The organism is Chitinibacter bivalviorum (assembly GCF_013403565.1).
Taxonomy (GTDB): Bacteria; Pseudomonadota; Gammaproteobacteria; order Burkholderiales; family Chitinibacteraceae; genus Chitinibacter; species Chitinibacter bivalviorum.
Genome location: NZ_CP058627.1, coordinates 1,381,837 through 1,439,507 on the forward strand (window position 1 = coordinate 1,381,837; position 57,671 = coordinate 1,439,507).

At 49.4% G+C, this 57,671-nt stretch carries 53 protein-coding genes and 2 tRNA genes (2 of these 55 only partly in view); 21 read left to right on the forward strand and 34 right to left on the reverse strand.

The features are described from left to right. The 3 genes in view from thiD to thiM are tightly spaced (at most 12 nt apart) and all read right to left on the reverse strand, a layout consistent with a single transcriptional unit that may run on beyond the window. On the reverse strand, positions 1-313 hold the 5' portion of the coding sequence (thiD, locus tag HQ393_RS06535) for a bifunctional hydroxymethylpyrimidine kinase/phosphomethylpyrimidine kinase (protein ID WP_179358026.1). The gene continues 494 nt to the left of window position 1, outside the view; 313 of the gene's 807 nt are visible here — the first part of the coding sequence; the start codon lies at positions 311-313; its stop codon lies off the left edge, out of view. A 12-nt stretch (positions 314-325) separates the two neighbouring features. Then, a complete protein-coding gene (gene thiE / locus HQ393_RS06540; RefSeq protein WP_246307970.1) occupies positions 326-1,003 on the reverse strand; it encodes a thiamine phosphate synthase in 678 nt (225 codons plus the stop codon). After that, positions 1,000-1,806, reverse strand: coding sequence for a hydroxyethylthiazole kinase (gene thiM, locus HQ393_RS06545; RefSeq protein ID WP_179358027.1), 807 nt, complete (start codon positions 1,804-1,806; stop codon positions 1,000-1,002). The genes thiE and thiM overlap by 4 nt, the downstream gene beginning before the upstream one ends. Before the next feature lie 270 nt (positions 1,807-2,076). On the opposite strand from thiM, the gene HQ393_RS06550 reads away from it, so the two are divergent. Continuing rightward, the gene (locus HQ393_RS06550; protein ID WP_179358028.1) at positions 2,077-3,021 is read left to right on the forward strand and encodes a dihydroorotate oxidase; all 945 of its coding nucleotides are present in this window, start codon (positions 2,077-2,079) and stop codon (positions 3,019-3,021) included. Positions 3,022-3,077: 56 nt separating this feature from the next. Here the strand turns inward: HQ393_RS06550 and HQ393_RS06555 are convergent, their stop codons facing one another. Continuing rightward, a complete protein-coding gene (locus HQ393_RS06555) occupies positions 3,078-3,710 on the reverse strand; it encodes a DNA-3-methyladenine glycosylase family protein (protein WP_179358029.1) in 633 nt (210 codons plus the stop codon). A gap of 8 nt (positions 3,711-3,718) precedes the next feature. Beyond that, on the reverse strand, positions 3,719-5,071 hold the full coding sequence (gene pmbA / locus HQ393_RS06560; RefSeq protein WP_281361487.1) for a metalloprotease PmbA: 1,353 nt from the start codon (positions 5,069-5,071) through the stop codon (positions 3,719-3,721). 116 nt (positions 5,072-5,187) lie between these two features. On the opposite strand from pmbA, the gene yjgA reads away from it, so the two are divergent. From yjgA to HQ393_RS06580, 4 genes are read left to right on the forward strand one after another with little or no spacing between them, the layout of a single operon-like run. Continuing rightward, positions 5,188-5,757 (forward strand): ribosome biogenesis factor YjgA, encoded by a 570-nt coding sequence (gene yjgA / locus HQ393_RS06565; RefSeq protein WP_179358030.1) that lies wholly within the window; start codon positions 5,188-5,190, stop codon positions 5,755-5,757. Further along, a complete protein-coding gene (locus HQ393_RS06570) occupies positions 5,754-6,407 on the forward strand; it encodes an HAD-IA family hydrolase (protein ID WP_179358031.1) in 654 nt (217 codons plus the stop codon). Before yjgA ends, HQ393_RS06570 begins: the two co-directional genes overlap by 4 nt. Further along, the gene (mog, locus tag HQ393_RS06575; protein WP_179358032.1) at positions 6,400-6,990 is read left to right on the forward strand and encodes a molybdopterin adenylyltransferase; all 591 of its coding nucleotides are present in this window, start codon (positions 6,400-6,402) and stop codon (positions 6,988-6,990) included. Before HQ393_RS06570 ends, mog begins: the two co-directional genes overlap by 8 nt. Positions 6,991-6,998: 8 nt before the next feature. Next, positions 6,999-7,673, forward strand: a complete 675-nt coding sequence (locus HQ393_RS06580) for an alpha/beta hydrolase (RefSeq protein ID WP_179358033.1) — start codon at positions 6,999-7,001, stop codon at positions 7,671-7,673. A gap of 73 nt (positions 7,674-7,746) precedes the next feature. On the opposite strand, the gene HQ393_RS06585 is transcribed toward HQ393_RS06580, so the two are convergent. From HQ393_RS06585 to rpoE, 15 genes are all read right to left on the reverse strand, one after another. Next, entirely contained in the window at positions 7,747-9,462 is a 1,716-nt protein-coding gene (locus HQ393_RS06585) for a cyclic-di-GMP receptor FimW-related protein (protein WP_179358034.1), read from the reverse strand. A 32-nt stretch (positions 9,463-9,494) separates the two neighbouring features. Then, a complete protein-coding gene (locus HQ393_RS06590; protein WP_179358035.1) occupies positions 9,495-9,866 on the reverse strand; it encodes a SpoIIAA family protein in 372 nt (123 codons plus the stop codon). A gap of 87 nt (positions 9,867-9,953) precedes the next feature. Continuing rightward, complete coding sequence (pdxJ, locus tag HQ393_RS06595; RefSeq protein ID WP_218871399.1) at positions 9,954-10,682, reverse strand: pyridoxine 5'-phosphate synthase; 729 nt, start codon at positions 10,680-10,682, stop codon at positions 9,954-9,956. 73 nt (positions 10,683-10,755) lie between these two features. After that, positions 10,756-11,490, reverse strand: coding sequence for a DNA repair protein RecO (recO, locus tag HQ393_RS06600; RefSeq protein WP_179358037.1), 735 nt, complete (start codon positions 11,488-11,490; stop codon positions 10,756-10,758). 3 nt (positions 11,491-11,493) lie between these two features. Continuing rightward, positions 11,494-12,426, reverse strand: a complete 933-nt coding sequence (gene era / locus HQ393_RS06605) for a GTPase Era (RefSeq protein ID WP_179358038.1) — start codon at positions 12,424-12,426, stop codon at positions 11,494-11,496. Then, the gene (rnc, locus tag HQ393_RS06610; protein WP_179358039.1) at positions 12,423-13,133 is read right to left on the reverse strand and encodes a ribonuclease III; all 711 of its coding nucleotides are present in this window, start codon (positions 13,131-13,133) and stop codon (positions 12,423-12,425) included. Before rnc ends, era begins: the two co-directional genes overlap by 4 nt. A gap of 22 nt (positions 13,134-13,155) precedes the next feature. Beyond that, positions 13,156-13,524: a DUF4845 domain-containing protein gene (locus HQ393_RS06615; protein ID WP_179358040.1), complete on the reverse strand. Its 369-nt coding sequence runs from the start codon at positions 13,522-13,524 to the stop codon at positions 13,156-13,158. 18 nt (positions 13,525-13,542) lie between these two features. Then, a complete protein-coding gene (lepB, locus tag HQ393_RS06620; protein ID WP_179358041.1) occupies positions 13,543-14,502 on the reverse strand; it encodes a signal peptidase I in 960 nt (319 codons plus the stop codon). 27 nt (positions 14,503-14,529) lie between these two features. Next, entirely contained in the window at positions 14,530-16,323 is a 1,794-nt protein-coding gene (gene lepA / locus HQ393_RS06625) for a translation elongation factor 4 (RefSeq protein WP_179358042.1), read from the reverse strand. Between the two features lie 85 nt (positions 16,324-16,408). Further along, the gene (locus HQ393_RS06630; RefSeq protein WP_179358043.1) at positions 16,409-16,651 is read right to left on the reverse strand and encodes a glutaredoxin family protein; all 243 of its coding nucleotides are present in this window, start codon (positions 16,649-16,651) and stop codon (positions 16,409-16,411) included. Further along, complete coding sequence (locus HQ393_RS06635; protein WP_179358044.1) at positions 16,648-18,051, reverse strand: DegQ family serine endoprotease; 1,404 nt, start codon at positions 18,049-18,051, stop codon at positions 16,648-16,650. The genes HQ393_RS06630 and HQ393_RS06635 overlap by 4 nt, the downstream gene beginning before the upstream one ends. Positions 18,052-18,067: 16 nt before the next feature. Beyond that, positions 18,068-18,538 (reverse strand): SoxR reducing system RseC family protein, encoded by a 471-nt coding sequence (locus HQ393_RS06640; protein WP_179358045.1) that lies wholly within the window; start codon positions 18,536-18,538, stop codon positions 18,068-18,070. 14 nt (positions 18,539-18,552) lie between these two features. After that, positions 18,553-19,533, reverse strand: coding sequence for a MucB/RseB C-terminal domain-containing protein (locus tag HQ393_RS06645; RefSeq protein WP_179358046.1), 981 nt, complete (start codon positions 19,531-19,533; stop codon positions 18,553-18,555). Beyond that, a complete protein-coding gene (locus HQ393_RS06650) occupies positions 19,534-20,028 on the reverse strand; it encodes a sigma-E factor negative regulatory protein (protein WP_179358047.1) in 495 nt (164 codons plus the stop codon). It lies immediately after the preceding gene. A 30-nt stretch (positions 20,029-20,058) separates the two neighbouring features. Beyond that, positions 20,059-20,682: an RNA polymerase sigma factor RpoE gene (gene rpoE, locus HQ393_RS06655; RefSeq protein ID WP_179358048.1), complete on the reverse strand. Its 624-nt coding sequence runs from the start codon at positions 20,680-20,682 to the stop codon at positions 20,059-20,061. A gap of 168 nt (positions 20,683-20,850) precedes the next feature. On the opposite strand from rpoE, the gene nadB reads away from it, so the two are divergent. Next, entirely contained in the window at positions 20,851-22,446 is a 1,596-nt protein-coding gene (gene nadB, locus HQ393_RS06660; protein WP_179358049.1) for an L-aspartate oxidase, read from the forward strand. A 58-nt stretch (positions 22,447-22,504) separates the two neighbouring features. Here nadB and HQ393_RS06665 read toward each other — a convergent pair whose 3' ends face one another. The 4 genes from HQ393_RS06665 to rnr form a co-directional block, all read right to left on the reverse strand. Further along, entirely contained in the window at positions 22,505-22,939 is a 435-nt protein-coding gene (locus HQ393_RS06665; RefSeq protein ID WP_179358050.1) for a protein YgfX, read from the reverse strand. After that, entirely contained in the window at positions 22,939-23,652 is a 714-nt protein-coding gene (locus HQ393_RS06670) for an SIMPL domain-containing protein (RefSeq protein ID WP_179358051.1), read from the reverse strand. The genes HQ393_RS06665 and HQ393_RS06670 overlap by 1 nt, the downstream gene beginning before the upstream one ends. Positions 23,653-23,789: 137 nt before the next feature. Next, the gene (locus HQ393_RS06675; protein ID WP_179358052.1) at positions 23,790-24,149 is read right to left on the reverse strand and encodes a hypothetical protein; all 360 of its coding nucleotides are present in this window, start codon (positions 24,147-24,149) and stop codon (positions 23,790-23,792) included. Between the two features lie 101 nt (positions 24,150-24,250). After that, positions 24,251-26,785: a ribonuclease R gene (gene rnr, locus HQ393_RS06680; RefSeq protein WP_179358053.1), complete on the reverse strand. Its 2,535-nt coding sequence runs from the start codon at positions 26,783-26,785 to the stop codon at positions 24,251-24,253. 120 nt (positions 26,786-26,905) lie between these two features. On the opposite strand from rnr, the gene HQ393_RS06685 reads away from it, so the two are divergent. The 3 genes from HQ393_RS06685 (at position 26,906) to HQ393_RS06695 (ending at position 28,893) form a co-directional block, all read left to right on the forward strand. After that, positions 26,906-26,992, forward strand: a tRNA-Leu gene (locus HQ393_RS06685). Positions 26,993-27,023: 31 nt separating this feature from the next. Then, positions 27,024-27,110: transfer RNA gene (locus tag HQ393_RS06690), tRNA-Leu, on the forward strand. A 151-nt stretch (positions 27,111-27,261) separates the two neighbouring features. Further along, positions 27,262-28,893 carry a response regulator gene (locus HQ393_RS06695; RefSeq protein WP_179358054.1) on the forward strand — a complete coding sequence of 544 codons (1,632 nt, stop codon included), beginning with the start codon at positions 27,262-27,264 and terminating at the stop codon, positions 28,891-28,893. A gap of 10 nt (positions 28,894-28,903) precedes the next feature. On the opposite strand, the gene ybaK is transcribed toward HQ393_RS06695, so the two are convergent. Beyond that, the gene (gene ybaK / locus HQ393_RS06700; protein ID WP_179358055.1) at positions 28,904-29,386 is read right to left on the reverse strand and encodes a Cys-tRNA(Pro) deacylase; all 483 of its coding nucleotides are present in this window, start codon (positions 29,384-29,386) and stop codon (positions 28,904-28,906) included. Positions 29,387-29,448: 62 nt separating this feature from the next. On the opposite strand from ybaK, the gene HQ393_RS06705 reads away from it, so the two are divergent. The 5 genes from HQ393_RS06705 to HQ393_RS06725 all read left to right on the forward strand — a co-directional run bounded on the left by HQ393_RS06705 (position 29,449) and on the right by HQ393_RS06725 (position 34,304). Beyond that, positions 29,449-30,906: a protein adenylyltransferase SelO gene (locus tag HQ393_RS06705; RefSeq protein WP_179358056.1), complete on the forward strand. Its 1,458-nt coding sequence runs from the start codon at positions 29,449-29,451 to the stop codon at positions 30,904-30,906. Between the two features lie 121 nt (positions 30,907-31,027). Then, positions 31,028-32,500, forward strand: coding sequence for an inorganic phosphate transporter (locus tag HQ393_RS06710; protein WP_179358057.1), 1,473 nt, complete (start codon positions 31,028-31,030; stop codon positions 32,498-32,500). A gap of 158 nt (positions 32,501-32,658) precedes the next feature. Continuing rightward, positions 32,659-33,015 (forward strand): hypothetical protein, encoded by a 357-nt coding sequence (locus tag HQ393_RS06715; protein ID WP_179358058.1) that lies wholly within the window; start codon positions 32,659-32,661, stop codon positions 33,013-33,015. A gap of 243 nt (positions 33,016-33,258) precedes the next feature. Beyond that, a complete protein-coding gene (locus HQ393_RS06720; protein ID WP_179358059.1) occupies positions 33,259-33,852 on the forward strand; it encodes a metal-dependent hydrolase in 594 nt (197 codons plus the stop codon). Positions 33,853-34,019: 167 nt separating this feature from the next. Beyond that, positions 34,020-34,304: a helix-turn-helix domain-containing protein gene (locus HQ393_RS06725; RefSeq protein WP_179358060.1), complete on the forward strand. Its 285-nt coding sequence runs from the start codon at positions 34,020-34,022 to the stop codon at positions 34,302-34,304. Between the two features lie 74 nt (positions 34,305-34,378). On the opposite strand, the gene HQ393_RS06730 is transcribed toward HQ393_RS06725, so the two are convergent. Beyond that, positions 34,379-35,134 (reverse strand): alpha/beta hydrolase, encoded by a 756-nt coding sequence (locus tag HQ393_RS06730; protein WP_179358061.1) that lies wholly within the window; start codon positions 35,132-35,134, stop codon positions 34,379-34,381. Positions 35,135-35,474: 340 nt separating this feature from the next. On the opposite strand from HQ393_RS06730, the gene HQ393_RS06735 reads away from it, so the two are divergent. Continuing rightward, the gene (locus HQ393_RS06735) at positions 35,475-36,728 is read left to right on the forward strand and encodes an IS4 family transposase (RefSeq protein WP_246307991.1); all 1,254 of its coding nucleotides are present in this window, start codon (positions 35,475-35,477) and stop codon (positions 36,726-36,728) included. Between the two features lie 634 nt (positions 36,729-37,362). On the opposite strand, the gene HQ393_RS06740 is transcribed toward HQ393_RS06735, so the two are convergent. Continuing rightward, positions 37,363-38,925, reverse strand: a complete 1,563-nt coding sequence (locus HQ393_RS06740; protein ID WP_179358062.1) for an ATP-dependent nuclease — start codon at positions 38,923-38,925, stop codon at positions 37,363-37,365. A 295-nt stretch (positions 38,926-39,220) separates the two neighbouring features. Beyond that, entirely contained in the window at positions 39,221-39,772 is a 552-nt protein-coding gene (locus HQ393_RS06745) for a plasmid partitioning protein RepB C-terminal domain-containing protein (RefSeq protein ID WP_218871314.1), read from the reverse strand. 100 nt (positions 39,773-39,872) lie between these two features. Here HQ393_RS06745 and istA point away from each other — a divergent pair, with 100 nt between their 5' ends. The 5 genes from istA (at position 39,873) to HQ393_RS06770 (ending at position 48,597) form a co-directional block, all read left to right on the forward strand. Beyond that, positions 39,873-41,369: an IS21 family transposase gene (istA, locus tag HQ393_RS06750; RefSeq protein ID WP_179354847.1), complete on the forward strand. Its 1,497-nt coding sequence runs from the start codon at positions 39,873-39,875 to the stop codon at positions 41,367-41,369. Continuing rightward, positions 41,366-42,163 (forward strand): IS21-like element helper ATPase IstB, encoded by a 798-nt coding sequence (gene istB / locus HQ393_RS06755; protein ID WP_281361488.1) that lies wholly within the window; start codon positions 41,366-41,368, stop codon positions 42,161-42,163. The genes istA and istB overlap by 4 nt, the downstream gene beginning before the upstream one ends. A gap of 134 nt (positions 42,164-42,297) precedes the next feature. Then, the gene (locus HQ393_RS06760) at positions 42,298-42,624 is read left to right on the forward strand and encodes an exonuclease SbcCD subunit D C-terminal domain-containing protein (protein ID WP_281361493.1); all 327 of its coding nucleotides are present in this window, start codon (positions 42,298-42,300) and stop codon (positions 42,622-42,624) included. Beyond that, a complete protein-coding gene (locus HQ393_RS06765) occupies positions 42,621-46,046 on the forward strand; it encodes an AAA family ATPase (RefSeq protein ID WP_179358063.1) in 3,426 nt (1,141 codons plus the stop codon). Before HQ393_RS06760 ends, HQ393_RS06765 begins: the two co-directional genes overlap by 4 nt. A 112-nt stretch (positions 46,047-46,158) precedes the next feature. Continuing rightward, entirely contained in the window at positions 46,159-48,597 is a 2,439-nt protein-coding gene (locus HQ393_RS06770) for an AAA family ATPase (RefSeq protein ID WP_179358064.1), read from the forward strand. A 382-nt stretch (positions 48,598-48,979) separates the two neighbouring features. Here HQ393_RS06770 and HQ393_RS06775 read toward each other — a convergent pair whose 3' ends face one another. The 6 genes from HQ393_RS06775 to HQ393_RS06800 all read right to left on the reverse strand — a co-directional run bounded on the left by HQ393_RS06775 (position 48,980) and on the right by HQ393_RS06800 (position 56,628). Continuing rightward, positions 48,980-50,098: a ribonucleotide-diphosphate reductase subunit beta gene (locus HQ393_RS06775; RefSeq protein ID WP_179358065.1), complete on the reverse strand. Its 1,119-nt coding sequence runs from the start codon at positions 50,096-50,098 to the stop codon at positions 48,980-48,982. A gap of 44 nt (positions 50,099-50,142) precedes the next feature. Further along, the gene (locus HQ393_RS06780) at positions 50,143-50,727 is read right to left on the reverse strand and encodes a hypothetical protein (protein ID WP_179358066.1); all 585 of its coding nucleotides are present in this window, start codon (positions 50,725-50,727) and stop codon (positions 50,143-50,145) included. A gap of 13 nt (positions 50,728-50,740) precedes the next feature. Further along, positions 50,741-51,757 (reverse strand): adenosine deaminase, encoded by a 1,017-nt coding sequence (locus HQ393_RS06785; RefSeq protein WP_246307972.1) that lies wholly within the window; start codon positions 51,755-51,757, stop codon positions 50,741-50,743. Positions 51,758-52,426: 669 nt separating this feature from the next. Beyond that, positions 52,427-55,321: a ribonucleoside-diphosphate reductase subunit alpha gene (locus tag HQ393_RS06790; protein WP_179358068.1), complete on the reverse strand. Its 2,895-nt coding sequence runs from the start codon at positions 55,319-55,321 to the stop codon at positions 52,427-52,429. Positions 55,322-55,675: 354 nt separating this feature from the next. Beyond that, the gene (locus HQ393_RS06795; protein ID WP_179358069.1) at positions 55,676-56,155 is read right to left on the reverse strand and encodes an FKBP-type peptidyl-prolyl cis-trans isomerase; all 480 of its coding nucleotides are present in this window, start codon (positions 56,153-56,155) and stop codon (positions 55,676-55,678) included. 5 nt (positions 56,156-56,160) lie between these two features. Then, positions 56,161-56,628, reverse strand: coding sequence for a peroxiredoxin (locus HQ393_RS06800; protein WP_179358070.1), 468 nt, complete (start codon positions 56,626-56,628; stop codon positions 56,161-56,163). Positions 56,629-56,779: 151 nt separating this feature from the next. Here HQ393_RS06800 and HQ393_RS06805 point away from each other — a divergent pair, with 151 nt between their 5' ends. Then, a protein-coding gene (locus tag HQ393_RS06805; protein WP_179358071.1) for a ribosomal protein uL16 3-hydroxylase crosses the window boundary here: on the forward strand, positions 56,780-57,671 show its 5' portion. Its footprint extends 254 nt past the window's final position; 892 of the gene's 1,146 nt are visible here — the first part of the coding sequence; its start codon is at positions 56,780-56,782; its stop codon lies beyond the right edge, outside the window.

Below are 57,671 nucleotides of genomic sequence, written 5' to 3' on the forward strand. Positions count from 1 at the left end.
CGACATACCTAGGCTGGTATTTACGCAGCGATTCGGCGACGGCGTGGATAATCTCGGCGTTGGCGAGCATACCCATTTTGACGGCATCAACCCGAATATCACTAAACACGGCATCGCATTGCGCGGCGATAAACTCAGGCGGCACTGGATGCACAGCATGCACGCCTTGGGTATTTTGCGCCGTCAGCGCGGTAATCACGCTCATGCCATAGGCGCCAAGCGCCGAAAAAGTTTTCAAATCGGCCTGAATGCCCGCGCCGCCGCCCGAATCCGAACCGGCGATGGTCAGCGCGTGCGAGATGGTATGACTCATTACACTTTCCTCTTATTGGGCTGGCTTAATTTCGCGCAGCAAATCACGACAAGCTTGTGGCACATCGCTTTGCCCACAAATGGCCGAGATCACCGCGACGCCATTGGCGCCCGCGGCCATCAATGGCGCGGCGGTGCCCAGCTTGATGCCGCCAATGGCCACCGCAGGCACGCCACGCGCCGTGCAGCTGGCAAACATCGCCGCCATTTCATCGTGACTGAGCACGGGCGAGGCGTCTTTTTTGGTCGTGGTCGGGTAAACGGGCCCAACTCCGATGTAATCAATGCTGGCGGCGATCTCGGGGCTGAGTAACTCGGTGACATTGCCCAGATTATTGGTCGATAGGCCGACAATTTTATTTGGGCCAAGCAGCGCACGCACCACTTGCACCGGCAAATCGCTTTGCCCCACATGCACGCCATCGGCATCAACGGCCAAAGCCACATCGACGTGATCATTGATAATCAGTGGCACATTCAACGGCGCGAGTACTGTTTTAAGTTGCTGCGCGCAGGTAAGCCATTGGCGCTTTTTCCAGTTCGGCGCACGCAATTGCACCACCGTTGCGCCGTGTTGCGCGGCCAGCCTTGCAGTTTCGACCATGCCGTCGAGCCCGCCACATAAATCGGGGTCGAGCACCAGATACAAGCTCACATCGATGACATGACGACTCATACGGTCCTGACTCATAGCGCAGCCTGACGCAATTGCGCGGGGTGGATAATCGCCAGCGCATCAAGGAAAGGCGCCACAAAGGTGCCGGGGCCATCGGAGCACTCAACCGCCCGTTCGCCTGCCAGCGCCATCAGCGCACACGCCGCAGCGACCGCGTTAAGGCGATTTGGTGCATCAGCAAGGAAAGCGGCCACCACCGCCGACAAGGCGCAACCCGTACCGACGACTTTGGTCATCAAAGGGTGGCCCAGCTCAACCGACCAAGTTTGCTCACCGTCAGTGATGTAATCAATTGCGCCCGTCACCGCTACAATGGCGCCGGTTTCTTGCGCCAGAGCAATTGCCGCTTCTAGTGCAGAAGTGGAGCTGGCCGTGCTATCGACACCCTTGCCCCCGCCCAAACCACCCGCCAGCGCGATGATTTCCGAGCCATTACCCCGAATCGCAGCAGGCTGTTGCGTCAACATCGCTTTGGCCGCGGCCGTGCGATACGGCAATACGCCCACCGCCACTGGATCGAGCACCCATGGCGTGCCGGCGGCATTGGCGGCGGCAATCGCCAAATTCATGGCTTCCAGACGCTCGGCATACACCGTACCCACATTGATCAGCAGCGCATCGGCGATGGCGGCAAAATCGGCCACTTCTTCTTTGGCCACAACCATCGCGGGTGAGGCGCCCATCGCCAACAGGGTATTGGCGGTAAAGCATTGCACCACTTCATTAGTGAGTACATGCACCAGAGGGGTATTTGCGCGAACGCGTTCTAACTCATCAGCTAAAACGTTAAATGGCAATTCAGAAATTTGGGTTGTCATCGCTTAAATCCTTTTCATCGCTCCGTCACTCATCGCAGGGATGATCAGAAGCTTATCGAGCTGCTAGGGATAAATTAGGTGACTATATTGTACCGTTTATCAATTAAGAACGTTTGACCTAGGCAGGATTGAACGCCTGTGAGCGCTAAGAAAATAGTGTCGTCAAATAGTGTGGTTTTATTGCGAATGGCTAAATGTTTGATGCTGCTCACAATGCAGCTTGCCGCAATTCCCTACAATCAATGTCAATGTTGAATCAAGGAGAAGGTCATGGCGGACTTGACCACCCAATTTCTGGACCTGCCAGTCAAAAACCCCGTAATGAATGCTGCGGGCGTTTGGTGCAGTGTTGCCTCACAACTTGAAGCCTTGGCCGAATCCGCCGCAGGCGCCATGGTCACTAAAAGCTGCACGCTACAACCGCGCGACGGCAATCCCGAGCCACGCTACCGTGTGCTCGATGGCGACAAGCCTTTTGGCAGCATCAACTCGATGGGCCTGCCCAATGAAGGTTTTGCCTACTATTTGCGTTATGCACAGCGCCATGATTACGAAGAAAAGCCACTATTTGTATCGCTATCGGGCCTGACGCTGGACGACAATCTCACGATGATCGACAGTCTGAAAGATGCGGTGACGCCTGCAATTTTGGAAGTGAACTTATCGTGCCCCAATGTACCCGGCAAATCGCAAATTGGTTACGACTTTGAATCGATGGATACGCTGTTGGCCGAAGTCTCTTCAGGCTATCAGCGACCATTTGGCGTGAAATTGCCGCCCTATTTCGATATGGCGCATTTTGACGAAGCCGCTGAAATTCTCAATCGTTACCCGCTGGTGGCTTTTGTCACCTGCATTAACTCCATCGGCAATGCGCTCGTCATTGATCTGGCCAGCGAAACTACGCTGATCAAACCCAAAGACGGCTTTGGTGGCCTCGGTGGTGATTATGTCTTGCCAACAGCGCTGGCCAATGTGAACGCCTTCTATCGTCGTTGCCCGAATAAAACCATTATTGGCTGCGGCGGCATTAAATCGGGCCGGGAAGCATTTATGCATATCTTGGCAGGCGCTACCCTCGTGCAGATCGGCACTAGTCTGTATGAAGAAGGCCCAGGCATTTTCCAACGCGTATTGGATGAATTGAGCGCGATCATGGATGAAAAAGGCTACGCCACTACGGAAGAATTCCGTGGCAAATTGAAAACGCTTTAAGCGGTGTTCAAGCGCCTCAATTGAAAAAACCGCCGTAATGGCGGTTTTTTTATTGTTTAATACTCGACCGGCACTGGATCAAGGCTGCGCCATAAATACCACGTCGCCACTGAGCTCCACGGTTGCCAAAGGGTTGCCAGCTCGCGCAGTTCAGCTTTGGATTTGCGTTCGTCCTGATGGTAATGCAACGCAATTCCTCGGATCAGGCCGATATCGTCGAGCGGCAATACATCGGGGCGCGCCAGATAAAAAATCAAAAACATTTCGGCCGTCCAGCGACCGATACCTCGAATCGAGACCAGCTCTTTAATGACCGCCTCATCATCCCAATCGTGCCAAGCGCTCGGGTCTAATCGACCTTCATGATGGTGACGAGCCAGATCGCTGAGGTATTCGACTTTACGCTGCGAAAGGCCACATGCACGCAATTTGTCAACACTTGAGCCGAGCACTGCGCGGCTAGTCACATCGCCCAAAAACGTCGCCAGCTTATTCCACACCGAATCGGCGGCTTTCACCGAAATCTGCTGCCCCACGATTGAGCGCGCCAGCGTATGAAAGGCATCGCCGCGCGTTCGCAAATTGACGTCGGGATAGAGCGCAATCAAGCGCGCCATCACTGGATCAGCCGCAGCCAATTCAGTAATGGCTTGCGTCCAATAGTCTGGGCGTTCTAAGGGCGCACTCATCAATCGCCTCAGACCAAATCGCCAGAAGCCGAATCACCGGCTACGGTCATGCGCTCAATCAGAATCGCGCCGACCTTGCGGCTGCTGGAGGCCAAAGCGTCATCGCCAATCGCAACAATGCGCTGGTACATATCGCGCAAATTGCCGGCGATGGTGATTTCTTCGACTGGATATTGAATGATGCCATTCTCAACCCAGAAACCTGCCGCGCCGCGCGAGTAGTCGCCAGTTACCATATTGATGCCATGACCGAGCAATTCAGTCACGAGCAAACCCGTCCCCATTTTGGCGAGCAAGCTGGAAGCCACATCGGTCGGCGCAACAAATAGATTATGTGGGCCACCAGCATTACCCGTGGTATCCATCCCTAGCTTTCGTGCAGAATAGCTTCCAAGGAAATACCCCTGCTGAACACCCTTTTCAACCACAGTACGCGCGGCGGTTGCCACGCCTTCGGCGTCAAATGCGCCGCTGGCAAAACCACGTGGCGTAAATGGATCTTCAGTAATCGTGACACAAGGCGCAAAGACTGGCTGACCGAGACTATCGACCAGGAAGCTCGATTTACGGTACAAGCTGCTACCCGATACGGCGTTGATCCAGTGACCAATCAGCGAGCCCGCTACTGATGCTTCAAACAAGACAGGGTATTCACCCGTTTTCAAACGGCGCGCACCGAGGCGACGCACCGTGCGCTCGCCAGCCCGGCGACCCACGGCTGCCGCACCTTCCAAATCGGAGGGTGCTCGCGCAGCGGTGTACCAGTAATCGCGCTGCATGCCGCTTTCGTCTTCACCGATCACCGCGGCAGAAATACTGTAGCGCGTACTTGTACCCGCGCCGATAAATCCTTGTGAATTGCCATATACCCAGCGCGATGCTGAAGTTGAGACGGTTGCGCCATCGGAATTATCAATCCGCTCATCGACGGCCATGGCTGCCTGCTCGCATTCGCGAGCCAATTCAATTGCCGCTTCAACTGATAAATCCCAGGGGTGATACAAATCCAAATCCGGAAACACGGTACACAGGCGTTTTGGATCGGCTGTGCCGGCAAATTCATCCGCAGCGGTGTATTTGGCAATCGCCAGCGCGGCTTTGACCGTATCAGCGAGCGCCGCAGGTGAAAAATCACTACTGCTGGCATGGCCTTTTTGCTGACCGAGATAAACGGTAACGCTGACGCCTTTATCGCGGTTGTATTCAATCGTTTCGACTTCATCGAGCCGCACCGAGACATTTTGCCCAGAACCTTCGGAAACCTCGACATCACACGCCGTTGCGCCTTGCTGCTTGGCCATATCCAGCACTTGAGCAGCCATTTCACGCAAAGTGGTTTCACTAAAACTGAATTCAGACACGTTTTAAGTTCCGTTGGAGAAGTTGAAGAAGGTATTCGAGCGTCTTAACAAGAAGGTTAAGCCCAAGTTTGTTATCATACTGCTTTTGATACTGCTTTTGCATTGCGTTAGAAACCATGGCCCATAAAGATCACGACGACGAAATCGAAGGCGTCAGCAAATCCCAGCTTAAACGCGAAGCAACTGCACTGCAGGAGCTCGGTGCCACGCTGATGACGTACAGCGCGAAACAACTCGCGCCGCTCAACCTGCCTGAAAAGCTAATGGACGCGCTGAGCGAAGGCCGTCGCATTACTGCCAATGGCGCGACAGCTCGCCACAAACAATATATCGGCAAACTGATGCGCGATGTAGATGCGGCACCAATTTATGCTTTTTTAGACGCACTCAATGGCGATTCGGACAAGCACACAGCTTGGCTGCACCAAGTTGAGCGTTTACGCGAAAAAATGCTGGCCGACACCAAAGTCGTCGAGCAATTTATCGCCGACTATCCCGATGTGGATATTCAACACCTGCGTCAATTGATTCGCAATGCAATTAAAGAGCGTCAAGCACAAGAAAGTGGCAAACACATGCCACCCAAAGCATTCCGTGAATTGTTCCAATTGATCAAGTCACACATCAAAGAGCCAGCACTGCCAAGCCTGACCGATGGCGAAGCAGAAGAGGACAGCGAAGAATGAGCATTGCCGTAAAGGGCCTGTTGTTTGACATGGATGGTACTTTGGTCGATTCGCGCCAGTGTATTGAACAACTGTGGCGCAACTGGGCCCTGCGGCATAAGCTTGATTTTGCTGACATTCAAGCCGTGATGCACGGCCGTCGTGGCATTGAAACAATCCAAATCGTCGCCCCGCATCTGGATGCGCAATCTGAGGTCGAGCTACTGCTGGCCGAAGAAGCGCTGACCTTGGAAGGCACCGTCGCGATCGCAGGCGCACACGAGTTGCTGCGCAGTTTAGCGCCAGACCAATGGGCCGTAGTGACCTCTGCACCGCGTGATCTGGCCTTGGCCAAGCTGGCTTTTGCTGGTTTACCGCTGCCGACCCACATTGTTGGCGCGGATGATGTTAGCGAAGGTAAACCTCACCCTGCCCCGTTTGCCATGGGCGCAGCAAAACTGGGCCTGAGTGCCGATCAATGTTTGGCCTTTGAAGATGCCAGTGCGGGTGTACGCTCCGCCCATGCCGCAGGTGCTGCGGTATGTTTAGTGACTGCTGCTGGCGGCAAAGACGATAGCGGACTGACGAAGTGGCAAATTAATCACTTTGATCAAGTTCAAATTAATAGCAATTCAGACTCAATCGATGTGAGTATTAAATCGAATGAATGAAGTTTTAAAAATCGGCTTGGTTTCCATTTCTGACCGCGCTAGCAGCGGTATTTACGAAGACAAAGGCATTCCAGCTTTACAAGAATGGCTTACCCAAGCGCTGGCCAGCCCGTTTGAAATCGTTACTCGCTTGATTGCGGATGAACAACCACAGATTGAGGCCACGCTCATCGAGCTGGTCGATCGCGAAAAATGCCATCTAGTGCTCACAACTGGTGGCACAGGTCCAGCCAAACGCGATGTAACGCCCGACGCGACACTGGCGATTGCTGATCGTGAAATGCCTGGCTTTGGTGAGCAAATGCGCCAAATTAGCCTGCATTACGTGCCTACGGCCATTTTATCGCGCCAAGTGGGCGTAATACGTGGCAGCTGCCTGATTTTAAACCTGCCTGGCCAACCCAAATCGATCAAAGAAACCCTAGAAGGCGTGAAAGATCAAGACGGTAAGGTGCTAGTGCATGGGATTTTTGCATCAGTGCCCTACTGCATTCAGCTACTTGAAGGGCCATATATTGAAACACACGCGACTATCGTCAGTGCTTTCCGCCCGAAAAGCGCAATTCGTCAATCCATTGAGTAGATACCAAAATGAGCAGCAATTTACTTCCTTGCGTAGAAATCGAAACGGGTAGTAACCCTACAGCAGCAGTGATTTGGCTGCATGGACTGGGCGCAGATGGCAATGACTTTGCGCCTATCGTGCCTGAGTTGGGCTTACCAGAGAACTTGGCGATCCGCTTTATTTTTCCGCATGCTCCTACCATGCCAATCACTTGCAATAATGGCTATGTAATGCGGGCTTGGTATGACATCGTGCATTTTGATCAAATTAGTCGCCAGGCTGATGTTGCAGGTGTTAAGGCCAGTATTGAATATGTGCGTGATTTAATCGCCGATCAAAACGCCAAAGGTATACCTACCGACCGTATCATTCTGGCAGGCTTTTCCCAAGGTGGTGCCATTGCCTATACCGCCGGTTTAACCCATCCAGCGCCACTGGCAGGCATTGTGTGCCTTTCGACCTATTTACCTGCGGAAGAGTTATTAACGAGCGACAGCATCGCCACAAATAAAGCAACGCCCTTATTAGCCGCGCACGGCAGCCATGATCCAGTGGTAGGAATTAGCCTAGGCGAAAAAGCGAAGAATTATGTTGCAAATCTTGGGGTCAACGTTTCATGGCAGACTTACCCAATCCAGCACTCTGTATGCCTGCCTGAAATACAGTTAATTGGGCAATTTATCCGTCAGCAGCTTGGCTAAGCACATCATGGTGGTAAATAAAAACGGCGCTATAAGCGCCGTTTTTATTTACTGCAAAACTAATCAAAGTGGATCAATTTTCCTGCCGCAATACATTAACGGCCACCCAGATCCAATCAACACCCTTTTCAAGCACCAGACCCAAACTCACCGAGAAACGCTTATCCCGGGCTCGGATTTGATAAATCTTATCGAGACCATAATCCGCTGAGTGCATGATCAAGGTATTGACGCTCTTACCATCAATTTGGTGCGGTACATATAAAGCGGTTTTTACATTGGGCAACTCAAGGCCACCGGTAAAGCCCAGCTCAGTAACCGTGATGTTTTCAATACGATCGCTCTGCTCAGAGTGCATCCCGACCATCACAGGCGTCGACGTTAAAACCTGAATCCCCGCAGAAATCTCATCATCACTTAAACGCGCAATACGGCGCAAAACACCGATCTGCCAGTTTTCATTACTATTGAGCCGCAAACCAAGTAGCAAATTAGGGCGAATCCACTCATTTTCAGAAAAACGTAGAATCGCGCCTAAACCGCCATTACTTTCATTATCAATTGACCAGGTATGCCAATCATTTTGCTTTTTGTTAACCACGTAGGGATTCGTGGCAACCGAGCTTTTCTGTTTAGTTCTGGAAGAAACAAAACCATACAGGCGCATATCCATGATTTCGTCGTAATCGACCTGATCTTTCGCTTCACGACTCTGACGAGTGAATTTATCGTTATCTTCTTTCACATAGCCACAAATACGATCCAGGCCATAAATAATGTCAGCGGCTTTGGCGACCTTAGTACGTTCACTGCGCTTAACCTGGCTATTGCGCATACTCATTGTCCAGAAGACATCGAGATGCTTGAGCAACTCCGCGACAGCAGGACCACGCGCATCAGACCCTAAATCAAGCGAGGCATAACTAGCCCCTGTCATCAGCCGACCTAGAATTTCTTGCACCTGATTAACCAGATCATTCAAGCCCCAATAACGATAAGGCTCGCCCATTAATTCAGGGTTTATTTTTTGCGCACCTTGTGACTCTTGCAGGTTGACGCAGAAGTGGTGGCGCTCTTCTTGATATTTCCGAGAAATTTGGATCAGTTTTGACCACTTTTCCAACCAAGAATCAACCATATCCAATTGTCGAATCGATAGATTATTATTAGCCAGCGTGTTGAGCATCAACATCTGAATATATTCATCCGCGCAGGACGATATTTCAGCAGAAGAGGCGGGATAAGTCGGAAATGGGTTGCTATCAAAACCACCAATTTCAGATAAACGATAAAGTTGGTGGGCAACAGTCCAGATTTTCGGCGGCACTTTCTCAAAGCGGAAATAGTACCATTTAGCCTGAATAGCCAAATAACGCAGACTGCGCGCCAGAACCACAGGCATCATTGGGGCAAATTGCTTTTGCAAGGCTTCATTTGATTCAGCCTGCACAAAGCGTTGATAGCCATCGACCATATCATGGGCGTAACCCACGATATCTTTCCATAGTTTTTGCTCGATTTCTTTGGACATGCGTGGGTTGGAAACATATTGATAGCAAATTGCATCAAATGCCTCCTGCACATGCTCATCAATCATCATCAAGGCTTGTAGGCTTTCAAATGTTGGCGCTTGATTACCCGCGATAAAATCTGTCACAACACCGTGTACTTTTGCGCCACGTGTTGCAGGATCGACCAGATCAAGGTTTTTACACCAAGAAGTGGCCGCTTTAACGCTAGCTAATGGGGATTTTTCTTTGGCAAACAAAGAAGAAAAACGATCAAGCATGTGTAATCCAGCCTACTGTGTTGAGTAGATTTTTATTTGATAATATCGGTAGCGACTTCCGCATCCATAAACCAATTCAGCGCTTCATTGACTGACTCAAATACCATGATATTGGAGTCTGCAATGGCGCGGTTGATCCAAACCGACCAGACAACCCACTGGTCATCAGTCACCACGGCCACCTGTGAAAAATCTTGCTGGTGCTTCGAGCTGAAGTTGATCTCTTCTAAGGCCATATCGATGGTGTAGCCTGTCATTTCAGTCAGATCAAACAGCAATTTAGCTGGGCCGTGAAAACCAATATCGTATAGTACGTTTTCTTCAAACTCTTTGTAATCTTGCAAGGTAAATTGACCAAAGATCACAACATGGATGTAGCTGGACTCATGCGAAATGCTAATCATTTTGCCCTCCCAACCTTGCTAAAAAAGCGTTTGAAAACCAGCATTAACTTAAAGATAAGCTAAAAACCGCTATTTTATAAGATTTATTTAGTAGCCCATCCGTGCTTGCAGCATCAATTGCTTCATTTCTCGCACTGCATTTTCCAAGCCCACAAATAACGCATGACCAATCAATGCATGGCCAATGTTGAGTTCTTCAATTGCCTCAATGGCTGCAACTGGCTTTACATTATGATAATGCAGACCATGTCCAGCATTCACGATTAATCCCAACTCTGTCGCATAGGTGGCGGCTTTTTGAATTCGCAGCAATTCTTGGGCTTGCTCAGTACTATTTTTCGCGTCGGCATAACGCCCGGTATGAATCTCGATCACTGGCGCACCTAATTCATGCGCCAATTTAATTTGCTCAAAGTCGGGATCGATAAAAATCGAGGTACGGATCTGGGCATCGCTTAATTTTTGGATAAACTGGCCAGTTAATTTGGCATAGCGCTTTACATCAAGACCACCCTCAGTGGTCACTTCTTCGCGACGTTCTGGCACTAAGCAGACATCCTGCGGTTGCACCTCAAGCGCATGCGCCAGCATTTCGTCGGTCAGCGCCATCTCCAGATTCATTCTGGTTTGCAACACTGCTCGAATTAGCCGAACATCGTCATCACGAATATGGCGACGATCTTCGCGCAAATGCAATGTGATTAAATCTGCACCAGCTTGTTCAGCCAATTGCGCTGCCAGTACGGGACTGGGATAACTGGTGCCACGAGCATTGCGCACCGTAGCAATATGATCAATATTAACGCCGAGCTTAATGTGTCGCTTCATAAATACTCCAAACAGGTATCTAGACGTAGTCAATATTGATCCTCACGTTCAAGAAGATACCCTATATACGTTGTAAATCCAGTAACAATTGCCGAGTATGTAAAACCCTATCACCCAAGATGGGCGCCAATGATTGACGCATCCAAATTTTGGCCCACGGCCACAGCGCTTCATTGTCCATTTTTAAGTTAGCAAACTGCAAAATTAAATCACCCGAGCAAGCTTCACCATGCGCGGCATGCGGAATAAAGCCTTGCTGGGGTATAAATTGGTAATATCGATCGGCTTGAATGATCTCCTCACTACCCGCGATTTTAAACCAGTCAACACCTAAACCTAACTCGCTGAGCAAGCTCTTTTCAAATAAGCGCAACACAGGTTCAACTCCCGCGCCGTCAGATTTACATATTGAAAGTGCTTTAATCGCATCGAAATAGGCAACAAAGAGCTCAGGATGAGGCTCCTCTTTGATCAGCAAATTTTGCAGCAATTCATTGATATAAAATGCACAGAGTAGCGGCAAACCAGTCAATTGAGCCAAACCGGGTTGCCACTGGGCGGCATGCAAAGTTTTAACTTCGCCAGCGCCAAACCACGACAAAAGCAGAGGTTGAAAATTCAGTAAGACACTACGGATTTGGGAGCCCGGTCGCTGCACACCGCGAGCATAGATCGTTTGCCGACCATGCTCGCGCGTAAACACATCTAATAAACGGCTCGTTTCACGATAGGCATATTGGTGCAGTACAAAGGCCGGGTGATCATTGACCCGATTCTTATGTCCACCTCTAGCCATCGCTTATTCGTAACCGAATTGGCGGACCAAACGTGTGTCATCTGCCCAGCCGCTTTTGACTTTGACAAAGACTTCTAAAAATACTTTGGCGTCAAACATCGTTTCCATATCGAGTCGCGCATCGGTTGCGATTTTTTTCAGCTTTTCGCCTTTTTTACCGATCAAAATGGCTTTTTGATTTTCGCGCTCAACCAGAATTGCAGCATAAATCCGACGCAACTCTTTGCCATTGGCCATAGTTTCTTCTTCGAATTTTTCGATTTCAACCGCCATCACATAGGGCAACTCTTCGCCCATCATGCGGAAAATTTTCTCGCGAATAATTTCCGAGGCTAAAAAACGCTCATTGCGATCAGTGAGATGATCAGGGTCAAACAAAGGCACAGACTCTGGCAATAATGGCTCAACCGCCGAGAGCAGTACATCAAGTTTCTGTGACTTCTGCGCTGAAATGGGCACAATCGCAGCAAAATTAAATTGCCCTGCTACTTTTTCAATAAATGGCAATAAACGCGCTGGATCATCCATCAAGTCGACTTTGTTAATGACCAAAATAACCGGACGATCACGAGGCAAGAGTTTAAGCACAGCCTCATCCGCAGGCCCAAAGCGCCCTGCTTCAACAACAAACAAAATCGCATCTACATCGGCCAAGGTCGTAGTCACACTGCGGTTCATCGCTTGATTCAAGGCATTGCGGTACTTAGTTTGAAAACCTGGCGTATCGACAAAAACAAATTGCGCCGTCTCGGAAGTCAAAACACCGGTAATACGATGACGCGTAGTTTGTGCTTTGCGTGATGTAATACTCAGCTTTTGCCCAATTAGGTGATTCATCATGGTTGATTTACCAACATTAGGCTGGCCTACAATCGCCACAAATCCACAACGAAAACCGTTCGCATCTTCCGGGCTAGTTAACATTTCTTCACTCATTTTTTTACCACCTTTTTGCCCGGATACTGCAGACGTAATTGTTTCAATAAACTACCAGCAGCCTCTTGTTCAGCCGCCCGACGACTTGTGCCTTCGGCCTTGCTGGCCATTTTTAATTCAACACAAGTACACGACACTTCGAAAATCTGATCGGGCGACTCGCCCATTTGTCGCAGCACATCATACTGTGGCAACGATAATTTGCGCGCCTGCAACCATTCTTGCAATGACGTTTTCGCGTCTTTCATTGCATCTTCAGGATTAACTTCTGCAATTCGCGCCGCAAACAATTGCTCGACAACTGTTGCTGCGGATTCAAAACCGCCATCCAGCCAGATTGCACCCAACACTGCTTCTAGCGCATCTGCCAAAATACTCGGTCGGCGATGTCCACCACTTTTTAGCTCACCCTCGCCAAGCGAGAGATAGTCGCCTAGCTGCAATTCCGTGGCAATGATAGCCAGCGAATCTTGGCGCACGAAATGAGCGCGCAAGCGTGAGAGATCGCCCTCACTAAACTGAGGAAACGTATGATACAAACGACGCGCCACCAAGGCATTTAAAATGCCATCACCTACAAACTCCAAACGCTCATTGTGCGTAGAAGAATGTGAACGGTGGGTCAATGCCTGCTTTAAAAGACGCGGCTCAGAAAAAATATAACCGAGCGCCTTTTGCAAGCGCTCGGCAGGTAATACAACTGACAAAATAATTTCCTAAAAAATGCGATTATTCGCTAGGGCCTGAAGATGAAGTTTCAATCGAAAATTGGAACAAAAAGCTCACGTTGGCCACCAAAGGGACAACTTGCTCATAATCAGTTCGAATGACAGTGCGGCCAGCAACCTGAGTAATGATTAGATCTTCAGGCTTAATGGCATGAATATTACTAATATCTGCATGTCGTACGTATGATTCGCGAATTGCAGCAGGTGTAGCACCGCTATTTTGCTTGGCAATGGTAGTTAAAGCCTGTTTGATATTGAAGTATTCAATATAAGTGGGCACTACCTTAAATGCAGTAATCAGTGCCATAGCCACCGCCATGGCCACGATAATAAAGCCAAAAAATGACAAACCTTGCTGCTTTTTCATCATCAGATCCCCGTTATAAATTTATTCTATTTTAGTACCGACACGATCCAGATGCTTGAAGTTCATCCAGATAAAGAAGGCCTTACCTACGACATACTTATCTGAGACAAAACCCCAGTATCGGCTATCCGCACTGTGATCGCGATTATCACCCATCGCAAAATACTGACCTTCAGGTACTTTACACTCGAAGCCACTTTCATCATAACGGCAATTTTCGCGACCAGGGAAGTCATCCACTTCACTGAGCATCAAGGTTGGCTGATCAGCCATATTCAATGTCTTGAATTGGTGAGTGCCCATTTTCTCGATGAACTGATTATTACGAACTTCATACACACCTTGCTCAACGTAGCTATGCTCACCCGCATCTTCAATTGGTACAGGCTTGCCATTCACGGTTAGCTTTTTATTGCGGTATTCAATGGTGTCGCCTGGCAAACCTACCACACGTTTAATGTAGTTAACGGCTGGGTTTTTGGGGTAATTAAATACCATCACATCGCCGTGTTCAGGCTGACCAACGGGCAGAAACACCGTATTGATGACTGGCGTGCGCAAACCATAGGCGTATTTATTTACCAAAATAAAATCACCAACAATCAAACCAGGGCGCATTGATGATGAAGGGATCTGAAACGGCTCAACCAAGAATGAGCGCAGCACGAACACCACCAAAATCACTGGAAAAAATCCGCGCCCGTACTCGACCCAATCTTCAACCTGCTTATCACCACGTTTTTTTTGCCAGATAAATTTATCCAGAGCCCAAATTACACCCGTAATCAGAACAAACAGCAGCATGGCGGTGCCAATGGATAAAAACTGCACCAGCAAAACAAAAACACCGACGACAACGGATAAATAGCCATATTGAACCAGTTGCGGTGGCTCATTGCCCTTACGTTCATGCTTAGCCCCAGCACCAATCAGCACGGGGCCTAAAATCAGCAACACTACACCTAGCAACAACCAATTCATGCTATTTCCTTAGAGGCGACGAATGTTTTATTTATCAGAGACTTGCAAGATGGCAAGGAAGGCTTCTTGCGGAATCTCCACATTACCCACTTGCTTCATGCGCTTCTTACCTGCTTTCTGTTTATCCAACAGCTTACGTTTACGAGAAACGTCACCGCCATAACATTTTGCCAATACGTCTTTTCGTACGGCTTTAACTGTTTCACGCGCCACGATTTGACTACCGATAGCCGCTTGAACTGCAATATCGAACATCTGGCGCGGGATCAACTCACGCATTTTGGCCACCAATTCACGACCACGATACTGACTCATTGAGCGGTGAACAATCAAGCTCAACGCATCCACCCGCTCGCCATTGACCAAGACATCAAGTTTGACCAGATCACCAACACGGAATTCTTTAAAATCGTAATCGAGCGAGGCATAGCCACGTGAGACTGATTTCAATTTATCAAAGAAATCCATCACCACTTCAGCCATCGGCAAATCGTAAGTTAACATAACTTGACGACCCAGATATTGCATATTCACCTGATTACCGCGCTTTTGATTACACAACGTCATGACTGGGCCCACGTAATCCTGTGGCACCAAGATGGTCGCGGTAATAATGGGTTCGCGCACTTCATCGTATTTTGATGGGTCTGGCAATTTGGATGGATTTTCAATCTGCACCGTCTCACCACCGCGCAGCACCAGCTCATACTTCACCGTTGGCGCCGTGGTAATCAAATCCATATCAAATTCGCGCTCGAGACGCTCTTGCACGATTTCTAAATGCAATAGACCCAAGAAGCCACAACGGAAACCAAAGCCTAATGCAGTAGAAACTTCAGGTTCATAATTCAGCGATGCATCATTAAGCTGCAGTTTTTCGAGGCTATCGCGCAGCTTTTCGTAATCGTGGCTCTCAACAGGGTATAAACCGGCAAAGACCTGTGACTTCACATCTTTAAAGCCTGGCAACGGCTCTGCCGCTGGGGTTTTCACCGTGGTAATGGTGTCACCTACTTTCGCGCTGGCCAGCTCCTTAATCCCAGCAATCACAAAACCCACTTCGCCGGCTTTAAGCATTTCACGCTGCACGGATTTGGGGGTAAAGACGCCAACCTGTTCACACAAATGCTGCGCTTTAGACGACATAAACAGGATTTTGTCTTTCGGGCGCAGTACGCCGTCAACCACACGCACCAACATGATTACGCCGACATAATTATCAAACCATGAGTCGATAATCAGTGCTTTCAGTGGCGCATCAATATCACCTTTTGGAGGGGGTATCTTGGTAACAACCTCTTCCAGAATGTCTTCGATGCCAATACCCGACTTAGCCGAGGCATGCACAGCATCGGTCGCTTCGATCCCGATAATGTCTTCAATCTCTTGCGCCACGCGATCTGGATCAGCGGCTGGCAAGTCAATTTTATTTAATACTGGACGCACTTCAACGCCCTGCTCGATCGCGGTATAGCAGTTCGCAACGGTTTGGGCTTCTACCCCTTGTGATGCATCCACCACCAGCAAAGCACCTTCGCAGGCAGCGAGCGAGCGACTCACTTCATAGCTAAAGTCAACGTGCCCCGGGGTATCAATCAAATTCAGATTGTAGGTTTTGCCATCGCGCGCTTTATATTGCAAGGCTGCTGTCTGTGCCTTGATCGTGATACCGCGCTCTTTTTCAATATCCATTGAGTCGAGCACCTGCTCGCTCATTTCACGCATTTCTAAGCCGCCACAAAACTGGATAAACCGATCCGCCAGAGTACTTTTACCGTGGTCGATGTGGGCGATAATAGAGAAATTACGAATATGATCCATGTGTCCAGCCAAGTCTTGTAAGGGCAACCCAAGAAAATAAAAGGGGCACGCCACGCGTGCCCGAGAATTGCGTTAATCCGCGATTTTAGCCTAAATCGGCCAGCCTCGCATCCAGCGCTAATTGATCCAGATGATAATGGCAAATTTCAACATCATTAGAATCAGTCAAAACGGGCACCCATTCACCATAACGCTCTTCCAGCGGCTCAACATCATCAATGTCAATCCACTGCAGGTCAAAGCGCCCCGCAGCTTGTGACAGTAATTGCTCACGCATTACGACACACAAACTGCAGTATTCGCGCCCATACAACTTCAACTTCTTCATTTAGCCGGCGCCTTCAATACAATAAATGCAGAGTTTCCATTGCGCAGTACTCGCAAAGGCAGACTCTCATTGGGTTTAAGTTCATTGAGGGCTTTTTTCAGCTGATTTGTACTCGTCAAATCTTGGCTTCCCACCCCGACGATCACATCACCCGCTTCCAATCCGGCTTTTTCGGCAGGCCCATCAACATCACGCACCAGTACACCAAAACTAATATTCAACTGCTTGAGCTGACGAGGATTGAGTTCTTGCACTGAAAGACCAAACTTACCCGCGTCATCACTCTTGCCTTTGTACTCACGACCTTCGGTGCTTTTATCGCTTGAATCGAGCTCGCCAACTGTAATCTGGACATCTCGGCTCGCTTTATCACGCCAAATCTGCAGCGGCACCTTGGTGCCAGGCTTCACTGCACTGACCATGCGTGGCAACTCACTCGAGCTACTCACGACTTGGCCGTTAAATTTCAATAAAATATCGCCAGCACGCAAGCCCGCTTTATCAGCAGGGCCATCCTTTTCAACTGAATTAAGCAAGGCGCCAGTTGCTTTACTCAGACCAAAACTTTTTGCCAAGTCTTCATTCACATCCTGAATTGCCACCCCAATTCGGCCACGAGTAATTTTCCCGGTGGCTTTAAGCTCATCAGCGACCTTCATCGCCACATCAATCGGAATCGAGAATGACAAGCCCATATAGCCACCCGAGCGGCTATAAATCTGCGAATTGATACCAACAACCTCACCATTCATATTAAACAGCGGGCCGCCAGAGTTACCGGGGTTAATGGCAACATCGGTTTGAATGAATGGGACAAAATTTTCATCGGGCAAGCTGCGTCCTTTGGCCGACACAATACCCGCAGTCACCGTATTATCGAGACCGAACGGCTGCCCGATCGCCAACACCCATTCACCTTGTTTGAGTTTATTGGCATCCCCCAAATTCACTTTGGGCAAATTACTTCCCTCAATTTTTAATAGCGCCACATCGGTGCGCGCATCGGAACCAATCACTTTGGCCTTAAATGTGCGTTTATCGAGCGTTTTGACGGTAATTTCGTCAGCTTTGGCCACGACATGCGCATTGGTCAAAATATAACCATTGGCATCAATAATAAAACCCGAACCTAATGATTGGGCGTGATGTGGACGAGGCTGCATACCGCGTCCATTGGGGGGCATGGGAAATCCAAAACGGCGTAATAGATCTAATGTATCTGGATCAAAATTGGGTGAGCCCGCTTCATTTTCACGCACCGTCGCACTGGTCGAGATATTCACGACAGCACGACCTTCTTTTTCTGCAATATTGGTAAAATCAGGCAAGCCTGCCGGCGCAGCAATCGCGCCTACACTTGCAGTCAGTAATAATTGAGTGAGCAAAAAGCGATTCAGCATTCCCTTTCCTCCGGGTTTAATGAGTACGTTTAAGTTCACAGGTTTTTACGACCTGTCCAGTCAAAGATTTACTAACAATAAAGGGTTCGGCAGGCTGCATTTGCGTTTTTGGCAGGAGTTTTAATGCCGCAAATCCAGCAAGAAAACCGAGCCCGGCACCGATCAGCGTGCCCATTTCTGTCTGCCCATTGCTCAGACGCCCTAGCAAAGCGCCCAACAAGAGCAAACCTAAAGGCAATCCATAGGCCCAGAGCGCAGTTTTGAGCAAAGCACCCTCGGCAACGGCGATCGTAACCAAATCATCGACCGCGGCGTTGATTGGGTTATTCACGCGATAATTTTCCTGTGCGTTACCAAACAGGCGCGTAATCGCCACTGATTTACAGCCCGTTTTAGGGTCGCAATTTCCGCATGGCGAATGCGGGCGAATTTTAACCCAGGCGAATGTGCCTTCGGTACGGACAACTTGAGCTTGAGTTTCAATCATGGGGATTTATAAATTTAGCGGGCATTATAAGCGGCGGTAAATGCCTCTACGGTCGCCGCAGGCACTTCACCCAAAGCCATCACCAAGTAAGCACCACTTTGTTTAACAAATAAATGGGTAGCGCCTTGATGCGCCAGACCCAGCGGCAAGCGCTGATGGGCTGGCTCGATAAAGACCGACACGGTCACGGCACCATCACTGTATAAATGATGAATGACGGTGCGGTTTTTCCCTGGAAGGGTCTTACTCGTTTGCTTGAGCAAGCGGAACCCCACAGGAACGGGCTTGATGTCCCAGCCGGGCTCTTGAGCCGGGCTAGCGACACCATTATTCAAATCAATCGATACAGCTTGCAACTGACGAACCGGTTTGAGCCACTTCCGATCGACATTACCCCCTAGCTGTATATTCGTAAAAGCAAATGCTTGCATTGCTTCTTTGCGCATACCCAGCACAACCCACTTCAACAACAACCCTGAGTCATCATCAACCCAGAATCGATGCGGATAGCGATATTGATCAAGCGGCTCAAGCTGATACACGGTTGACTCGCGCCCCGCAACGCGCTCATGCCCCAAACGGGTAATGCCATAGGCACTTAATAAGGTCGCAACATTATCGGGCAACTGCCGTGGAAATAACTTGGCGGTATAACGACGATCTAAGGCACTTTGCTGCGGGTCGGCCGGATAAATACTGACTTGATTGCCAAAACGATAATACTCGCGCGGCGGGCCATCTAAGGTTTCGCGCCGCTCAGCATCGGTCGATCCATCCAGTACATGGATCATGCGGTAGGTAGAAATTTCATCGCCGTATTGATACACATATGTGCCAGAGTAGGTCGCTTGCTTGGCCGCCGAAGCAGTGCGTTCCAATAATTTGATTGCACTATCTTTATCAAGCACCTCAGCGGCGCGAGCCAAGCTGACGCAGCACAAAAGCAGCAGCAGACTCTGCTGGATCCAATTTCTAGTCAAACGGCGACGGCTCATCTAGCGCTGCTCTCCCACTTCAAATGAAACTTGCGCCAGATGATCTGCGCCCATTGGATTCGAGACCCCGTCACGATGTGCAGCCAAATATGCGCGCACTTCAGCAGCATCTACGTGCCCCTGCTGCATTACAGCCTGAACACTGGCCATTTGCGGCTGAGCTGCTGGAGCTGCGTGGAAGGTAAATTGCCATACGGCCAAGCCCACAAAAGCCACCGATGCTGCCGCAGCCATAGGCACCATCCAGCGTTTGGTCTTAGGAGCAGGCAAACGATTAGGCGCGAGCACGATGGGCTCAGCAGCCAAACGCGCCGAAAATTTGGCCATAAAATCACTCGACAAGCTTGGATTGCCCTGCAAGACATCTTTACTCATGTGCCAATCGTGCCATTGCTGCTGCAAAACAGGATTGGATTTAAGCGCATCGAGCACTTCACCCCATTGCGCGGGGTCAAGCTCGTTATCCATCAAGGCGGATAGTTTTTCATTCATCATTTGTTCCTCACTCGAGGCGGCCATTGTCATTTACCAACGTTTATCTTTGCTAACACCGTTGAGCAAAGGCCGCAATCGATTGGCGATTGCTTCACGAGCCCGGAAAATACGGCTACGTACCGTACCAATCGGGCAATCCATCGCCAAAGCGATGTCTTCATAACTGAGGCCGTCCATTTCGCGCAGCGTGATTGCCTCGCGCAAATCTTCAGGTAATGCATCGACCGCCTCGTTTACAGTAGAGACAATCTGTCGATTGGATAGTTCAGTTTCCGGCGTATGAAAATCTGGCATTTGTGCCACGGCATCTAAGGTTTCACCGTCTTCATCTTCATACTCGGTCGCCAACATCGGGCGCCGCCCCAATGAGGACAGGTAATTTTTAGCCGTGTTTATCGCAATCCGATACAGCCAGGTGTAAAACGCACTTTCGCCTCGAAACGATGGTAAAGCCCGATACGCTTTAATAAAAGCTTCTTGGCTTACATCTTCGATTTCTGATGGATCTCGAATCATTCGCGATAGCAAACGCGCAATTCGGCGCTGGTATTTAACCACCAACAACTCAAACGCCCGTTGATCGCCGGCCTGTGCGCGCCGTACTAATTCCTGATCCAAATCGCGCTCAGTGCTATTTGTCGAGCTCGTATTCAAGCCAATTTTCCTATGGGATATGTCTGCATTTTACTCGTAAAGAATGAGGGCGCCACGCTAAATTACAAGCACCCTGACGAGATAATTCTGACAAAGCGGATTCGTTCTTGCTCTGTTAATATTGCAGCTTAGATTAGGAATCGCACTGGATATATAGGACAAAACCGCATGCGCAAGTTTGATGTTCTGATTTTGGGTAGTGGCTTAGGTGGCATGACCATTGCACTGCAACTGGCTGAAAAACTAAAAGTCGGCCTGATTACCAAACGCGCCCTGCGCGATGGTGGTAGCGGCTGGGCCCAAGGCGGAATTGCTGCCGTACTCGACGATTCCGACAGCATCGAGCTACACATCAAAGACACTCAAGTGGCTGGCGCTGGCTTATGCGATCTTGATGCTACTCGCTACATTATTGAAAATTCAAAAGAAGCGATCGATTGGCTGATTCAAATGGGTGTGCCATTCACCAAAGACGAATCGGGCGATACCAGCTATCAGGGCTATCACCTCACTCGCGAAGGTGGGCATAGCCACCGCCGTATTATCCATGCCGCTGACGCGACGGGCGCCGCTGTGATTGATACGCTGGCGATCAAAGTATCGGGCCACCCCAACATCACCCTGCTCGAAGAGCATATCGCAGTCGATCTGATCACCGAGAAAAACGCCGATGACTCCAACCGCTGCGTTGGTGCGTATGTGTACGATAAAGAAGCCGATCGGGTAGAAACCATCCTCGCCCCATTTACCGTGCTAGCGACAGGTGGCGCGGGCAAGGTTTACCTTTACACCACCAACCCAGATGTCGCGACCGGCGATGGCATTGCCATGGGCTGGCGCGCGGGCTGCCGTGTTTCCAATATGGAATTTATCCAATTTCACCCGACTTGCCTGTATCACCCCCATGCAAAATCATTTCTGATTACCGAAGCGGTACGTGGCGAAGGCGGCATTTTGCGCCTACCCGATGGCACCCGTTTTATGCCAGACCACGATGAACGCGCCGAGTTGGCGCCACGTGATGTCGTCGCGCGCGCGATCGACTTTGAAATGAAACGCGGCGGATATGACTGCGTTTATCTGGATATTTCCTACAAACCCGCCGCGTTTGTACGCGAACATTTCCCCAATATTTATCAGCGCTGCCTTGAATTGGGTATTGACATTACCAAAGAACCGATTCCGGTCGTACCGGCTGCGCATTACACTTGCGGCGGCTTAGTCACGGATTTAGAGGGTCGCACTGATTTAGCGAATTTATATGCCGTCGGTGAAGTGGCCTGCACCGGCCTGCATGGTGCAAATCGCCTTGCATCCAATTCATTACTCGAATGCATGGTCTTGGGCAAAGCGGCGGCACATGACATTTTGCAGCAAACTGCACCTGCACTACCCAAGGTGGCCGAGTGGGATGAAAGCCGTGTTACGGATCCCGACGAAGAAGTCGTCATTTCACACAATTGGGATGAATTGCGCCGCTTTATGTGGGATTACGTCGGCATTGTTCGCACCAATAAGCGACTAGAGCGAGCACTGCATCGCATTGAATTACTCAAAAATGAAATTCACGAGTTTTATCGCAATTTCCGTGTTTCTAACGATCTGTTGGAATTGCGCAATCTGGTGATTACGGCCGAATTAATCGTGCGCTGCGCGATGGAGCGCAAGGAAAGTCGCGGCTTGCATTACAGTCGGGATTATCCAGGTATCGAAACCAACTCCAAGCCGACTTTACTCACTCCAGAAAAAAGCGCGAAAAAGTAATTACATAGGGTATATGGCCATAGACATTTTATTGATTGGTCTTTGGTCATATACCCCATCAAAACTCTTTAACCTCTTTTTTTCGCTGCAAACCCGGCCAAATCCAGCGCAAATACACTCGCCATTGCCTGAGCACCTCAGCATCGGCGCTATCGGGCCAGAGCAAAACCTGCGCACGAGCGCCATCGCCCTTCAAATGCAGCACCATCACGTGGGATGTCAACACACTGCTTGCCTGCAACGCCATTTCCAACTCCTGCCCATTGGCATATCGCACCACACAAAGTCCATCAGGCAAACATTGGAGCTGGCTTATTTTTACGGGCTGCCGCCAATGCCACCACAAAGACAGCATCACTCCGCCAGATAAAACCAAGGCCTGTGGCCACGCCAGAGCCCAAACCACACAGCAACTGACACCGTGCAAGGCCAACAAAAAACCCCGCTGCCAACGACTGGGAACGGGGTTAATTTTCAATACTGCGGGCGTCATTACTCGGCGACCTGAATGCTGCCGTTGACATTTACTATCAAACGACTTTCGCCAGCATCAATCGGAGCAGGCGCAGGTACTGCTTCAGCCGCGACCATCGCAGTTTTATACATCATAGGGCGAGGGCCTGGGTATTGCGCCTGCGTTTGTACATTCATCTGCATTGTTTTCCACGATGCGCCACCCATACTGCGCTGAACCAAGGCCGCACGGCTGCGGAATGCCTTAATCCCTTCTTCGATCAAGACCTCTTCTGCTTGCTTACGGCTCTGCTCGGAAACCTCATAACGAATATCTGCCAACTGTAGCGCAATCCCATTGGTTTGCGATTTTTGCAATTGGCCAATTAATTGCGACAGAGCGGCAAAATCCTTGGAGCTAACGCGCAATTCACCTCGGCTACGCCAGCCTTGCTGCTGGTTATTTTTGTTGCCATACACTGGGTAGCTACTGTATGACGTTCCCGCTGATTGCACACTTGGATATTGCTTCAGTGTTTTTTGGGCGGCGGCGATCGTTTGGTTGATTTTCTCGGCCAGTTTGCTGGAATCAGTATCAGATAATTCGACAAACAAAGTCGCTTGCGCCATATCGTTATCAATCTGCCGGCTCACGCTGGCCTCCAGATTGACGACATTATATTGTGGCGTGTTGTCAGCCCAAGCCAGACAAGGCAAAGCCAACAGTGCCGCGATCATTGCTTTCTTTTTCATTGCGGTATTCCTTGCTAAAACGCCTACAAAGGCCAATGAAAGTCATTTAAGCACAGCAAAACAATGCTCGCAGCGTAAAAAAGTCGCCGAAAATTTCGGCGACGATTCAGTTTTGATTCAGGCGGCGACAGGGGCAATTAATGATAATTGTGATCCGTTGGGGTATTGCGGATATCACTATCGACCGCATCCATTACGCCCAAATGGATTTCGACATCAAACCATTCCCAAAATAATTTTAGGCTGCGTTTTTGCGGCCACAGGCTTTCATCGGCCACCCAAGACGCCAACTCAAGGCCAAATAATTTGTCGGCAATATCATCAATATAAGCAATTGAATCTTCCGGCTCAGCTGCTTCTGGCACCAAAATCACGGTGCAATCGGAGCGAATTTCATCCAAAGTCAGCACCACATCATTGCCCGGTAGCGCATTGAGCCACTCCAAAAATGGCTGTTTTGGGCGAATAATGGCAGCGGAACGATCAACAATAAACATCCTTTTCCCTTCTACATTTACTATTTAAATTTTTAATTTGATAAGCACACGAGGATCAGAGCACGACGTGCAAGCAGTGCTCCTACTTCGACTTGCAAACATTAACGACGACGGCGACGACGTGTGCCTGTGCCGGTTGTGGGCGCACCATCGGCTTGCGTAGCTTGAGCGCGGCGTCGTTGCGTAGCGGTTCCCGGCTTTTTGCGTAACACCTCGGGCGAATCCACCAAGGCAGAGCCAGCTTTTTGCTGAGCAGTTTTACTGGAACTACCTTTCGCTACACTTTTCACAACTGGCTTTGCTCCGCCATGTGTAGAACGACCACGCCCAGCTTCTTTTACTGATGCTTTCGCAGGGAATTTTCCTGCCGATTGACTTGGCGCAGCGCCTTTGCCGCCGACCAAACGACCCAGATCGTCCACTAAAGCAAAATCGATTTTGCTGGTTTCCAGATCGACGCGGACCACACGCACTTTCACGCGCTCGGTAATGCGATAGACCTTACCACTGCGCTCACCCTTGAGTTCTTTGCGCTTTTCATCGTAATGGAAGTAATCCGTGCCCAGCTCGGAAACGTGCACCAAACCTTCCACATACAAATTATCGAGTAGCACAAACATGCCAAAGCCTGTCACGGCCGACACCGAGCCCATAAACTCTTCGCCGATTTTGTCTTGCATGTAGTAGCACTTGAGCCAGTTTTGTACGTCACGACTGGCTTCATCGGCGCGGCGCTCGGTCATCGAGCACTGCACGCCCAATTGCTCCCACTTGGTCGCTGGCTTGTAGGTTTTACCAGCCAAAATCGCCTTGATCGAGCGATGCACCAGCAAATCGGGGTAACGACGAATCGGCGACGTAAAGTGCGCATACGCCTCATAACTCAAGCCAAAGTGCCCCTCGTTATCGGGCGAATACACCGCCTGTGACAAGCTGCGCAACAACATGGTTTGCAGCAACGGCGCATCGGGGCGCTCTTTGATGCTATCGAGTAATTGCGCATAGTCTTTCGCCGCAGGGTCTTCCGCCCCGCCAAGGCTCAAGCCCATGGTGCGCAGATATTCACGTAGGTTTTTTAGCTTTTCTGGCGTAGGACCTTCGTGCACACGATACAAGCCCACATGCTCGTTTTTAATCAAATAATCCGCCGCGCACACATTGGCGGCCAACATGCATTCTTCGATTAATTTATGCGCGTCATTACGCACCACCGGAACGATTTGCGTGATTTTGCCAAACTCATCAAAACGCATTTCAGTTTCCTGCGTTTCAAAATCAATCGCGCCACGTTCGTGGCGGGCTTTCACAAACGTCTGGAACAGAGAATACAAGGTATTCAAATGCGGCAATAGATGGGTATTGGCCTGAGCATCTGATCCTTTCGGGTTTTGCAGCATATCCCACACCCGGGTATAGGTGAGACGTGCTTTGGATAACATCACCGCAGGATAAAATTGGTATTTTTTGATTTCACCCGTTTGCGTCACGCGCATATCGCACACCATACACAGACGTTCAACGTCGGGGTTCAGCGAGCAAACACCATTCGACAGCGCCTCGGGCAACATCGGAATCACGCGGCGCGGGAAATACACTGAGTTACCCCGCTCGATCGCGGTTAGATCAAGCGCATCATTTGGCGTGACATAATGACTGACATCGGCAATCGCGACGACCAGACGCCAGCCCTTGCCTTTCTTCTCGGCAAAGACGGCATCGTCAAAATCGCGCGCGGTTTCGCCGTCGATCGTCACCAGCGGTAAATCACGTAAATCAACACGCTCTACACCTTGCACTGGCTTCCAGTCTTTCTTTTTCACTTTTTGTGGCGTCGCATCAGCCTGTGCTTGCGCCTCAGGCGAGAACACATGCGGCAGATTGTGCTTACGCAACGCAATTTCGATTTCCATGCCCGGATCATCGTAATTACCGAGCAATTCAATCACACGACCCACCGGCTGCGAATAGCGCGAAGGCTGTACCAACAGCTCAACAATCACGACCTGCCCTGCTTTGGCACCACCGGTGTTTTTCGCTTCGAGCAAAATATCACGACTAATGCGCTTGTCTTCCGCGGTCACAAAAAAGACGCCGCGCTCATTATGCATACGACCAACTAGGCGCGTATTCACATGCTCAAGCACTTCGGCGATTGAGCCTTCGGGGCGACCACGGCGATCAACGCCAATCAGACGCGCCAGCACACGATCGCCGTGCAGCACCTTGTCCATTTCCTTGGGGCCAAGGAATAAATCATCGCCACCATCGTCGCGGATCAAAAAGCCAAAGCCATCGGGGTGACCTTGTACTTTACCGGGAATCAGGTCGAGCTTTTCAGGTAAACACAAAGCGCCTTTGCGATTGAGCAGCAATTGCCCTTCGCGGCCCATGGCCTGCATGCGGCGCTCGAAGGCCACTAATTCATCGTCACGGATATTCAATAATTGAGCCAATTCTTCGGCCATGATCGGCGCACCGCGCTCAGCGAGGATTTGCAAAATAAATTCGCGCGACGGCAAAGGGAAATCGTAGCGGCCTTTTTCGCGCTCGAGATAAGGGTCTTGGGCACGCAAGCCAGTGATTTTGCGAGTAGGTTTTTTCTTTGGGGCAGGATTCTTTTCCAGATTTTTTTCCATTGGGCCTATTTTTTTCATATTCAAGTTGACGCTCTACGTCTGATTGCATATTATAGCGCCTCTCTGATGTAGCGGCGCTGCGAAATTTGTAGCTCGTGTGCAAAAGCTGTGATGTGAAGAGCCCAGGTGGCGGAATTGGTAGACGCACTAGGTTCAGGTCCTAGCGCCCGCAAGGGTGTGGAAGTTCGAGTCTTCTCTTGGGCACCAACTCTTCAAGCAACATCATAGCATCAGCAGTGCCCAGGTGGCGGAATTGGTAGACGCACTAGGTTCAGGTCCTAGCGCCCGCAAGGGTGTGGAAGTTCGAGTCTTCTCTTGGGCACCATTCCTTCTTATGAAGGTCTTATTTACTAAAGCCTCAATCATTATTGATTGGGGCTTTTGTTATTTCTGCACGACAAAAATCAATCAAACCTTGAGCTTAGTTGAAATTAGCCGATAGTAAGATGGTCGACTTACTTTCATTCTCAAGGCTGATGTCTGAAGAACTCTCCCAAGCCCATGTGCTTGTTGCCGATGATGCACCTACGGTACGCCAGTCTATTCGTATGACTTTGGCGCAATCGGGCATTAATCGCGCAGATACGGCCAGCAGCATAGGTGAGACGCGGCGACGCTTACGTAATAGTGAGTTTGACGTCGTGCTCTGCGACTACCATTTTGGCGAAGGCATGAATGGGCAAGAGCTACTAGAAGAATTACGCCACAGTGGTGAGCTGCCGCTTTACACCATCTGGATCATGATTACCGCCGAAGCTTCGTATGAAAAAGTTGTGGCCGTCGCGGAGATCGGGCCAGATGATTACCTGATCAAACCTTTTACCAGCAAACAGCTCACGCAGCGCCTTTCTCTGGCTTGGGCGCGGAAACGGTTTTTAAAACCCATTTATGACAAAATCAACGCTGGCGATACATTAGGTGCCATCGCCGAAGCCAAATCGCTCGTCCCCAAAGCGGCAGGCTTTAGCAATGATTTGATGCGTTTGCTCTCCTCGCTACTTCTAGAAGCTGGCAAACTAGACGAAGCGGCCAAACTTTACGAAGAAATTCTCAATCAGCGAGTTGTGCCTTGGGCCAAACTGGGTTTGGCGCGTACGCTTTGCCGTCAGGGCAAAAAAACGCAGGCGGAAAGCTCTTTACAGGCTGCAATTGTTGAGCACGCCCAATACGTCGATGCTTACGAAGAGCTCGCCTCGATGTATATGGCCGAAGGCCGGCTGAACGAAGCCATGGCCGTATTTGAGAAATGCCTCGCCATGACGCCAAATAATGTTGGGCGACTACAAAAAGCGGGCAATCTGGCCAATATGCTGGGCGACTCTAGCAAAGCCAAACAATTTTTAGAGCGCGCAGTGACTTGTGGTGGTAATTCATCATTGCTGAGCGGCGAAACGGTCTTGCAGCTCGCTCTTGCTGCCCGGCGCGAAAACAATAGCTCGGATGCCGATAAATACCTGCGCATGGTGCGTGAAATTGCCAAACGAGAAGACTGCACCCGTAATCGCATTATTGATTTGCTGGCTAGTGCCGTCTATGAAGGCAAACCACAGCTACTTGAACAAATCGAAACCTACATGGCCGACCCCGAATTTGTGCTTGAAATTGCGGTCAGCTTTATCATGACGGCCGATATTGTTTGCCCAGCAACAATCGAGGGTGAGCAAGCCAGCGGCAACGCCGCCCCCTACAAATGGTTACTTCATATCGCACAGCGATTCATCACCACCAAACATATTTCGGGCATGTTAGAGAGCTCAGCCAATATGCGCCCCGTCTGGCAAAGCTTTATCCAACAGGCAGGCTCTGACATTACCGAGTTAAATAACGAAGGCGTGCAGCTCATGCTTAAATCGCAATTTCTGCCCGCCATTGAAATGCTGCTACCCATAGCTCAAAGCACCTGCAATCAACGTCTCATGCTCTCTAGCACTCACGCCATTATCAAATACCTAAAAAGCGGGGCCGAGGTAGAAAAGAAAGAGCGCGAAGCACTGCTCAATCAAGCTTATCAATTTATTGCCCGCTTAGAAGGCATGATTGATGCAGGCACATATCACAGTCTGCACCATGAAATTCAGAGCATGATTAGCCCAACCAAAGGTATGTAAACCCGCTGGTTTATTCATTAGCCACATCAACCAAAATCACCTTCAGCGCTTGCTGCAATTGGGCTGGTGTCATCCCGACCAAAAACCCGCGCTTGCCGCCATTGAGGTAGATTTTTTCTAGCGGCAGTATGCTTTGCTGCAAATACACGGGCATGGTTTTTTTGGTGCCCAGCGGCGAAGTGCCACCCACCATATAGCCACTGTGTTTATTGGCCACCTCTGGTGCGCACGGCGTGATGGTTTTACAGCCGATAAAGCGCGCTAAATTTTTGGTGGAGACTTCACAATCACCATGCATCAAAACGACTAGTGGCTGCTTTTTCTCATCTTCCATCACCAATGTTTTGATGACGCAATGCTCATCCACACCCAACTCGCGCGCAGAAACGGCGGTGCCGCCTTTTTCTTCGTAGGCGTACAGATGCTCGGTGAAATCGATTTTATGCTGGCGCAAAACTCGGATCGCTTGCGTTACTGGCGCTTTTTCACTCATGACAAGACTCGCAATCGGGCTTAAAATACCCGACAAATATACTCAAGAATTAAGGTTTCAAAATGGCCTACACCTTGGCGCAATTGCCGATCACACCGCGATTTACTCGTCTTCATTCGCGCTTTTGGACGCCAACGCCCTCGACCCCAATGCCTGCGCCGCATATTGTCGCGCTCAATACCGCCTTGGCCGAGCAACTGGGCATTGATGTCGAAAATGACGACGAGCTCGCCCATTATCTGGTCGGCAATCGTTTGCCGCAAGACAGTGCGCCATCGGCCAGCGTGTATTCAGGGCATCAATTTGGTGTGAATGTCCCGCAACTCGGCGATGGCCGCGCATTATTGATCGCCGAATTTACCGACCCGAATGGCACACATTGGGAAATGCAACTAAAAGGTGCAGGCCCGACACCCTACTCGCGTCGCGGCGATGGTCGGGCAGTATTGCGCTCCAGCATCAGAGAATACCTTGCTTCTGAGGCATTACACCACCTGGGTATCCCTAGTAATCGCGCATTAGCGATCGGTGGTTCGCCACAGACCGTCTGGCGCGAAACCCGCGAAACTGCGGCGGTGGTGACACGGCTGGCACCAACCTTTGTCCGCTTTGGTCATTTTGAATACTACTTTTACCAAGGCGAACCCGAACGTATTACTGAGCTGGCCGACTGGGTCATCACCCACCATTATCCCGCCTGTCAGCAGCAAACCAATCCCTATCTCGCCCTACTGAATGCCGTCATTGAGCGAACTGCAACACTGATCGCCCAGTGGCAGGCGGTTGGTTTTTGTCATGGCGTCATGAATACCGACAATATGTCAATTTTGGGGCTAACGATTGATTATGGGCCGTTTGGCTTTTTGGATGGTTTTGATGCGGGCCATATCTGCAATCACTCGGACGATGCAGGGCGCTATGCCTACAATCAACAACCGCAAATCGGGCTATGGAATCTGCATTGCCTGGCGCAAGCCTTGTTGCCTTTGGTGGCTAAAGACGATCTATTGGCGGCGCTGGGTCAGTACCAAAGCCAATTTGAAACCGCATTTGCCGAACAATTACGCGGCAAGCTCGGCTTTACTCGCTGGCAGGAAGACGACTGGACGCTGGTGACTGATTTATTCGAGCTGATGCAAGCGGCACATACCGACTGGACAATCTTCTGGCGCACCCTATCACACTGGGTTGCGCGACAAAACACCGACGAATTACGCGACTTACTGCTCGATCGCCCCGCATTTGATCAATGGCTCGCGCGCTATAGTGAGCGGATTTGCGACGATGGTCTCAGCCCGCAGCAGCGCAGCCAATCCATGTTAGCGTGCAATCCCAAATATATATTGCGCAACCATCTAGCTCAAATCGCCATCGATCAGGCCGAAAAAGGCGATTTTAGTGAAGTCGATCGCTTGTTTGCTTGCCTTTGCCGCCCATTTGATGAGCAAAGCGAATACGATCATTACGCCAAACTGCCGCCAAGCTGGGTCAAAGAATTATCCGTTAGTTGCTCATCTTGAAAATAAAGCTGAGCTTGTCATTTTATTTTCATATTTTCTGATCTAAGGCCAAAAAGCGCCGTGAATAATGGGGGGGTTTCTGCGATAATCCGCCCCATCTTCATTCCTTCACGAGCATTGTATGCTTGATCTTTTTTCCGACATGGAATTAACCGCCGCGCTGATGCTCGGGCTGGCCTTATTCTTTGTTCTTGCGTACGAATTTATTAACGGTTTCCACGATACCGCCAATGCAGTTGCGACGGTCATCTACACCAAAGCCATGCCAGCCCATTTGGCGGTGATTGGCTCTGGTATTTTCAATTTCTTAGGCGTGATGCTGGGCGGTTTGGGTGTGGCCTACGCCATTGTGCATTTACTGCCAGTTGATTTGTTGCTCAATGTGGGTGTTGGTCATGGCCTGTATATGGTGTATGCCCTACTCGCCGCGGCCATTATCTGGAATCTGGGTACTTGGTACTTGGGTATTCCAGCATCTAGCTCACACACGCTGATTGGCTCAATCATGGGCGTGGGTATTGCCAATGCGCTGATGAATAATCAGTACTGGCTCTCTGGCATCAATACCAAAAAAGCGATCGATATTCTGCTTTCGTTGTTGATTTCTCCGACAGTTGGTCTGGTGATGGCGGGTCTAATGCTCCTGGCGCTGAAAAAATGGCGCCCCGACTCGCGTATGCACATGACGCCGGAAGAGCGCAAAAACACGGATGGCAAAAAACATCCACCGTTCTGGACGCGCACCACGCTGATCGCCTCGGCGATGGGGATGAGTTTTGCCCACGGCTCTAACGATGGCCAAAAAGGTATTGGCTTATTGATGCTGGTCTTGATTGGCTTGGCACCGGCTAAATTTGCGCTGGATATCGAAAGCACCTCGTACCAAATCGAGCGCACCGTCGATGCTGCCAAACACATGGGCGAGTTTTACGAAAGCAATCGTGACCGCCTCAATGGCTCGCTCGATCTCAGCTACAACAGCGATCACCCGCTGCCGGTGTTATTCAAATGTGAATCGGCCAGCACCTTGCCTGCGATTTCAACGCTGGTGGAAAAACTCAACAGCGTCAAAAGCTATGAATCACTGAGTGGCGAAGATCGTCGCGTAGTACGCCGCATCCTCTTGTGTCTAGATGACACCGCGAAAAAAGCGAGCAAGCTCGATATTCTGTCGAAGAAAGAAAAAGCCGATCTCGATCGCCTGCGTAAAGACCTGAGCGCCACCACTGAATACGCCCCACAATGGGTCATCGTGGCGGTAGCACTGGCCTTGGGCTTGGGCACGATGGTGGGTTGGAAGCGCATCGTACTGACTGTGGGCGAAAAAATCGGCAATAAAGGCATGACTTATTCGCAAGGTAACGCCGCCCAATTAACCGCAGCCGCTGCCATTGGCGTGGCAAGCTGGACGGGGATGCCGGTGTCCACCACGCATATTCTGTCATCAGCCGTTGCCGGTACGATGATCGCCAATAAGAGCGGGCTGCAAGGCGGCACGGTCAAATCGATCGTGATTGCTTGGGTACTCACCCTGCCAGCCACGATGCTATTGTCGGGCGGATTATTCTGGGCTGCCAGTGTGCTGTTTGCTTAAACCATTGCTTGATCTAGTTTGAAGCAGACGTCATCAAGAAAACCCGCGCTAGCCGCGGGTTTTTTACGCCCGACCGCCAAGATCTACCCCACCGAAACTACCTCTCAATTCCCGTACATCGCGTAAAATGCCCTACCCTGCGCTTTTGATGCTCTCACATGTCCGCTGATCTTGTTTTATCCATTCCGCCAGCCATTGATCTGGCCAAAAATCCGGCCGAGTTGGGCGATTACATTCGCACCGAGCTTCATCAGCTACACGCCGCACTCGATTTGATCGTGAATGAGCAAGACGAGCTCGCCCTGCTCGATCAACTGATTTTGGGCGACATCACCGTGGGCGCTGATCAGATCGTGATCGAATACCAAGTGTGCTTTAGCAGCTACCACGCCTGCCGCAATCTGCAATACAGCGATTGCGAACACCGTAGCCTGCGCGGTGTGCGGCAAGGCAATACGCTCAGCTTCAAACCCTACACGCCACCGCCATGCCGCTCGACTGCGGATGAGTTCTAAACAATACAGCCCAGGGTATCAATACCAAAGCTATATTCAACTTGATGTTGTTAGCAATACCCAGCCATGCACAGCAAATAATGGGCATACACCTTACAAAATAAGCTGTACTGCCAGCAAAAATCAGCATGCTGCGCAACTTCCTTACACGCAGCGCGTATTTTCTGGTATCTTCTCTGCCCCCCCAATGTTTTCAAGGGTTTTGCGCACTTTATCGCTGCGCCCAGCCCAGTAGGTACGCCCATGATGGCCCGCACCCACATTGCATTTGCTTCCCTGATGATGGTGGCGTGCAGTGTCGGCATTTTGCAGCGCATGCCGCAATTACACGAAGTCGCCATTGCTGGCGCAGCGGGCTTACTGCCCGATCTGGATCACCCGAAATCCACTTTTGGGCGCATCGTGCCGTACATCTCGACCCCGCTGGCCGCGATTTTTGGCCATCGCGGCTTTACGCATTCGATCCTGATGGTGGTGGCGATGGTGTATCTCTTGCTGACCTACCATCACAATCACAATTGGCCAGTTTTACCGCTGGTGGTTGGCTATCTCTCGCACATTATCGGCGATATGCTCACGCCCTCGGGTGTGCCACTACTATGGCCAGTACGGCAGAAATTTTCGCTTAATTTATTTAAAGCCGATGGCCCGATGGAGCAATTGATTTATCGGCTCTGCTGGGTCGGTATTGGCTATTTTCTGTGGGTCGCTTTCGAGCGCCCTGGCGAAATCTGGTTGCAGCCGCTGCAAGCCCACCTCGAAACCCAGCTCTGGCAGCTTTTTGCGCACAGCAAAGTCTTTGTCGTGCAATGGGTCGAACGCCTCGCCGCGACCTAAACTGCCGCGCGCCAATACACAATGACAAATAGGTATTAAGCCACATATTTAGCACGTACTTTTATACTGAGTATGCCGATTGAATTGAATAAAATGTAATTGTCATCTAGCCAAATTGATTCGGCAGAGATGCTAGCTACTATTTCAAATCACAATGGAGCGCAAATATGTCGGCAATTAAAATTTTAAATCCCAAAGAAATTCGCAAACAACTCGGGATGAATCAGCAAGAATTTTGGAGCAAAATTGGCGTTACGCAAAGCGGTGGCTCACGCTATGAAAGCGGCCGTAATATGCCAAAGCCAGTCAATGAATTATTGCGCGTAGTGCATTTAGAAGGCATTGATTTAGCCCAATTGCGTAAAGAGGAATTACAGGCCATTCAATATCTACGCCAAAATCAGCCCGAGTTATTAGAAGAAATTATCGAGAAAGCCGAAGCAATGGATTAATTCGATTTTCCACTCTCGATAATTAAAAGCCCAATTCAGATCGACGCTGAATTGGGCTTTGTCATTTGGGCCCGCTATGTCGCTTGCGAGATCACCCACTGTGCCACAGTGTTGGCCAATAACCGCCGATGCCCGATCTGAGCAAACACATGATCGGCCGCATCTATCTGCGCAAAGCTCGCCCCCGCAATCTGCTGCGCCAACGCCGCCGAGTCCGCTACCGGCACCACCGCATCGAGCTCGCCATGCACAATCAGCAGCGGCAGCATGATTTGATCCAACCGTGCCCATGCGTCAAACGACGCCAGCTCGCTCAGCAAAGGCATACCAACCTCCATCCCCAGTAAATCAAACCCACCGTGCGGCAAAGGCTTGGCGATAGCAGCCGCTTGCTGCGGCACGACCTCGGTAATATTGAGCGCCGGCGCGATCGCGCACAGCGAAGTCACCGCCGCTAGCAAGTCACGCGGTGCACGCGCCAAAGTATGCAAAGCCACCAAGCCGCCCATACTAAAGCCCAGCACATGCAAGCGCAGCTGCGGGTACAGCACACGCAATTGCGTAATCAGAAACTCAGTCACCGCGATCTGCTGCGCCACCGTCATCTGCGCAAATTCACCATCACTTTCGCCGCAACCGGGAAAATCAAAGCGAAAACTCGCCAGATTTTGCGCCTCCCACTGGCGCGACAGATCGACAAACAGATAGGTAAACTCGATACGGCTACCCGTAAAGCCATGCAGCATCAGCACCGCATCGCTGGCCCCAGCGGGAATATGGGCGCTACCGATTAAATCGAGGCCATTCCAGTTCAGTTTTAGGGTATCCATGATGGGGTCCTTGTTGAGTATTGTTTGGTAATCAGCATGGGTATCTTACTAAAATTCAAGAAAATAGTAATCCCTAGGGGCATACTTGGCTGGGTATCTAAGCAGCTTCTTTAGCCACCAATATGCATATTGTTTTTGCTAAGCGTGATTTGCCTGCTGCGCAGGCGGTGAACCGGCCGTTTCGCCGGCCAAACGAGTTAGGGGTGGGTCTTGCCCCCACTGCCGCGAAAATAAGCCTTTCCCAGGTCGCCCGATCATGGCATTATGTGTTATCTTATTGTTTTATATAACTAATAGACTATGAATCCGACCCTCCCTATATTCCAAATCAATCTATAAAATCCAGCAGTTACTTCATTCTCTTGAATTTCGTTCCCGCCACCGTCAACGCCCGCAAGATTTCACTCGCAACACCACTTTTACCTTTCCACGCGTAGCGGGCATTTTGCTCGCTGGACTTCAGCAATCTTTGCAAGTCGAAGTCGATCAGTTCTTTGATCATTTGGATCTGCCTGATGGCCGTTTACCCAATGACGACGCCTTTCGAATGGCGCGTAAGAAGCTCAAAGAGTCTGCTTATATCGAGCTGCGCGACCAAATCAACCATGATTTACCAAGCGATTTGGCTCAACGTTGGCATAGCTGGAGAATCATTGCCGCCGACTCAACCACTTTGTATTTGCCCAACCATGCAGATATTCGCAAGCCTGAACACTTCAATGTTTATGATGGCGCAAATGCGCCCCCTTATTCCTTGGCACGTGCTGCCGCCTTGTGCGAAACCAGTACTGGATTGATTCTGTGTGCGGATCTTGATGCCGATCGCGTCAGCGAGCGTGAGCTGCTGCTCCGGCAGTTACCCATCCTCAAACAAGACGATTTATTGGTGCTTGATCGAGGCTATCCTGCGCATTGGCTGTTTGCCTTGCTGCTTGAACGCCAACAAGCGTTTTGTATGCGACTCTATAGCTCGTCCTACAATCCACTGGTCACCGCCTTTGCGCGCTCAGATCGGATGAGCGAAGTCATCACCATTACACCTAATCGAGCGCAATATAAGTCCTTCAATACTCATGGTATTGCCATTAAACCCTTTAAAATCAGGCTGGTTAAGGTGATACTTCAGTCGGGTATGATCGAAATACTGGCCACATCGCTCTTAAATGAAGTGCAGTATCCTCACGCGGAATTTGCCGCGCTCTATCACCGTCGTTGGCGAATTGAAGAGGCATTCCGCAATCTCAAGTGCCGCTTAAAGCTGGAACAATTTGGTGGTGAAACCCCACTGGCTGTACGACAGGAGTTTCATGCCGCCATTTTGTTACATAATCTGGCGAGTCTAGCTTGTGAAGATGCATTGCGAGCATTGCCTGCAGAGCAGCAGGCCTTATTTCATGCCAATTTAAGTTACGCCGCTTCGCAACTGCGACACCAGTTGCCTCGCTTGTTGAGTGACCCTAAGCGGTTTGGTGCCTTGTTCGATAAAATAATTGTCTTATTAATCAAGCAAGTCGAACGATTACGCCCCGATAGATCTGGCCCCCCACGCAATCCAAGTCGCATTAAGCCTCGCTATCACCGAGCCTACAAGTGATTGAATATGAAAGAATTAGCTTATTTTCGCGGCAGTGGGTCTTGCCCCACCCCTAACAACCCCAGCGCGCCCGATCGACGCGAAACCCCGCTTGAAAAAGCCACGGCGAGGCGCCGCCACAACTCGCGTTGCGCTACCGTCGCAACGCTCAAACACGACGCGGCTTAAAACCTCGCCGTGACTTTTTCAAACGGCGCGGCTCCACGGGCAATCTGTGCTAATTAGTCAGGGGTATATCAGGCAAAGCATTATCAGGATTAACTCCCTAGGCAACACATAGGCATGTATATACAACGATGGTTGAGCGACGGTTTTGAATTCCCCTGTCATCAAGCCGAGCGAGGAACAAGCGGTTCGGGGTTTCGGCGAGGACTGTTTGAGGCCGCAGGCCGAGTTCCGCAGCCGCCGAATCGATTGTCCGCAGCGAGGGCATTTTGCGCAGCAAAACTTGATGAGGGGTCGCCTTTGGGGTGAAGGGGTATTTGGCGAAGCAAATACCCCTTCCCGTTAGCGCGGCGGAACGCGCATTGAAACATCGCGCCAACGGCGCATAAAACAAAAACCGCCAGAATCAATCCAGCGGTTTCATGCGTACGATTACGCTTCGCTAATCGTACCTACAGCTCTAATTTGGCTAAAGTTTGTTTTTAATTTTATTTAGTAAATTATTAAAATAATCTCTATTGATATTAACTACATGTCTACATAATGCTTTTGTGAGCCCATCAACTTCAGACTCATCCAGAAGTAATCCTTTAGACAAGTCATAAATCTCACTATGTTTTTTTGCCTTTAGTGACTTTTGTATGGCAGTACGTACTAGTTCATCTGTGGAGGATGAATATTCCATAATAAAATTGATGCCATCTTGGTTGTTTAATTGCTCTACAATCCATTTCTCCGGCCAGAGAACGGAGGGTAAATAGTCAATTCTATCAGAAAACCACTCTTTATCAGCATCGGTTGTAACCTCCATTCTACTTTCAAACAAGTTCAGATTTTTAATCTTATTGGCTGATTTATCTCCATCAAGGATAGAAAACACCTCGCCTCGATGATCCTTACGACTCGCACTCATTTGAGTGATTACCGCTGAGGAAGAACCAACTACAACGATATTAGTACGTGAACGTAACTCAGAGTCGCATGCGGCAATTAGAATTGATTTTGCAACGTTATCTTCTACGTAAATAGTAATCTCGCCACTACACTTCTCACCCAATCGACCTGCTGCAAATTCAGAAGAAATACCTGATTTTACAAGCGTTCCAGAGTTGCCTGATTCAATAAAATATCTTGATTCCGGTGGAATCGCCTCCAAAATCAACGGAGAATGAGTCGTAAAAATGAACTGCATTTTTTTATTAAAAGCAATATCTTTCAATCGCTGCATCAAATTCCTTTGAGCAATACCATGCAATCCAAGTTCAATTTCATCGACTAATACAATACTTCCATCTGGACATGCATGAATGTGATATAGCAAGTCAAATAATGAATTTTCACCGGCACCCATATTGAAACCTGAGTAGACTACCTCCCCATTCTTAACTACGGGCAACCGATAGCCACTATGGTGTCGATATTCAAACTCTGAATAATTCAACCCTAATACAAATGCAACATCATTCAATACAACTTCTTCAAGCTCTCCTCTTGTAATAGACTTAAATCGTGCTTTATATGATTTAGATGTACTCTTTTCAGCGTGAGGAACAAATCGGTTAATTCCGAAAAACAAAACATTTCGTTTCACCCTCTGATCATAATCATTCCACTTCCCACCTTTGTTCTTGTTTCTTAATTGATATTTAATCCCAGTTTTATCCTCATCTTTCTCTGCCCGCCATTTATCATGCATGAAATCATAGCGTATACTAACTCCCTCGACAGGAAACTCTCCAGAGGCAACAATAAAGAAATCAGAAAAAGTATAATATTTTTGTTTCCTATCAGGCAGGCTATATCCATTCGCCTTATTGTGATAAGCGCATGCGATCATTGCCAGCAAAGTAGATTTACCTGATCCATTTTTACCGGCAATGGCAGCAATCGGATATTCAAAGTTTATTGTGAATTTTTTTAACCCTCTAACCCCGCCTTTAAGTAAAGCGACTTTCCTTAATGTCGCTCGGGTGTAATCGTTACCAAACCACTTCGAATTATCTTTATCACGTTGCGAATACAAATAGCGCATGAATTTATCCAAAAAAAGGCCGCACATGGCGACCTTTTGTTAAATTATGTGAGTTCTACCATAGTTCCGAATAAAGATTACATAAAAATCAACAACTTAGCAATCTCCATGCAGCCATAGTTCCGAATTAAAATATAGCCATAGTTCCGAATAAACTCCAAATGTAGGCAAAGTTCCGAATAAACTCTCCCCATGGTATCAAAAACTAAAAAATCAATGCTTTGACTGATTTTGAGATTTTTGCAGGCATAGAAATTGCGCAGGCAGTTTATGAAGCCATCCGCATAGACTATGACTAACTGAAATGAGCAGGCAAATCTTTAATTTCGGATATTCTTTGAAGTTGCAACAAATACTCTGGCTGTGATTTTGCCAGCCAGCGCACAACCGCAGCATTTTCTAGTAACGTAACAGCAATGTACGTCTTAATAATTGCTAGTTGTAAATTGGCCGGACCATAGTTTTCTTCGAGTAGGCGAGTGTCAGCCTGTACCGCTGCGAGCTCTCGTTCTAGCCTCTGCAACACCTCAGAGGAAGTTCCGCGCAAGGCCTTAGCTGCTGCTACTTCTGTTAATTGATCTGGCAAAGTAGCTTGTAGCATTGCACTGGCTAGCTTTGTCGAAAAATTACCCAGGTTGATCATGACTTGCACTACATCAATTTGACGAAACGGTTTCATTTGTTTCAGTACTCTAAACATGCCTGCTGTTGCGGGTTTATCCGCGAGCAAAGTAACAGCTTCACTACAAATCCCATCCAATAATCTGAATTTTTCGCGAATAGCTGATTCAGAGACATTAAGCACTTCGGCGAGCTGTTGGACTGAAACGCCTCTGTTGAGGCGCACTGAATATTGACCAGCAAACTGCGGTTTTGCGCAGTGAATTTTGACCAGGGTAACTAATCTCCAAGCTCATTCATCGAGCAAGGATTTTGAGGTGATTACCATGGCCACATTTGCTAAAGTTCGCCGCATGTATTTTCGCGACCAACTCTCGATCAGCGAGATTGCACGGCGCACCAGCTTAACGCGCAATACCATCAAGAAATGGCTACGTACCGACTCAGCTACCGAGCCGCGCTATCGACGCAAGTCTAGCCAAACCAAGCTGTCTCCCTTTATTCCTCAACTCGTTAAAGCATTACAAACCGATCTACATCGCCCCAAACGAGACCGGCGTACTGCCAAGGTATTGTTCCAGGAGCTAGTGACTGCGGGCTTTGGCGGCGATTACTCCCGAGTCACTGCGTTTATTCGTCACTGGCGCACGCAAACGATGGGGCATCACTTGAAGTCTGCATTTGTGCCACTGCGCTTTGCCTTGGGCGAGGCATTTCAGTTCGATTGGAGCGAAGAGCATGCATTCATTGGTGGTATTCATCGCAAAGTCTTGCTGGCCCACATGAAGCTGTGCGCGAGTCGCGCTTTTGCATTGATGGCGTATCCTAGCCAAAGCCATGAAATGCTGTTTGATGCGCATACTCGCGCCTTTCAGATGTTAGGGGGCGTGCCGCTGCGAGGGATTTACGACAACATGAAGACGGCAGTCGACAAGGTGCTGCCCGGCAAGGAACGCATCATCAACGCCCGCTTTCATGCGATGACTGCCCATTATCTGTTTGATACTGAGTTTTGCAATGTCGCCTCCGGCTGGGAGAAAGGTATTGTCGAGAAGAATGTACAAGACCGGCGCCGACACATCTGGCAAGCCGCATTGGCGCTCAAATTCGCGAGCTTTGACGAGCTCAATGCTTGGCTTGAGCAACAATGTCAGTTGGCTTGGCAGCAATTGCGTCACCCAGAGTATCCTGAGCTCACATTAGCCGAATTACGCCAAGATGAGCAGCTTCACATGATGCCATTTCCAGGTGCATTTGATGGTTACACCGAAGTCTTGGCGCGGGTATCAAGTACGTGTCTGATTACCTTCCAGCGCAATCGCTATTCAGTACCGTGTCATTGGGCCAATCAAATGGTGAGTGTGCGGCTATATCCCAGCCGTCTGGTTATCTATGCCGACCAGCAAGTGATCGCAGAGCATGTACGCAGCTTTGAGCGCAGTCAGACGTTTTATCACTGGCAACACTATCTTCCTTTGCTCGAGCAAAAGCCTGGCGCGTTGCGCAACGGAGCTCCGTTCAATGAAATGCCCGCAGATTTGCGGCAACTACAACAGCGCTTATTGCGCCATAAAGGCGGAGATCGCATCATGGCCAAGGTCTTGGGTTGTGTACCCAAATACGGCTTAGAAACCGTTCAGGTCGCCGTCGCGTTGATGCTTGAAACGGGCAAAGTCAGTGCTGAGCATGTCCTGAATGTGCTGGCCAGACTGCATGAAGCACCTCGGCCAGATGCCCTTGAAGTGGCATTGGCGCTGAATGAGCCACCACTGGCAGATAGCCAGCGCTACGATCAATTGCATCAAGGGTTGGGGGTGTCATGATGAAGTTGGATATTCAAGCCGAACTGAAGCGGCTCAAGCTGCATGGTATGGCCGCCACTTACGCTGAGCTGCAGCAAGCCAGCAGCAGTGGCACGATGGACATCCTCGATGCCAACCTCACGCAACTGATCGATGCGGAACATGCCGACCGACACGTACGCTCCATCAGCTATCAGATGCATTCGGCTCGTTTCCCGCATCATCGGGATCTCGCGGGCTTTGATTTTAGCCAGTCGAAAGTCGATGAACGTTTGATTCGTGTGTTGGCACAGGGTGAATACGTTCAGGCGGCACACAATATCGTCCTGATTGGTGGTACAGGAACCGGTAAAACCCACCTCGCCACTGCGCTGGGTGTTCATGGCATCCAGCAACATAGTTTGCGGGTTCGTTTCTATTCCACGTTGGAATTGGTCAGCCGATTAGAGCAAGAGAAAAGCAAAGGCAAGTTGGCCTATAGCTTAATGCATATGGATGTGGTCATTCTGGATGAGCTGGGCTATTTGCCATTCTCACAAGCGGGTGGCGCATTGCTGTTTCATTTGCTGAGTAAGCTGTACGAGCGCACCAGTGTGATTATCACGACGAATCTGACCTTTGCAGAATGGCCCACGGTCTTTGGCGACGCCAAACTCACCACGGCTTTACTCGATCGACTGACCCATCATTGCCACATTATTGAAACGGGGAATGAATCGTGGCGATTTAAGCAAAGCAGTGCGAATGCAAAATTGAAGATTCAAGAGCGAGAAAGACAAAAAGAACAGTTGCCCGAACGTGGGGAGTTGTTCTGAAGAAGTAGTAAAAAGCAGCAAAAGCCGATAGGCTAAAGAGGGTCGTACACGAGGGTGTACGGCAAAAATGCCTGGTCAAAATTCAACGCGCACAGCTGGTCAATATTCAGTGCGCCTCAACACTGGGCCCAGCAATTCAAACCGCAGCACAATCTGCGCAGTCTGAGCGTCCTGTATGGCTGGAGGTAACGGTGCGAGGCGATGATTATCTGTCTGACTTGCAACCACGCATTCAAGCCTTGACCGAAAGTTTGCCAGTTGAGGTACTACGCATACGGCGAGATCGCAGTGAAGTTGCTGCTAGGTTGCATGCTGAGGCTAAGGTCACCCTAGATGAACTTAGCCCAGATGAGGTTTTTGCCAAACGCCTTGAACAGGAAGACCTGCCCGAAGATCTGACTCAACAACTCAAACAACGTTACCAGAACATCGTTTCGCTACTTCGTGAGGAGCAGGCATGAAAATCCTCACCCTGCGCCTGAAAAACCTTAATTCGCTCAAGGGCGAGTGGAAGATTGATTTCACTCAGCCGCCCTTCAAGGACAACGGTTTATTTGCCATCACCGGCCCAACTGGAGCCGGTAAATCTACACTGCTCGATGCGATCTGCTTGGCGCTGTATCACGAAACACCACGGCTTAAGAATATTTCAGCCTCATCGAATGAAATCATGACGCGACACACAGCTGACTGCTTGGCCGAAGTGGAATTCGAAGTAAAGGGGCAAATTTATCGTGCATTCTGGAGTCAGCGGCGAGCACGCGACAAAGCCGATGGTGCTCTGCAAGCCCCCAAGGTTGAGTTGGCAGATGCTAATGGCACAATCCTAACTACCCACAGCAACGATAAACTCAAACGCATTGAAGCCATAACCGGTCTGGATTTTGGGCGCTTCACTAAATCAATGATGCTAGCCCAAGGTGGTTTTGCAGCCTTCCTGAATGCCAATGCTAATGAACGAGCAGAATTACTGGAAGAACTAACCGGTACCGATATCTACGGGCAGATTTCACAGCGCGTTTTTGAGCAAGCTCGTGATGCTAAGAGCACACTTGATCAGTTAAAAGCAAAAGCCGACGGTGTAGAGCTGCTTCCAGATGAAAAACGCCAAGCAATGCAAACAAGAATCGCCGAACTCACGGAGCAATTAGCCGTACTGCAAAGCGAACTCGGACAACTGCAACAGCTACGACAATGGCGCCTTCAGCTTTCTCAGGCAGAAAAGGCGACTCAGGAAGCGAAGCAAACAGTAGACACAGCAAGACTTGCACTAGAATCGGCGCAACCACAACTGTATCAGCTTGAACTCAGCGAGCCAGCAGAAGCCCTCCGCCCGACTTTTGCTGCATGGCAAGATGCAGACGGACGCCTCCACCATATCCAGTCCAGTTTGAGTGCTGTTCAGGAAGAACTGTCCAACGCTCGAAAACAATCAGTCACAGCCCATTGGCAGGCAAAGACAATTGCAGAAGAATTAGCGGCAAACGAGGCCAAGCTCTATGAAGGCTTCAAACACCACATTGAACAGCTGGAAGTCTGGCAGACCAAGCACGCCCACTTTGCAACTTTAGGTGAAAAGCTAAATGGGTGGCAGATTGAACACCGGCAGTTAGAGCTAAATCGACAAGCGATTCTGGACCTAGAGGCGCAACATCAGAAACAAAGCCAAACACAAGCCGAAGTTGCAACCCAAATTGTCAGCCAACGACTGAACCAGCAACAGGGCCAATCTCAGTGTGTAGAGAGTAATAATCTCGTCGAAGTTGCCGAGCAACAACTCAACCAGCTGTTGAACGGCAGTACTCTGCAAGCGCTACGTGAGAGCTGGCAACGCACACAGGGCCAGATGATCGCTTGGCAGCAAATCAGCTCTTTGGCCGAGCAACTGCGCCGGAACAGCAAGCAATGTAGCGATCAGGAAAGCCATATTGCGACAGCCAACCAGCAACTGACTGAGCTACAGACCGCGCTAGATACTGCTCGAAATAACTACCGACAACTTAAAGAACAGGCAGATGACAAGCGCAAGCTGCTACAGCAAGAGCAACGAATTCAGAGCCTAGAGTCCCACCGTGCGTCCTTAAAGCCAGGTGAGGCATGCCCATTATGCGGCTCTCCTGAACATCCCAGCGTTCAACGCTATCAGCAGCTCGATGTATCGGCCACTGCGCTCGCATTGCAGGAAAAAGACGCAGCACTGCAACAAGCTTTAGAAGGTGGCCAAGCGCTCAAAAGCCAGATCGACCAGCTCACCGGTAGCCTGGCACAGTACCAGCAAGTACTGGCTGGGCTGGTTCATACTCAACAAGAAATTCAAGTCAAATGGGATGCATCAGCTCCTGCTCTAGAGATAGCAGCAACGGCTTGGCAAGATCCCGAGTTGCTCACACAAGGACTAGAAAACAGTGCTCAGCAGGAAGCCGAGCTCAGAGCTGCACTTGAGCACACCGAGACGGCCCAGCAAGCTTTGATCAAAGCCCGCGAAAACAAGGCTGCTCATGATGCGCAGCTACAAGCTGCAGATACGCAATTGGCGCTACTTCAGCAAACCTATGATCAAGCTGTCCAGCGCATCAACGAGCTTGAGCAACAAATTGCCAAGGATGCAGCAGCTCAGCAACAAGCTACGATGGCGCTAAGCACCGCCATTAATGATTCAGGTTTTGCTCCCGCCGATGATATGAGTAGCTGGCTGGAAAGCCGCCAGCATGACTGGCAAACTTGGCAGGAAAAGCTACAAGCACTGCAACAACAAGCCAGCAATCTACAAAAGCAACAGCATCGTAGCGAGCAAGCGACTGGCCAGAAAATGGCTTGGCAAACGCGTTGGGAAAAACTGGCGGAACCTATTACACCGCAACGCTTGGACATCACAATCAGTGAATCAATGCTTATACAGTACACAGCAGAAGTCGAACGACTAACGACGCTAATCGCTACTTTGCAGGGTCAAGAAACGCAATTGGCTGCAGATAGGCAAACCCAGCAGCAAGTTTGCGAAGCCGCCAAAGCCAATAGGCTGGCGGCATTGGCGCAAAGCCCTTTTGCCGACCAAGCTGCCTTTACGCAAGCTCTGCTACCGACAGAAACCCGTCAACAGCTACTCGCTATGCGACAACAGCTACATCAAGCACTTGAACGCAGCAAAGCTGTGCAACAAACAGCGTCAGAGGCACTACTCCAACTACAAGTACAAGCCCTCACCCCGCATGACCTTACCGCGCTAGAGACACAAATCACAGCACTGGATACACAACGTCAAACCATTTCTGCGGAACAAGGTGCGCAACAGGCGCTGTTGCGCGACGACGCACAGCGCCGAGACAACCAAGCCGCCTTGTTCGAGCAAATTGCCGCGCAAGTTTCAGACGTAGATATCTGGCAACGACTCAATAGCTTGATTGGCTCCAAAGAAGGCGACAAATTCCGCAAATTTGCCCAAGGGCTGACACTAGACCACCTGATGCATCTAGCAAACAGGCATCTTGAAAGGCTGCACGGACGCTATTTGCTTCAGCGTAAATCTATAGGTGAGCTGGAGTTAGAAATTTCAGACACTTGGCAGGGAGATATAACACGAGATACTCGGACCTTATCCGGAGGCGAAGGGTTTCTAGTCAGTCTAGCTCTTGCCCTAGCATTATCGGATCTTGTCAGCAATAAGACATCTATTGATTCACTATTCTTGGATGAAGGGTTTGGCACGTTAGATGGTGAGGCACTCGAAACTGCTCTAGATGCACTAGATACGATGAATGCCAGCGGAAAGACAATAGGAATTATTAGCCATATAGATGTATTAAAAGAGCGAATATCATTACAAATAAAAATCATCAGATCAAATTACGAAGGAAATTCATCAGTAAATATTCAGCATCAATAAACACCAAAAAAATCTAAAACCACGAAACAACTAAAGCAATTCCACTGCTTGGCTAAGAGCCTAACTAAGCACAGAAAGATATCGATCACTATAAGACTACAAGGACTGAGATATGATTAGAAAAATAAAATCTATTAGCAATCTGGGAGTTTTTAAAGGTTTCGAATGGGATACGGAAGTTCGTGAAGAAAATGGAAAAACCACTCCTTTTCAAGATATTAATGTGATTTATGGCAGGAACTACTCCGGCAAGACAACTCTTTCACGCATTATACGTGCATTAGAAACGGGTGTATTATCTGATAAATACGAAAATCCATCATTCAGCATCACTTTAGATGACAACTCTCAAGTAACACAAGCGGCACTAAAAAATCACACAAAAACCATTCGAGTATTTAATGAAGACTTTATTCGTGACAATTTACGCTTTATAGTAAACCCTGATGAAAACATTGAATCATTTGCTATCCTTGGTGACGATAACAACAAGATCGAACAAGAAATAGCAGAGCTTGAATTAGAACTTGGCTCAAACGAAATAGCTAACGAAACAGGACTCTATGCTCAATTGAGTTCAGCCAAAACGGCCAGCGGCATAGCATCACAACAGCATCAGTCGGCCAAGGATGCCCTAGAAACTCAACTAAGTAGTAAAGCAACAGATAAAAAAATAGGGATAAAATACAAGTCGGAACGCTTTGGCGATCAAAACTACACGATACAGAAGTTGAAGGGAGATATCTCATTAGTTCAAGCTACAGATTATCACCCTCCTTCAGAAGAACAGCTAACACAATACGAAAAACTAATTTTAGAAACTGCTCTTCAACCAATTCCTCACTTCACGGCACCTAACACTAAATTCCAAAGCCTAGCAGCGCAAACCGAAGTACTTGTCACTAAGAAGATCAGCGAATCAAACAAAATTGAAGAATTGGTAAAAAATGCAGTCCTGCACAGATGGGTCAATGAAGGCCGAGCACATCACAAGGACAAATTCAATCAGTGCCTATTTTGTGACAGTACAATTTCCGCGGACCGCTGGGCAGTACTAGATAAACATTTTGACGAAGAGTCGAATCAGCTTGAGAAAAATATTGATGCACTAATAGTACAGATTGAGGACGAAAAAAAATCCATCAGCTCGGCCTTATCGATTGATAAAAATCTTTTCTACTCAAAATATCACCAAGAATTAAGCGATCTGGATATTTCATTAAAAGAGGCCATCAAAAATTACACACAATCATTGGATTTGTTAATTTTCCAGCTAACGTATCGAAAAGAAAACATTCTAAGCTCCAGAACTTTTGAAGCTCCAGTAGAGGCTACAGATCATTTATTATCCATTTGGGATAATTACAAGGCACTTTGCGAGAAATCTGATGGTTATACAACCATGTTGGCTCGCGATCAGAAATCGGCCAAAGATAAGCTACGTCTAAAGGAAGTTTCAGACTATCTGATCACTATCGAATACGACAAACAACAATCCACCATCGTAGAGTTACAAGGAAAAAGCACAGAATCAATACAAGCAGTCAGTCAAATCAATGCCAAAGTCCTCGAAAAAACTAACGAGATTGCATCGAAAAAGCGCGAGCTGAACGACGAAGAGAAAGGTGCGATAAAGGTCAATGAGTATTTGAATAATTTCTTCGGGCATAGATTTCTCAAACTCAAAGCCGAACAGGAACAGGGGGAGGGAGCAAAACGAGTACGCTTCGAGGTGATTCGTGACAACAAGAAAGCTCATCACCTAAGTGAAGGTGAATGTAGCCTACTTGCTTTTTGTTACTTTTTGGCAAAGCTCGACGATATCGCCACACGAGATACCAAACCAGTCATTTGGATTGACGACCCCATTTCGTCTCTAGATGGGAATCACATCTTTTTTATTTACAGCCTGCTAAACACCGAGATCGTCTCTACCAAAAAATTCTCTCAGCTCTTTATATCAACCCATAATCTTGATTTTCTGAAATACCTTAAGCGCCTTGGCGGAAAATATTCCGACAACGATGGCAAACTTAAAGACTATCAAAAGGGTTATTTCGTCGTTGCCCGCAAAGATAGAATATCGACAATTGCGATCATGCCAAAATATCTCAAAGAGTTTGTCACAGAATTCAATTACCTATTTCAACAAATACATAAGTGCGCATCCATTGAGTCAGTTGACGACACTAATTATGTAATATTTTATAATTTTTCAAACAATGCCAGAAAATTTTTTGAAATTTATTTGTATTACAAATACCCCGATCAAGGAATGAACGAAGGTACGCTGCGCCTATTTTTTGGTGAAGATAAAATCCCTGCGGTGTTAATTGACAGAATCAATAATGAATACTCCCATCTTGCCGGAGTATTTGAGCGTGGAGCAACCCCCGTAGAAGTTCCCGAAATGCAGAGCGCTGCAAAGCTCATTATTGAACGACTTAAGCAAGACTCCGAGCAATATTCATCGTTGCTTAAGAGCATCGGGGCAACAGAGGCGCCAGCAGTTCAAGAAGCCACTCTCGCAGAGAAACTGGGAGCTGAATGATGGCGCTTCCAGCCTAAAGTTATGAAAGACGCTAGATGAGTGACATGATGGCATGTCAATAAAAGGGAGTCTAAAGTTTCAGGTGGTTTAATTTGCAAATTTGAATAGGCAGCCCCTCCTAACCTTGGAGAAATACTACAAGGCTCGGGGGGTATGACCTAAGTAGAAAGCCCGCGTAAGCGGGCTTTTCTGTGCTGCTTTATGTGTCGTCGAATGCAGGCTTATGTGTCGATAATGCAAACTTATCTGTCGTTCGACGCTGACCTTTAATAGCTCCGCAGTCTTTTCAGGAATTTATTCGGAACTTTGGCTACACAAAAATTCGGAACTATGCCTATAAAATTCGGAACTATGGTAGAACTCACAAATTAGAAAAGCAAAATTAATCCCAGCTCAACGCCCCACCCGTCTGATACTCCGTCACCCGAGTCTCAAAGAAATTTTTCTCTTTCTTCAAGTCAATCATTTCACTCATCCATGGGAATGGATTCGTTACACCAGGGAACAACTCGTTCAGGCCAATTTGCTGCATCCGACGATTGGCGATGAAACGCAGGTATTCTTTAAATTGCGCGGCATTCAGACCCAATACGCCGCGTGGCATAGTGTCTTCGGCGTAGGCGTATTCGAGCTCAACGGCTTGCTTGAATAGCTCGACGATTTCGGCTTTGAATGATTCTGTCCACAATTCTGGGTTTTCCATTTTGATCGTGTTGATCAAGTCGATACCAAAATTGCAGTGCATGGATTCATCGCGCAGGATGTATTGGTACTGCTCGGCAGCACCCGTCATTTTGTTTTGACGACCGAGCGCGAGGATTTGTACGAAGCCAACGTAGAAGAACAGGCCTTCCATAATGCAGGCAAATACGATGATCGAGCGCAACAGGGCTTGGTCGGTGGCCAAGGTGCCGGTTTTGAACGCGGGGTCGGTCAATACGTCGATAAATGGCATCAGGAAATGATCTTTATCGCGGATTGATTTGACTTCGTTGTAGGCGTTGAAGACTTCGCCTTCGTCCAGACCCAATGATTCAACAATGTATTGATAAGCGTGGGTGTGAATCGCTTCGTCAAACGCTTGGCGCAGCAGGAACTGGCGGCATTCTGGCGAGGTGATCTGGCGGTAGGTGCCCAGCACGATGTTGTTGGCTGCGAGGCTGTCGGCGGTCACAAAGAAGCCCAGATTGCGTTTGACCACGCGCATTTCGTCTTCGGATAACTGGCCGGTTTTCCATTGCTCGATGTCGCGCTGCATGTTCACTTCTTGCGGCATCCAGTGGTTTGCACACTGGGCGAGGTATTTTTCCCAGGCCCATTTGTGTTTGAATGGCACGAGCTGATTGACGTCGGTGGTGCCGTTGATGACGCGTTTGTCATCGGCGGTGATGCGCGGCGGAATGGCGTTGGTGGCCACTTTTGGTGCGGCAGGAATGGCGTTCGCCTGAGCTGGCGCGGGTGCGGCTGGGCGGTCGAGAACGTCATCGTCAAAACTGAGCATGGCTACTTTCCTTTTAATACATTTTGAATATGTGCTGGCAATGCTTATTGGCTGCCGAGCAGTTGTTGCTGAATATTGCTGGTGTCGGTGAGTTGATAGCGTTTTTGCAAATCAAACATATCGCGTTTGAATTCGTTGCTAAAAGTCACACTCGATTGAAAATTGATATTGAGGTTAAGGCTACCGAGGTAGCTGACCTCACCGGCACGAACGCTAAATTTTTGCTGTACGGGCACATTGAAATATTCGCTGGTATCAAAACCCAGCATCGAATTGCTGTGGCGAGACCAGCTTCCCGTAATATTGCTCACCGTGTATTCACCCGCAGGCAAACTCAGCAAGTACACTCGACCTGCGGGGCTAGGCTCGCTACCTGGTGCGTTAATGATGTCGGTCATGATCCGTGCATAGAGGTAATTGGCCCCTTGCGCGCCTTGCACAAATACCGTGGCGTCGCTGGTGTCACGGTCGAGTGATTGCAGGCTCATCGACATAAGCACCACGCCATTGCCTGGGATAGGTGCAATGCGGCCTTGAACAATCTGCTCGGCGGCCCGCTTTTGCCCTGTCATTGTGCTGCTACATGCGGCGAGCATCAGGACGAAAACCAGACTCAACATCCGTTTCATGTAAAGCCTCCGATTAGGCATTGAGCGCTTGGCTGATTTGATCTTGCCAGTGCGCTTTTTGGTCTGCGGTGAGCCAGCTCGCTTCAAAGCTATTGCGGATCAACTGCACAATCTCGTCTTGCGATAGATCGAGCGCTGCGCGACAGGCGAGTAAATTGGTGTTCAGATAACCACCAAAATACGCCGGATCATCCGAATTGACCATCGCACACAGACCTGCGGCCAGCAGCTCGCGTAGATTGTGCTCGGCCAAATCGTTCACCACACAGAGCTTCAGATTCGACAGCGGGCAAACGGTGAGCGGAATGCGCTCGGCGGCGAGCCGTTTCACGAGTTCCGCGTCTTCAGTACAGCGCACACCGTGATCAATGCGGCGCGATTTAAGCAAATCAAGCGCTTCCCAAATATAGCTGGCTGGCCCCTCTTCACCCGCATGCGCCACGGCGGGCAAACCCAGCTCGGCGCAACGCGCAAACAGGCGTGCAAATTTGCTGGGCGGGTGGCCCAATTCGCTGGAATCCAAACCCACACCGTCAATCTGCGCCAGATACGGCATCGCCTGCTCTAGCGTGGCAAAGCCGTCTTCCTCGCTCAAATGACGCAGGAAGCACATGATCAGCCTAAAGCTAATACCAAGTTGCGCCTCGCCGTCGAGCAAAGCGCGGCGGATGCCGTTGAATGACACGGCAAAATCAATGCCGCGCGCAGTATGCGTTTGCGGATCGTAAAAAATCTCGGTGTGAACGATATTGTCCGCTTTGGCGCGCAGTAAATACGCCCAAGTCAGATCGTAAAAATCCTGCTCGGTAATCAGCACCGACGCACCGGCGTAATACAGATCAAGGAAAGACTGCAATCTATCAAACTGATACGCCGCTCGCACCGCCTCGACATCGGCATACGGCAAAGCCACGCCATTGCGCGCAGCAAGCGCAAACATCATCTCAGGCTCGAGCGAGCCTTCGATGTGCAAATGCAGCTCGGTTTTAGGCAAGCGCGTGATCAGGGTATCGAGCGGGTGTTGGGGCACAATCATTCCTTAGTTTTAAGCAAAAACACGCTGGCAGCGTTAATCGGCCTCGCTGTACACCATGTACTATCATCGGCCTCATGCCTTGCCAGCGCGCTTTTGCGCCAATATATTCAATCGGGATCACCGATATTTAAGATGACTCGACGAACCATCTTAAATATCGGCGCCGCCATGCGGCACCGAGGTATATCAATACAAGCCAAACCCGGCATTATCTACAGACCTATACCCACATTAGCAGCAAGATGGTGGGTTACGTCCTTCGGCCTAACCCACCCTACGGCAGCGCCGCGATGATTGGGCTGGGGCTTTTATCCACGTGTAGCGAAAACCGCGGCGAGGAGAGAGACAAACAGTTTCACCGTTTGGCTCACGACGAAGCAAGGGCAGCGCGGAGCGCTTTTCGCCCGGGTCGCCTTTCTTTGCGTACTTACTTTGGCGAGGCAAAGAAAGTACGTCCCCCGCGGAAGGCGGCAACTCCAGTCAAGAGAACCGCTTCAAATTCAATTAGCCAATACTCTTCCATCTCGCGATATTTAAAATAACTGCCACAATCATTTTAAATATCGCTACCGAATAGCGGCAGCGATGGGTATCTCTTGCAAAAGCAATCAGCAGAACTAGGTCAAGCAAATACCTAATTAGGTATTTGCTTGAAGCCCATGATTACTGGCACGCCTCGCAATCTGGATTATCAATCGAGCAGAACTTCGCATCCGTCGCTGGCGTGCTATCCACCGCCGCCGCAGCCGTAATCACGGCTTGCGCTTGCGCTGCTGCATAGCCACCATCCACTGGCACCGCGTTCAACTCGCCACCACGACCGGTTGATTTCTCAGCCGCCGTTGCTGCCAGCGTGCGCAGGTAGTAAGTGGTTTTCAGGCCGCGCAACCAAGCGTGTTTGTACAACTCGTCCAGTTTCTTACCTGAGGCACCGGCCATGTAGATATTGAGCGATTGCGCTTGGTCGATCCATTTTTGACGACGTGAAGCCGCTTCCACCAACCATTTCGGATCCATCTCAAACGCAGTGGCGTACAGATCACGCAGGTCTTGCGGGATGCGATCGATTTGCGCCACTGAGCCGTCGAAGTATTTCAGATCCGACACCATGACTTCGTCCCACAGGCCGCGGGCTTTCAGGTCGCGCACCAAGTGCTCGTTGATCACGGTGAATTCACCTGACAAGTTCGATTTCACGAACAAGTTTTGGTAAGTCGGCTCGATACACGCATCCACGCCGACGATGTTTGAAATCGTAGCGGTTGGCGCAATCGCCAAGCAATTTGAGTTGCGCATACCGTAGGCGGCGATGCGGTCACGCAGCATCGTCCAATCCAGACGCGAGCTGCGATCCACTTCCAGGTAGCCGCCGCGCTCTTCTTCAAGCAGACGCAGTGAGTCTTGCGGCAAGATGCCACGATCCCACAAGCTGCCTTTGTAGCTGGCGTAAATGCCGCGCTCTTGCGCCAATTCGGTTGAAGCCCAGTAAGCGTGGTAAGCCACGGTTTCCATCGATACATCGGCAAATTCAACTGCGGCCTCTGATGCATATGGAATACGCAGCGCGTGCAAGCAGTCTTGGAAACCCATAATGCCCATACCGACTGGACGGTGTTTCAAGTTTGACGTACGCGCTTTGCGCACTGGGTAGAAGTTAATGTCGATCACGTTGTCGAGCATACGCATCGCTACTTTCACGGTGCGCGATAGTTTCTCAGCATCGAGTTCACCATTTTTCAGGTGGTTGTACAGATTGATCGAGCCCAAATTACATACGGCGATTTCTTCGTCGTTGGTATTGAGCGTGATCTCGGTGCACAAATTCGATGAATGAACGACACCAACGTGTTGCTGTGGGCTGCGGATATTGCATGGGTCTTTGAAAGTGATCCATGGGTGGCCCGTTTCAAACAACATCGTCAGCATTTTGCGCCACAGGCTTAAAGCGGGGATGGTTTTCGCCACGCGCATTTCACCACGCGCCGCTTTGGCTTCGTAGTTGGTGTAGGCAGTTTCGAAGGCTTTCCCCACTTTATCGTGCAGATCTGGCACTTCGGATGGGCTGAACAATGTCCAGTTAGCACCTTCCATGACGCGTTTCATAAACAGGTCAGGAATCCAGTTGGCCGAATTCATATCGTGCGTACGGCGACGGTCGTCACCGGTATTTTTACGCAACTCGAGGAATTCTTCGATGTCAGCGTGCCAAGTTTCCAGGTAAGCGCAGACTGCACCTTTGCGTTTACCACCTTGATTGACCGCCACGGCAGTGTCATTCACCACTTTCAGGAATGGCACTACGCCTTGAGATTTGCCATTGGTACCCTTGATGTGGCTACCCATGGCGCGCACGGAAGTCCAGTCATTACCCAAACCACCAGCAAATTTCGACAACAATGCGTTTTCTTTGAGTGCTTCGAAAATACCATCCAAATCATCAGGTACAGTCGTCAGGTAGCAGCTCGACATCTGGCTGTGACGCGTGCCCGAGTTAAACAGCGTTGGCGTTGATGACATAAAGTCAAAGCTCGACAACACGTTGTAGAACTCGATCGCGCGGTCTTCGCGATTGGTTTCATTCAGCGCCAAGCCCATGGCCACGCGCATAAAGAAGACCTGTGGCAACTCGATGCGGCGCTCGTTGATGTGCAGGAAGTAGCGGTCGTACAAAGTTTGCAGACCAAGGTAGCCAAACTGGTAATCACGGTTGTGATCCAAGGCAGCAGCCAATTTCGCCAAATCAAACTGACCCAGCTTTTCATCGAGCAACTCGGCTTCGATGCCTTTTTTGATGTAACGCGGGAAATAGCTCGCGTACACCGTTGCCATGTCTTCGTGGCTGGTTTCTTCACCTAGCACTTCACGACGTACGGTATTGAGCAGCAAACGTGCAGTCACCAGACCATAAGCAGGGTCGGTTTCGAGGAAGGTGCGTGCAGCCAAAATTGCTGATTTGCGAACTTCTTCTGCCGGAACACCGTCGTACAGATTTTTAAGTGTTTCAGCCAAAATCTGGTTTTGGTCGGTGTATTGCTCCAAGCCGCTACACGCCGAAGCGATCAGCGCTTTGAGTTTAGTCAGATCGAGCGGACGGCTGCTGCCATCTTCATACAACACATTAATTGCGTGCTGCTCAGCAGGCTCGGCTTCATGACGCGCAGCATCACGCTCACGTTGACGTTCGCTGCGATACAGTACATAGGCGCGCGCCACATCGTGCTCGCCCGAGCGCATCAGCGCCAATTCAACTTGGTCTTGGATGTCTTCAATGTGAATCGCACCGCCATCAGGCTTGCGGCGCATCAGCGCATTCACGACTGAATCAGTCAAATGAGAAACTTGCTCACGCACAGCCGCGCTAGAAGCGGCGTGGCTACCCTGTACCGCGATAAATGCTTTAGTTACGGCAACAGAGATTTTTGATGGCTCAAAAGGAACAACCGAGCCATTACGGCGAATAATTTTGTAATTAGCGTAATGCGCAGCATCGTGTGATGGTGTCTGGATATCAGTACTATCAGTGCGGCTAGTTGGGCTACTGTCGAGCGTGGCGTACATGCACGGTTCCTCAAAGCTTTGTGTATAAGTCTGTGTATAGTTTGTGAAGAAACACTACATCTTGTGTTCAGGTCACAGTGGTGACACAAATACTAGGGGAAAGTGGGGGGCTGGTGCAACTAGCACAGGCTGTGCTAGCAGATGAATGGTGAGGTAAAAAGCACAAACCCAAGCCAGGCTTGGGTTTGTGTGCTGTTGGACCATTAAACTTACATGACAGCGGGTTGCAAGATTGCAACATGCAGCACATACCAAGCAAGTGATGTAACTTTCTGCTCGACAAACAAAAAGGCGGCCAAGCCGCCTTTTTCATTACTCATTCAAAGACCGCATCTTAAAGCAGTCTATTTCATCTTAGTGGTGATGGCCGTGCTCGCCGTGAACGTGGCCATGAGCCAACTCTTCGGCAGTTGCTTCGCGAACGTTCGTTACTTTAGCGGCAAAACGAATTGTCATGCCAGCAAATGGGTGATTGCCATCTACTGTCACTTTATTGCCTTCAACTTCAGTCACGCGGAACAAGATTACTTCGCCTGTTTCAGGATCATCAGCTTCAAACATCATGCCCACTGCAACTTCAGGCGGGAAACCGTCTTTGTCTTCGTCACGAACCAATTCTGGCTCGAATTCGCCAAATGCGTCATCTGGTGACATCGTCACTTCCACCGCATCACCCACTGACTTGCCATGCAACGCTTCTTCAACCAGCGGCAGGATATTGTCATAACCGCCATGCAGGTAAGCAATCGGTTCTTCGGTTTTGTCGATTTGATTGCCTTCGGCGTCGTACATTTCATAAGTGAGTGTAACAACGGAATTTTTGGCGATTTGCATAGTGTTTATCCTAGCTGTTTTACAAGGTTCAAAATTTCGGCCGCATGGCCTTTGGGAACGACATGATAGAAAGCATGCCGAATCACACCCGATTTATCAATGACAAATGTCGAGCGTTCGATGCCATATCTTACCACGCCATGTGCTTCCCATTCGTGTATGGCGTGATAGAGGCGGCTAACCTCGCCTTCTGTATCGGATAAAAGGTCGAATGAAAGGCCTTGCTCATCGATAAAACTATCGTGGGCCAGACAGTCATCCGAACTCACCCCCAGAATAACGGTGTCATATTGCGAAAATGCGTCAGCACGGTCAGAGAACTCAACCGCCTCTAATATTCCGCCAGGCGTATGATCTTTGTTAAAAAAGTACAACACGACATTTTTTTTCGACTGAAAATCACTCAGCTGGATCATCTCCATCTGAGCATCGGGCAAAGAAAAATCAGGGGCTAATTCGCCTACATTGAGCATGGGGTCTCCAGTCGGTGCAATAATACGATTATTAGCTGACGCTAGCTTTGCCATTCAGACGCGGGAATCCACTTATATATAGAGCGCCCCAAATCCATTGGCTACACCTTGCGCCTTTCTTATTTTATTTATTTCTTTATAGCCACAAGCCATGCCTAAAACACCTTTCGATGTTGCACTGTTGGGTAATTTAACGCCCGAACAATTTTTGGCCGACTATTGGCAAAAAAAACCACTGCTCATTCGCCAAGCCTGGACTCATTTTCCAGAGCTGATCGATTTTGCGCGCTTATCTGAGTTTGCCCAGCGTGACGATGTCGAATCACGACTGATTGAGTTTCAGCATGGTCGCTGGAAGCTCGAAAACGGCCCATTTAGCCAACATCGTCTTAATCGCTTACCAGAAACGGATTGGACAATCCTGGTACAAAACGTCAATCATCTGGTGCCGCATATTGCGGACTTCTTATATCAATTTAATTTCCTGCCTTATACCCGCTTGGACGACGTCATGATTTCGTATGCGCCGCCCGGTGGTACGGTTGGCCCTCACTATGACTCCTACGATGTCTTTTTGTTGCAAGTGGGCGGACAAAAACGCTGGCAAATTTCCAGCGACGATGCGTCCGGCTTTATTGAAGATGCCCCTATCCGCGTACTGAAAGATTTCAACCCTGAGCAAGAGTGGATCTTAGAGCACGGCGATATGCTGTATCTGCCACCGAAATACGCCCATTACGGCGTAGCCCTTACCCCCGGGATGACGTACTCAGTTGGGTTCCGCGCCCCCAAAACACAAGAGGTCGCGACCAAATTTCTAGAGTTTTTGCAAGATGAAATCTGTCTTGAAGGCATGTACAGCGATCCTGACGCAAAAGCCACTGCGAGCCCAGCAAGAATCGACGAAGCCTTTGTCAGTCAAATCAGCAAAATGCTGCAGCAAGTCAAATGGAATGACGACATCGTGCGTCAATTTATTGGCCGCTATTTCTCCGAGCCCAAGCCTCACGTCTTTTTCGACCAAACTGAAGCGCCTCTGGAGT

Bases quoted from the DNA above. Each gene is read 5' to 3' on its own strand.
- thiM (WP_179358027.1), bottom strand. From the start codon at position 1,806: ATGACAACCCAAATTTCTGAATTGCCATTTAACGTTTTAGCTGATGAG.
- rnr (WP_179358053.1), bottom strand. From the start codon at position 26,785: ATGGAAAAAAATCTGGAAAAGAATCCTGCCCCAAAGAAAAAACCTACT.
- HQ393_RS06705 (WP_179358056.1), top strand. From the start codon at position 29,449: ATGGCCTACACCTTGGCGCAATTGCCGATCACACCGCGATTTACTCGT.
- HQ393_RS06570 (WP_179358031.1), top strand. From the start codon at position 5,754: ATGAGCATTGCCGTAAAGGGCCTGTTGTTTGACATGGATGGTACTTTG.
- era (WP_179358038.1), bottom strand. From the start codon at position 12,426: ATGAGTGAAGAAATGTTAACTAGCCCGGAAGATGCGAACGGTTTTCGT.
- HQ393_RS06555 (WP_179358029.1), bottom strand. From the start codon at position 3,710: ATGAGTGCGCCCTTAGAACGCCCAGACTATTGGACGCAAGCCATTACT.
- HQ393_RS06770 (WP_179358064.1), top strand. From the start codon at position 46,159: ATGATTAGAAAAATAAAATCTATTAGCAATCTGGGAGTTTTTAAAGGT.
- HQ393_RS06780 (WP_179358066.1), bottom strand. From the start codon at position 50,727: ATGAAACGGATGTTGAGTCTGGTTTTCGTCCTGATGCTCGCCGCATGT.
- recO (WP_179358037.1), bottom strand. From the start codon at position 11,490: ATGGCTAGAGGTGGACATAAGAATCGGGTCAATGATCACCCGGCCTTT.
- istB (WP_281361488.1), top strand. From the start codon at position 41,366: ATGATGAAGTTGGATATTCAAGCCGAACTGAAGCGGCTCAAGCTGCAT.
- HQ393_RS06765 (WP_179358063.1), top strand. From the start codon at position 42,621: ATGAAAATCCTCACCCTGCGCCTGAAAAACCTTAATTCGCTCAAGGGC.
- HQ393_RS06590 (WP_179358035.1), bottom strand. From the start codon at position 9,866: ATGATTAGCATTTCGCATGAGTCCAGCTACATCCATGTTGTGATCTTT.
- lepA (WP_179358042.1), bottom strand. From the start codon at position 16,323: ATGGATCATATTCGTAATTTCTCTATTATCGCCCACATCGACCACGGT.
- HQ393_RS06775 (WP_179358065.1), bottom strand. From the start codon at position 50,098: ATGCTCAGTTTTGACGATGACGTTCTCGACCGCCCAGCCGCACCCGCG.
- HQ393_RS06795 (WP_179358069.1), bottom strand. From the start codon at position 56,155: ATGCAAATCGCCAAAAATTCCGTTGTTACACTCACTTATGAAATGTAC.
- HQ393_RS06800 (WP_179358070.1), bottom strand. From the start codon at position 56,628: ATGCTCAATGTAGGCGAATTAGCCCCTGATTTTTCTTTGCCCGATGCT.
- HQ393_RS06740 (WP_179358062.1), bottom strand. From the start codon at position 38,925: ATGCGCTATTTGTATTCGCAACGTGATAAAGATAATTCGAAGTGGTTT.
- HQ393_RS06720 (WP_179358059.1), top strand. From the start codon at position 33,259: ATGATGGCCCGCACCCACATTGCATTTGCTTCCCTGATGATGGTGGCG.
- HQ393_RS06715 (WP_179358058.1), top strand. From the start codon at position 32,659: ATGTCCGCTGATCTTGTTTTATCCATTCCGCCAGCCATTGATCTGGCC.
- istA (WP_179354847.1), top strand. From the start codon at position 39,873: ATGGCCACATTTGCTAAAGTTCGCCGCATGTATTTTCGCGACCAACTC.
- HQ393_RS06580 (WP_179358033.1), top strand. From the start codon at position 6,999: ATGAGCAGCAATTTACTTCCTTGCGTAGAAATCGAAACGGGTAGTAAC.
- HQ393_RS06615 (WP_179358040.1), bottom strand. From the start codon at position 13,524: ATGATGAAAAAGCAGCAAGGTTTGTCATTTTTTGGCTTTATTATCGTG.
- HQ393_RS06790 (WP_179358068.1), bottom strand. From the start codon at position 55,321: ATGTACGCCACGCTCGACAGTAGCCCAACTAGCCGCACTGATAGTACT.
- nadB (WP_179358049.1), top strand. From the start codon at position 20,851: ATGCGCAAGTTTGATGTTCTGATTTTGGGTAGTGGCTTAGGTGGCATG.
- yjgA (WP_179358030.1), top strand. From the start codon at position 5,188: ATGGCCCATAAAGATCACGACGACGAAATCGAAGGCGTCAGCAAATCC.
- HQ393_RS06640 (WP_179358045.1), bottom strand. From the start codon at position 18,538: ATGATTGAAACTCAAGCTCAAGTTGTCCGTACCGAAGGCACATTCGCC.
- thiE (WP_246307970.1), bottom strand. From the start codon at position 1,003: ATGAGTCAGGACCGTATGAGTCGTCATGTCATCGATGTGAGCTTGTAT.
- HQ393_RS06695 (WP_179358054.1), top strand. From the start codon at position 27,262: ATGTCTGAAGAACTCTCCCAAGCCCATGTGCTTGTTGCCGATGATGCA.
- HQ393_RS06725 (WP_179358060.1), top strand. From the start codon at position 34,020: ATGTCGGCAATTAAAATTTTAAATCCCAAAGAAATTCGCAAACAACTC.
- HQ393_RS06665 (WP_179358050.1), bottom strand. From the start codon at position 22,939: ATGACGCCCGCAGTATTGAAAATTAACCCCGTTCCCAGTCGTTGGCAG.
- mog (WP_179358032.1), top strand. From the start codon at position 6,400: ATGAATGAAGTTTTAAAAATCGGCTTGGTTTCCATTTCTGACCGCGCT.
- HQ393_RS06650 (WP_179358047.1), bottom strand. From the start codon at position 20,028: ATGATGAATGAAAAACTATCCGCCTTGATGGATAACGAGCTTGACCCC.
- HQ393_RS06670 (WP_179358051.1), bottom strand. From the start codon at position 23,652: ATGAAAAAGAAAGCAATGATCGCGGCACTGTTGGCTTTGCCTTGTCTG.
- HQ393_RS06635 (WP_179358044.1), bottom strand. From the start codon at position 18,051: ATGCTGAATCGCTTTTTGCTCACTCAATTATTACTGACTGCAAGTGTA.
- ybaK (WP_179358055.1), bottom strand. From the start codon at position 29,386: ATGAGTGAAAAAGCGCCAGTAACGCAAGCGATCCGAGTTTTGCGCCAG.
- HQ393_RS06645 (WP_179358046.1), bottom strand. From the start codon at position 19,533: ATGAGCCGTCGCCGTTTGACTAGAAATTGGATCCAGCAGAGTCTGCTG.
- HQ393_RS06630 (WP_179358043.1), bottom strand. From the start codon at position 16,651: ATGAAGAAGTTGAAGTTGTATGGGCGCGAATACTGCAGTTTGTGTGTC.
- HQ393_RS06675 (WP_179358052.1), bottom strand. From the start codon at position 24,149: ATGTTTATTGTTGATCGTTCCGCTGCCATTATTCGCCCAAAACAGCCA.
- HQ393_RS06550 (WP_179358028.1), top strand. From the start codon at position 2,077: ATGGCGGACTTGACCACCCAATTTCTGGACCTGCCAGTCAAAAACCCC.
- lepB (WP_179358041.1), bottom strand. From the start codon at position 14,502: ATGAATTGGTTGTTGCTAGGTGTAGTGTTGCTGATTTTAGGCCCCGTG.
- HQ393_RS06710 (WP_179358057.1), top strand. From the start codon at position 31,028: ATGCTTGATCTTTTTTCCGACATGGAATTAACCGCCGCGCTGATGCTC.
- HQ393_RS06730 (WP_179358061.1), bottom strand. From the start codon at position 35,134: ATGGATACCCTAAAACTGAACTGGAATGGCCTCGATTTAATCGGTAGC.
- HQ393_RS06585 (WP_179358034.1), bottom strand. From the start codon at position 9,462: ATGCTTGATCGTTTTTCTTCTTTGTTTGCCAAAGAAAAATCCCCATTA.